Annotated in this window: 56 protein-coding genes (2 of these 56 cut by a window edge); 24 read left to right on the top strand and 32 right to left on the bottom strand. The window is 56.3% G+C overall.

Going from position 1 to position 55,969, the window contains the following annotated elements; all coding sequences use genetic code 11:
- Positions 1 to 339, bottom strand: the start of a protein-coding gene (hemH, locus tag ACOTTU_RS09250) for a ferrochelatase (RefSeq protein ID WP_425657536.1). It extends 732 nt beyond the left edge of the window; the window shows 339 of its 1,071 coding nt (coding positions 1-339); the start codon lies at positions 337 to 339; the stop codon falls past the left edge of the window.
- Positions 340 to 396: 57 nt separating this feature from the next.
- Positions 397 to 1,209, bottom strand: a complete 813-nt coding sequence (locus ACOTTU_RS09245) for a methyltransferase domain-containing protein (protein ID WP_425657534.1) — start codon at positions 1,207 to 1,209, stop codon at positions 397 to 399.
- 47 nt (positions 1,210 to 1,256) lie between these two features.
- On the opposite strand from ACOTTU_RS09245, the gene ACOTTU_RS09240 reads away from it, so the two are divergent.
- Genes ACOTTU_RS09240 through ACOTTU_RS09225 form a run of 4 tightly spaced genes read left to right on the top strand, consistent with a single transcriptional unit; the run spans position 1,257 to position 3,524 of the window.
- Positions 1,257 to 1,955, top strand: a complete 699-nt coding sequence (locus ACOTTU_RS09240) for a ComF family protein (protein ID WP_425657532.1) — start codon at positions 1,257 to 1,259, stop codon at positions 1,953 to 1,955.
- Positions 1,956 to 1,993: 38 nt separating this feature from the next.
- Complete coding sequence (gene grxC / locus ACOTTU_RS09235) at positions 1,994 to 2,251, top strand: glutaredoxin 3 (RefSeq protein WP_298916067.1); 258 nt, start codon at positions 1,994 to 1,996, stop codon at positions 2,249 to 2,251.
- The gene (locus ACOTTU_RS09230; protein WP_425657529.1) at positions 2,251 to 3,081 is read left to right on the top strand and encodes a carbon-nitrogen hydrolase family protein; all 831 of its coding nucleotides are present in this window, start codon (positions 2,251 to 2,253) and stop codon (positions 3,079 to 3,081) included. Before grxC ends, ACOTTU_RS09230 begins: the two co-directional genes overlap by 1 nt.
- Positions 3,081 to 3,524 carry a MarR family winged helix-turn-helix transcriptional regulator gene (locus tag ACOTTU_RS09225; RefSeq protein WP_298916061.1) on the top strand — a complete coding sequence of 148 codons (444 nt, stop codon included), beginning with the start codon at positions 3,081 to 3,083 and terminating at the stop codon, positions 3,522 to 3,524. Before ACOTTU_RS09230 ends, ACOTTU_RS09225 begins: the two co-directional genes overlap by 1 nt.
- Here ACOTTU_RS09225 and ubiG read toward each other — a convergent pair.
- Entirely contained in the window at positions 3,521 to 4,267 is a 747-nt protein-coding gene (gene ubiG, locus ACOTTU_RS09220) for a bifunctional 2-polyprenyl-6-hydroxyphenol methylase/3-demethylubiquinol 3-O-methyltransferase UbiG (RefSeq protein WP_425657528.1), read from the bottom strand. The two genes, ACOTTU_RS09225 and ubiG, sit on opposite strands and share 4 nt — an antisense overlap.
- A gap of 48 nt (positions 4,268 to 4,315) precedes the next feature.
- Between ubiG and pip the strand changes: the two genes are divergently transcribed.
- The 6 genes from pip to infB all read left to right on the top strand — a co-directional run bounded on the left by pip (position 4,316) and on the right by infB (position 11,655).
- Positions 4,316 to 5,287 carry a prolyl aminopeptidase gene (gene pip / locus ACOTTU_RS09215; RefSeq protein WP_298916055.1) on the top strand — a complete coding sequence of 324 codons (972 nt, stop codon included), beginning with the start codon at positions 4,316 to 4,318 and terminating at the stop codon, positions 5,285 to 5,287.
- A complete protein-coding gene (locus tag ACOTTU_RS09210; protein ID WP_425657526.1) occupies positions 5,284 to 6,177 on the top strand; it encodes an ABC transporter substrate-binding protein in 894 nt (297 codons plus the stop codon). The genes pip and ACOTTU_RS09210 overlap by 4 nt, the downstream gene beginning before the upstream one ends.
- A gap of 134 nt (positions 6,178 to 6,311) precedes the next feature.
- Positions 6,312 to 6,902, top strand: coding sequence for a ribosome maturation factor RimP (gene rimP / locus ACOTTU_RS09205; RefSeq protein ID WP_425657524.1), 591 nt, complete (start codon positions 6,312 to 6,314; stop codon positions 6,900 to 6,902).
- Positions 6,903 to 8,522, top strand: coding sequence for a transcription termination factor NusA (gene nusA / locus ACOTTU_RS09200; protein WP_425657522.1), 1,620 nt, complete (start codon positions 6,903 to 6,905; stop codon positions 8,520 to 8,522). It begins immediately after the preceding gene.
- A 22-nt stretch (positions 8,523 to 8,544) separates the two neighbouring features.
- Positions 8,545 to 9,165, top strand: a complete 621-nt coding sequence (locus tag ACOTTU_RS09195; protein ID WP_425657520.1) for an RNA-binding protein — start codon at positions 8,545 to 8,547, stop codon at positions 9,163 to 9,165.
- Positions 9,166 to 9,174: 9 nt separating this feature from the next.
- Entirely contained in the window at positions 9,175 to 11,655 is a 2,481-nt protein-coding gene (gene infB, locus ACOTTU_RS09190; RefSeq protein WP_425657519.1) for a translation initiation factor IF-2, read from the top strand.
- Positions 11,656 to 11,990: 335 nt separating this feature from the next.
- On the opposite strand, the gene mutT is transcribed toward infB, so the two are convergent.
- Genes mutT through ACOTTU_RS09175 form a run of 3 tightly spaced genes read right to left on the bottom strand, consistent with a single transcriptional unit; the run spans position 11,991 to position 14,480 of the window.
- Positions 11,991 to 12,398, bottom strand: coding sequence for an 8-oxo-dGTP diphosphatase MutT (gene mutT / locus ACOTTU_RS09185; RefSeq protein WP_425657518.1), 408 nt, complete (start codon positions 12,396 to 12,398; stop codon positions 11,991 to 11,993).
- Positions 12,395 to 13,621 carry a bifunctional glutamate N-acetyltransferase/amino-acid acetyltransferase ArgJ gene (gene argJ, locus ACOTTU_RS09180; RefSeq protein ID WP_425657516.1) on the bottom strand — a complete coding sequence of 409 codons (1,227 nt, stop codon included), beginning with the start codon at positions 13,619 to 13,621 and terminating at the stop codon, positions 12,395 to 12,397. The genes mutT and argJ overlap by 4 nt, the downstream gene beginning before the upstream one ends.
- Positions 13,622 to 13,628: 7 nt before the next feature.
- Complete coding sequence (locus ACOTTU_RS09175) at positions 13,629 to 14,480, bottom strand: peptidylprolyl isomerase (RefSeq protein WP_425657514.1); 852 nt, start codon at positions 14,478 to 14,480, stop codon at positions 13,629 to 13,631.
- 173 nt (positions 14,481 to 14,653) lie between these two features.
- Between ACOTTU_RS09175 and secA the strand changes: the two genes are divergently transcribed.
- From secA to ACOTTU_RS09160, 3 genes are all read left to right on the top strand, one after another.
- On the top strand, positions 14,654 to 17,362 hold the full coding sequence (gene secA / locus ACOTTU_RS09170; protein WP_425657513.1) for a preprotein translocase subunit SecA: 2,709 nt from the start codon (positions 14,654 to 14,656) through the stop codon (positions 17,360 to 17,362).
- 128 nt (positions 17,363 to 17,490) lie between these two features.
- Positions 17,491 to 18,498: a hypothetical protein gene (locus ACOTTU_RS09165; RefSeq protein ID WP_425657512.1), complete on the top strand. Its 1,008-nt coding sequence runs from the start codon at positions 17,491 to 17,493 to the stop codon at positions 18,496 to 18,498.
- 22 nt (positions 18,499 to 18,520) lie between these two features.
- Positions 18,521 to 20,074: a substrate-binding domain-containing protein gene (locus ACOTTU_RS09160; protein ID WP_425657510.1), complete on the top strand. Its 1,554-nt coding sequence runs from the start codon at positions 18,521 to 18,523 to the stop codon at positions 20,072 to 20,074.
- Between the two features lie 341 nt (positions 20,075 to 20,415).
- On the opposite strand, the gene dnaJ is transcribed toward ACOTTU_RS09160, so the two are convergent.
- A complete protein-coding gene (gene dnaJ, locus ACOTTU_RS09155) occupies positions 20,416 to 21,567 on the bottom strand; it encodes a molecular chaperone DnaJ (protein WP_298916018.1) in 1,152 nt (383 codons plus the stop codon).
- A gap of 77 nt (positions 21,568 to 21,644) precedes the next feature.
- The gene (gene dnaK, locus ACOTTU_RS09150) at positions 21,645 to 23,552 is read right to left on the bottom strand and encodes a molecular chaperone DnaK (RefSeq protein ID WP_298916016.1); all 1,908 of its coding nucleotides are present in this window, start codon (positions 23,550 to 23,552) and stop codon (positions 21,645 to 21,647) included.
- Positions 23,553 to 23,763: 211 nt separating this feature from the next.
- Here dnaK and ACOTTU_RS09145 point away from each other — a divergent pair, with 211 nt between their 5' ends.
- Positions 23,764 to 24,366: an alpha-ketoglutarate-dependent dioxygenase AlkB family protein gene (locus tag ACOTTU_RS09145; RefSeq protein WP_298916013.1), complete on the top strand. Its 603-nt coding sequence runs from the start codon at positions 23,764 to 23,766 to the stop codon at positions 24,364 to 24,366.
- A 71-nt stretch (positions 24,367 to 24,437) separates the two neighbouring features.
- On the opposite strand, the gene ACOTTU_RS09140 is transcribed toward ACOTTU_RS09145, so the two are convergent.
- Together ACOTTU_RS09140 and ACOTTU_RS09135 are read right to left on the bottom strand one after the other, a co-directional pair.
- Positions 24,438 to 24,788: a plastocyanin/azurin family copper-binding protein gene (locus tag ACOTTU_RS09140; RefSeq protein WP_425657507.1), complete on the bottom strand. Its 351-nt coding sequence runs from the start codon at positions 24,786 to 24,788 to the stop codon at positions 24,438 to 24,440.
- Positions 24,785 to 25,312, bottom strand: a complete 528-nt coding sequence (locus ACOTTU_RS09135; protein WP_425657505.1) for a DUF4142 domain-containing protein — start codon at positions 25,310 to 25,312, stop codon at positions 24,785 to 24,787. Before ACOTTU_RS09135 ends, ACOTTU_RS09140 begins: the two co-directional genes overlap by 4 nt.
- A gap of 136 nt (positions 25,313 to 25,448) precedes the next feature.
- Between ACOTTU_RS09135 and ACOTTU_RS09130 the strand changes: the two genes are divergently transcribed.
- From ACOTTU_RS09130 to ACOTTU_RS09120, 3 genes are all read left to right on the top strand, one after another.
- Positions 25,449 to 26,402 (top strand): AraC family transcriptional regulator, encoded by a 954-nt coding sequence (locus ACOTTU_RS09130; protein WP_425657503.1) that lies wholly within the window; start codon positions 25,449 to 25,451, stop codon positions 26,400 to 26,402.
- Between the two features lie 115 nt (positions 26,403 to 26,517).
- Positions 26,518 to 26,886: a hypothetical protein gene (locus tag ACOTTU_RS09125; protein WP_425657501.1), complete on the top strand. Its 369-nt coding sequence runs from the start codon at positions 26,518 to 26,520 to the stop codon at positions 26,884 to 26,886.
- A gap of 75 nt (positions 26,887 to 26,961) precedes the next feature.
- Complete coding sequence (locus ACOTTU_RS09120) at positions 26,962 to 27,543, top strand: uracil-DNA glycosylase family protein (protein WP_425657499.1); 582 nt, start codon at positions 26,962 to 26,964, stop codon at positions 27,541 to 27,543.
- 27 nt (positions 27,544 to 27,570) lie between these two features.
- Here the strand turns inward: ACOTTU_RS09120 and ACOTTU_RS09115 are convergent, their stop codons facing one another.
- Complete coding sequence (locus ACOTTU_RS09115) at positions 27,571 to 28,395, bottom strand: ABC transporter permease (RefSeq protein ID WP_298915998.1); 825 nt, start codon at positions 28,393 to 28,395, stop codon at positions 27,571 to 27,573.
- A 119-nt stretch (positions 28,396 to 28,514) separates the two neighbouring features.
- Between ACOTTU_RS09115 and cysQ the strand changes: the two genes are divergently transcribed.
- From cysQ to ACOTTU_RS09080, 7 genes are all read left to right on the top strand, one after another.
- Positions 28,515 to 29,312 (top strand): 3'(2'),5'-bisphosphate nucleotidase CysQ, encoded by a 798-nt coding sequence (cysQ, locus tag ACOTTU_RS09110; protein WP_425657764.1) that lies wholly within the window; start codon positions 28,515 to 28,517, stop codon positions 29,310 to 29,312.
- Positions 29,312 to 30,112: a 3-deoxy-manno-octulosonate cytidylyltransferase gene (locus tag ACOTTU_RS09105; protein ID WP_425657497.1), complete on the top strand. Its 801-nt coding sequence runs from the start codon at positions 29,312 to 29,314 to the stop codon at positions 30,110 to 30,112. The genes cysQ and ACOTTU_RS09105 overlap by 1 nt, the downstream gene beginning before the upstream one ends.
- Before the next feature lie 239 nt (positions 30,113 to 30,351).
- Positions 30,352 to 31,245: a UTP--glucose-1-phosphate uridylyltransferase GalU gene (gene galU / locus ACOTTU_RS09100; RefSeq protein WP_298915992.1), complete on the top strand. Its 894-nt coding sequence runs from the start codon at positions 30,352 to 30,354 to the stop codon at positions 31,243 to 31,245.
- Between the two features lie 167 nt (positions 31,246 to 31,412).
- Positions 31,413 to 32,429, top strand: coding sequence for a glycosyltransferase family 2 protein (locus tag ACOTTU_RS09095; RefSeq protein ID WP_425657494.1), 1,017 nt, complete (start codon positions 31,413 to 31,415; stop codon positions 32,427 to 32,429).
- Positions 32,430 to 32,631: 202 nt separating this feature from the next.
- A complete protein-coding gene (locus ACOTTU_RS09090; RefSeq protein WP_425657492.1) occupies positions 32,632 to 33,618 on the top strand; it encodes a glycosyltransferase family 2 protein in 987 nt (328 codons plus the stop codon).
- Positions 33,615 to 35,315, top strand: a complete 1,701-nt coding sequence (locus ACOTTU_RS09085) for a beta-1,6-N-acetylglucosaminyltransferase (protein WP_425657490.1) — start codon at positions 33,615 to 33,617, stop codon at positions 35,313 to 35,315. The genes ACOTTU_RS09090 and ACOTTU_RS09085 overlap by 4 nt, the downstream gene beginning before the upstream one ends.
- A gap of 3 nt (positions 35,316 to 35,318) precedes the next feature.
- Entirely contained in the window at positions 35,319 to 36,749 is a 1,431-nt protein-coding gene (locus ACOTTU_RS09080; protein WP_425657489.1) for a sulfotransferase family 2 domain-containing protein, read from the top strand.
- Between the two features lie 4 nt (positions 36,750 to 36,753).
- Here the strand turns inward: ACOTTU_RS09080 and ACOTTU_RS09075 are convergent, their stop codons facing one another.
- The 21 genes from ACOTTU_RS09075 to ACOTTU_RS08975 all read right to left on the bottom strand — a co-directional run.
- Positions 36,754 to 37,218 (bottom strand): PTS sugar transporter subunit IIA, encoded by a 465-nt coding sequence (locus ACOTTU_RS09075; RefSeq protein WP_298915977.1) that lies wholly within the window; start codon positions 37,216 to 37,218, stop codon positions 36,754 to 36,756.
- Positions 37,219 to 37,261: 43 nt separating this feature from the next.
- Positions 37,262 to 37,828, bottom strand: coding sequence for a ribosome hibernation-promoting factor, HPF/YfiA family (gene hpf / locus ACOTTU_RS09070; RefSeq protein WP_425657487.1), 567 nt, complete (start codon positions 37,826 to 37,828; stop codon positions 37,262 to 37,264).
- 249 nt (positions 37,829 to 38,077) lie between these two features.
- Positions 38,078 to 38,836, bottom strand: a complete 759-nt coding sequence (gene lptB / locus ACOTTU_RS09065) for an LPS export ABC transporter ATP-binding protein (protein ID WP_298915971.1) — start codon at positions 38,834 to 38,836, stop codon at positions 38,078 to 38,080.
- Positions 38,836 to 39,321 (bottom strand): LptA/OstA family protein, encoded by a 486-nt coding sequence (locus ACOTTU_RS09060; protein ID WP_425657762.1) that lies wholly within the window; start codon positions 39,319 to 39,321, stop codon positions 38,836 to 38,838. The genes lptB and ACOTTU_RS09060 overlap by 1 nt, the downstream gene beginning before the upstream one ends.
- 9 nt (positions 39,322 to 39,330) lie before the next feature.
- Positions 39,331 to 39,915, bottom strand: a complete 585-nt coding sequence (gene lptC / locus ACOTTU_RS09055) for an LPS export ABC transporter periplasmic protein LptC (RefSeq protein WP_425657485.1) — start codon at positions 39,913 to 39,915, stop codon at positions 39,331 to 39,333.
- A gap of 30 nt (positions 39,916 to 39,945) precedes the next feature.
- Positions 39,946 to 40,908: a KpsF/GutQ family sugar-phosphate isomerase gene (locus ACOTTU_RS09050; protein ID WP_425657483.1), complete on the bottom strand. Its 963-nt coding sequence runs from the start codon at positions 40,906 to 40,908 to the stop codon at positions 39,946 to 39,948.
- Complete coding sequence (locus tag ACOTTU_RS09045) at positions 40,905 to 41,519, bottom strand: ribonuclease D (RefSeq protein ID WP_425657481.1); 615 nt, start codon at positions 41,517 to 41,519, stop codon at positions 40,905 to 40,907. The genes ACOTTU_RS09050 and ACOTTU_RS09045 overlap by 4 nt, the downstream gene beginning before the upstream one ends.
- 42 nt (positions 41,520 to 41,561) lie before the next feature.
- The gene (locus ACOTTU_RS09040) at positions 41,562 to 42,338 is read right to left on the bottom strand and encodes a PaaX family transcriptional regulator C-terminal domain-containing protein (RefSeq protein ID WP_425657479.1); all 777 of its coding nucleotides are present in this window, start codon (positions 42,336 to 42,338) and stop codon (positions 41,562 to 41,564) included.
- Positions 42,328 to 44,370, bottom strand: a complete 2,043-nt coding sequence (gene paaZ, locus ACOTTU_RS09035) for a phenylacetic acid degradation bifunctional protein PaaZ (protein WP_425657477.1) — start codon at positions 44,368 to 44,370, stop codon at positions 42,328 to 42,330. Before paaZ ends, ACOTTU_RS09040 begins: the two co-directional genes overlap by 11 nt.
- Positions 44,371 to 44,379: 9 nt before the next feature.
- Positions 44,380 to 45,444: a 2Fe-2S iron-sulfur cluster-binding protein gene (locus tag ACOTTU_RS09030; protein WP_425657475.1), complete on the bottom strand. Its 1,065-nt coding sequence runs from the start codon at positions 45,442 to 45,444 to the stop codon at positions 44,380 to 44,382.
- A gap of 5 nt (positions 45,445 to 45,449) precedes the next feature.
- Positions 45,450 to 45,917, bottom strand: coding sequence for a 1,2-phenylacetyl-CoA epoxidase subunit PaaD (gene paaD / locus ACOTTU_RS09025; protein ID WP_425657473.1), 468 nt, complete (start codon positions 45,915 to 45,917; stop codon positions 45,450 to 45,452).
- On the bottom strand, positions 45,911 to 46,633 hold the full coding sequence (gene paaC, locus ACOTTU_RS09020; protein WP_425657760.1) for a 1,2-phenylacetyl-CoA epoxidase subunit PaaC: 723 nt from the start codon (positions 46,631 to 46,633) through the stop codon (positions 45,911 to 45,913). Before paaC ends, paaD begins: the two co-directional genes overlap by 7 nt.
- Before the next feature lie 29 nt (positions 46,634 to 46,662).
- A complete protein-coding gene (gene paaB / locus ACOTTU_RS09015; protein ID WP_425657471.1) occupies positions 46,663 to 47,007 on the bottom strand; it encodes a 1,2-phenylacetyl-CoA epoxidase subunit PaaB in 345 nt (114 codons plus the stop codon).
- A gap of 5 nt (positions 47,008 to 47,012) precedes the next feature.
- Positions 47,013 to 48,005, bottom strand: coding sequence for a 1,2-phenylacetyl-CoA epoxidase subunit PaaA (gene paaA, locus ACOTTU_RS09010; RefSeq protein WP_425657469.1), 993 nt, complete (start codon positions 48,003 to 48,005; stop codon positions 47,013 to 47,015).
- 3 nt (positions 48,006 to 48,008) lie between these two features.
- Positions 48,009 to 49,211 carry a 3-oxoadipyl-CoA thiolase gene (pcaF, locus tag ACOTTU_RS09005; protein WP_425657467.1) on the bottom strand — a complete coding sequence of 401 codons (1,203 nt, stop codon included), beginning with the start codon at positions 49,209 to 49,211 and terminating at the stop codon, positions 48,009 to 48,011.
- A 109-nt stretch (positions 49,212 to 49,320) separates the two neighbouring features.
- Positions 49,321 to 50,040, bottom strand: coding sequence for a hypothetical protein (locus ACOTTU_RS09000; protein WP_425657466.1), 720 nt, complete (start codon positions 50,038 to 50,040; stop codon positions 49,321 to 49,323).
- Positions 50,041 to 50,278: 238 nt separating this feature from the next.
- Positions 50,279 to 51,418, bottom strand: a complete 1,140-nt coding sequence (locus ACOTTU_RS08995; protein WP_425657465.1) for a Gfo/Idh/MocA family protein — start codon at positions 51,416 to 51,418, stop codon at positions 50,279 to 50,281.
- A 2-nt stretch (positions 51,419 to 51,420) separates the two neighbouring features.
- A complete protein-coding gene (locus ACOTTU_RS08990) occupies positions 51,421 to 52,473 on the bottom strand; it encodes a sugar phosphate isomerase/epimerase family protein (RefSeq protein WP_425657463.1) in 1,053 nt (350 codons plus the stop codon).
- 1 nt (position 52,474) lies between these two features.
- Positions 52,475 to 53,551 carry a LacI family DNA-binding transcriptional regulator gene (locus ACOTTU_RS08985; protein WP_425657461.1) on the bottom strand — a complete coding sequence of 359 codons (1,077 nt, stop codon included), beginning with the start codon at positions 53,549 to 53,551 and terminating at the stop codon, positions 52,475 to 52,477.
- A gap of 11 nt (positions 53,552 to 53,562) precedes the next feature.
- Complete coding sequence (locus ACOTTU_RS08980; protein WP_425657459.1) at positions 53,563 to 55,194, bottom strand: dihydroxyacetone kinase subunit DhaK; 1,632 nt, start codon at positions 55,192 to 55,194, stop codon at positions 53,563 to 53,565.
- 13 nt (positions 55,195 to 55,207) lie between these two features.
- Positions 55,208 to 55,969, bottom strand: partial view of an ABC transporter ATP-binding protein gene (locus tag ACOTTU_RS08975; protein WP_425657457.1) — the 3' portion only. The gene runs 234 nt beyond the window's last position; the window shows 762 of its 996 coding nt (coding positions 235-996); its start codon lies beyond the right edge, outside the window — the gene reads right to left on this strand; its stop codon occupies positions 55,208 to 55,210.

The following is a 55,969-nucleotide window of genomic DNA, read 5'->3' as shown; positions in this document are numbered from 1 at the left end:
ATTGATCTTGTGCGACTGTGCTTTGGTGATGGTCATCAAAGGGCTTTCGCCTGCGTCTTCATTCCAGATGGATTTATAGGCCGCGCCGCTGGAAAATGGGCGTTTGCTGAGGATGATGAGCTGCAACAATGGCTGCCAGATCCACGGGCTATAGTCGATGACACGGCGGTCGGACAAAAACTCGTTCAGATAGCGGCGCATCGACCAAAAATCATAGTTGTCGGGCGTCCCGAGATTGGCCAGAAGGATGCCTACTTTGGGTTCGATTATAGCCGGGTGGTCATCCTTGGCGTGTTCCGGGCGAACGGTAACGGGCGCGGAGGCGCTGCTGTCCAGCATGTTCAATGGTCCTTGTCGTGCGGCTACCCGCCTGAGATAGACGGTTTTCAGCGAGGGTCAATCAGGCAAAGGGGTTTCTGTGGCGGCGAGCGCATCTGCCAGCCGCTGCTGTGCGGAGCCGGGACGCAGCGGTTTCGGTTGGCTTTCATCAGGTGCCCAACCCGTCAGAAACACCATTTCGAATGTTGCTGAAATCCGGCCGTTGGAGGTGGTGTATTGATCGGTATAAAGCCGCGATGCCACGTCAACTATCTGCCGTTTCAGAGGCGTTCGGTTTCGTGCAGCCAGGGCGTTGCCCTCACCCATCGCTTTCAGATCGCGCATGAGGTGCCAGACATCGCGATATTCCACGTTCAGTTTGACGCTATCGGCGACCGGCAATGCAAAACCCGCGCGCTGCAACAAGGCTCCCAGATCCCGGATTTCTGCCATCGGCGCGATGCGTGGTGAGAGCCCGCCAGTGACAGAGACTTCGGCCTGCCCGAGACAACTGCGCAGTTCGGTAAGTGTCTGGCCACCCAGACTTGCCGCAATCAGCAAGCCATCTGGTTTGAGAGCGCGTCGGCACTGGATCAGTTGCCCCACAGGGTCATTCGCCCAATGCAGCCCTAATGAATGGATGACAAGATCATGTTCGTCGGCGGCAAGCTCCAGCACCTCTTGATCTGGGAAAATAATGGCCTCGGGCAGGTGGTTTTTCCAGACCTGCGAAAAAGGCGTCACAATGGCAGGCGCCGTAAACGACCTGTTAACCATGGACAGGCGATCCTGCACTTCGTCTGCCGCGATCTCTTGCAAGAAATGAGTCGTCGCGCGCACGCGCTGCCGTTGCAGCGCGACAATATCAGTCAGAGCATTCGGTGCATTCATGGAGGTGACATAACGTGGCAGAGGTGAGTTTTCAAACGGCTGTTTCGATGGTCTATCCTCCGCGCTGTTTGGGGTGCGGCGGCAAAGTGATGAGCGATTTTGGTCTCTGTGGCACCTGCTGGCGGGACACTTTGTTTATTGGCGGCTCCATCTGTGACACCTGCGGCACGCCGCTGCCGGGGGACGATCTGTCTGATACACTAAAATGTGATGACTGCATGATAACGCCGCGCCCTTGGGCGCAGGGGCGATCTGCACTGATCTACAAAGACAATGGAAAACGGCTCGTGCTCGCGCTCAAACATGGGGACCGGCAGGAAATTGCGACGCCTGCGGCCCGTTGGATGGCGCAGGCAATCGCGGATCTGCCCAAGGAAAACATGATCATCGCACCGGTGCCCCTGCATTGGATGCGCATGGTCAAACGGCGCTACAACCAATCCGCGCTTCTTGCGCAAGCCCTTGCAAAACATACAGGTTTGCCGGTTTGCCCGGACCTGCTGCAACGTCAGAAACGAACCCTGCCCATGGAGGGTATGACAAAAGAGGTCAGGTTCTCTTCGGTCAAGGGGGCCATCTCGGCGCACCCGCGCCGCAAGCATCGTCTCGTTGGGCGACCCGTGTTGCTGGTCGATGACGTTTTGACCTCTGGCGCGACACTGTCTTCGGCGGCAGATGCCTGCATTGCAGCAGGATCAGGGCCGGTATACGTTGTGACCCTAGCGCGGGTCGTCAAGGATGCCTAAATCCCGGTCCAAAGCACGACGCTAAAAGGACCACTGATATGAAGACCGTCGAAATCTACACCTCTCCACTTTGTGGCTTTTGCCATGCTGCGAAAAGACTGCTCAATCAGAAAGGTGTCGACTTTTCTGAGGTGGATGTTCTGGCGAACCCCAATCGCAAACCTGAAATGATTCAGCGCGCTAACGGCGGGCGAACCGTGCCGCAGATTTTTGTCGGTGAAACTCATGTGGGTGGATGCGACGATCTATATGCGCTTGAACGTTCCGGAAAACTGGACGCTTTGCTGGCCGCCTGATGAAAATTGCCCTGCTGCAGCTCAATGTAACGGATGATCCGGTTGCCAATCTGGAGGTGACCCTGAAATTCGTTCGGGAAGCCGCTGCAGCAGGTGCCCGGTTTGTTCTGACGCCGGAGGTGACGAATTGTGTCTCCACCAGCCGCAAACATCAACAAATGGTGTTGCAGCATGAAGAGCACGACATCACCTTGGCCGCCTTGCGCAAAGAAGCGCAGGCCCTAGGGATCTGGATGTTGATCGGCTCGTTGGGGTTGAAAACCAATGATGTGGACCAGCGATTTGCCAACCGCTCATTTGTCATAAATCCGGACGGGGAAATCGTCGCGAAATATGACAAAATCCATATGTTTGATGTGGATGTGACCCCCGAAGAAACCTGGCGCGAATCTGAAGGATATCGCCCGGGCACCAAAGCGGTTGTGGCGCAGACGCCCTTTGCGCCCATTGGTCTGACGATCTGCTATGACGTCCGCTTTCCAAAGCTTCATGCAGCACTTGCGAATGCCGGTGCCCGCATTCTGACTGTGCCTGCCGCTTTTTCTCCGGTCACCGGTGCTGCACATTGGCATACACTTCTCAAAGCGCGTGCCATTGAGACCGGATGCTATGTTTTAGCGCCAGCTCAAACGGGCGTGCATGCCAGTACCGATCATAAAACGCGCCAAACCTATGGCCATTCGCTGGTTGTTACCCCTTGGGGAGAGGTCCAAATGGACGCAGGTGAGGCACCGGGCGTTTACATGACAGACCTCGATATGGGAGAAGTGTCCAAGGCCCGGGGCCGCGTCCCCAGTCTTGAAAACGCGCGACCATTTGATGGACCCTGATGAACGACGACAGAAATGCTCTGGCAATTGCTCTCTTTAGCGAAGTGCTTGCGGCGGACCAGATGGTGCGCGCAAGGCTGAGCCGTGTGCTGCCCAAGGGCATGGAAATCTCGCATTTTTCGGTTTTGAACCATTTGGCGCGCAACATGGTGGAACGCACACCCGCGCAACTGGCTGAAACTTTCCACGTCACGCGTGGTGCCATGACCAATACGCTCAGCAAACTGGAATGGGCGGGATATGTGCATATCCGGCCGGACTGGGATGACGCACGCCGCAAAATGGTTGCGATCAGCCCCGCAGGCCGTCAGGCACGGGATCAGGCCGTCGGGTCGATCACTCCGCTGATCAATCAGGTGGTTGAGAAACTGGGTGACGAGAAAGTGCGCGAGGCCCTGCCCATCCTGCGGGAACTCCGCAGCCAGTTGGGCGACCGGGCTTAGGCGGGTTTTACGCTGGCGGTGACATAGTTGACGCTTAGGTCCCGGTCGGACAGGCGCCATGACCATGTGACTGGGTTGAAGACGAATCCCTTACGGTCCACAGGGTTCAGACCGGCGTCCTGTATCAGATCATAAAGTTCGTCTGGTGTGATAAATTTCGACCATTCGTGGGTGCCCTTCGGCAGCCATCGCATGACATGTTCCGCTCCGATAATCGCCATCATATAGGATTTCGGATTTCGATTGAGTGTTGAGCAGATGTGTAATCCGCCGGGTTTTAGCAATTTGCGGCAGGCGACCAGATAGTCGATGGGCGATGCCACGTGTTCGACAACTTCCATATTCAGCACGGCGTCAAATTGTTCGCCTGCCTCCGCCAGATCTTCGGCTGTGGTGTGGCGGTAGTCGATTTCCAACCCGGATTGTTCGGCATGAATTTTCGCAACCGGAATATTTCGTTCGGCGGCATCTGCCCCAACCACATCCGCACCGAGGCGTGCCATGGGCTCTGCCAGTAGCCCACCCCCGCAGCCGATATCGAGAATGCGCAGCCCTTTGAACGGGCCGGTGTCTTTCAGATCGCGGTCAAATTCGGCGGCAATCTGGCTTGTAATATAGTCCAGACGGCATGGGTTGAGCATATGCAAGGGCTTGAATTTGCCATTCTCGTCCCACCACTCCGCCGCCATCGCTTCAAATTTAGCGATTTCCGAGGGGTCAACAGTGGTTTGAGGCGCTTGCATTCTCTTCTCCATGTGCTCAAAAGCGTTTTCGTATTATATAGGCCTGTAATGGACAAATTCTCGGACCAAAAGCGCGCAGTGCAATATCTGTACCCGCCGATCGACCCTTTCGATCAGCGGATGCTCGACGTGGGCCAGGGACATAAGGTCTATGTGGAGCAATGTGGGAACCCGCAAGGCATCCCGGTCGTGGTGTTGCACGGTGGGCCGGGCGGTGGATGCAGCCCCGCCATGCGCCGATATTTCGATCCGGAAATCTACCGGGTGATTCTCTTTGATCAGCGCGGTTGCGGCAGATCACGCCCGCACGCCAGTGTTACCCACAACACCACATGGCACCTGGTTGATGACATCGAACTGATTCGCCGCGAATTGGATATCGAGCACTGGATTGTTTTCGGTGGCAGCTGGGGCGCGACACTGGCGCTGATCTATGCGCAGGCTCATCCCGATCACGTGCGCCATATAGTTTTGCGTGGCGTGTTCCTGATGACCAAACGGGAATTGGACTGGTTTTACGGTGGGGGTGCGGGCAAATTCTGGCCAGAGGTCTGGGAGCGCTTCACCTCGCTGGTTCCCGCAGACGAGCAAGCTGATTTGATCGAAGCTTACCGGCGGCGTCTGTTCTGTGGTGATATGACCATTGAAACCCGCTACGCCAAGGCCTGGTCTTCTTGGGAAAATGCTCTAGCCTCCATTCATTCTTCCGGGACAACGGGTGAAAGCCCCGGCGACTATGCGCGCGCCTTTGCGAGGTTGGAGAATCACTATTTTTCCAATGCAGGGTTTCTTGAGTTTGATGGCCAGATTCTCGCCCATGTCGGACGTATCGCGCATATTCCGGGTGTGATCGTACAGGGGCGCTACGATATGATCTGCCCGCCGGATAGCGCATTTGCTTTATCCAAGGCGTGGGGCAACTGTGATCTGAAAATGGTGCGGAATGCCGGTCATGCGTTATCCGAACCCGGCATTAGTGCGGAACTGGTGCGCACAATGGACAGGATCGCGGGCCAATGAGCCGACTGTCCCATATGGATCGGCGCGCGCTCTTCGCCTCCGGTGCGGCGGCAGCACTGTTGGCGGCCACAGGCCTTTCTGCACAGACAGCACCGAAATCCGGCGGACGCCTGCGTATGGCGTTGTCGGGCGCTTTGCGTTCAGACGGGTTTGATGCGCGCGCGCAGCAAGGGCTTTTCATGCAGGTTGCAATGGTCGGCGGGGTTTTTGAAACCCTCACCGAAGTCGCTTCAGACGGCACCTTGAGGGGGGAGCTCGCGACCAGCTGGCAGGGGAGTGCTGACGCGCGTAACTGGTTGATTGATTTACGCAAAGACGTGCATTTTCACGATGGCACCGCATTTTCGGCACGTGATGTGGCGGCATCATTTGAACTGCACAAAGAACTGGCATTAGCCGATATCGAGCGGCTGGAGATGATCGGAGATCATCAGATCAGGATTGTGTTGTCTCACCCAGATGCCGATTTTCCATATCGCCTGTCTTCGCCAGAACTGGTGATTTATCCTTCGGGGAATTTGGTGGGTGCGATGCAGGCGGGCATTGGTACCGGCCTCTACAAAGTTCACAAATTCCTGCCCGGACGGCAATTTATCGGGTTTCGGGTGGCGGAGCATTACAAGAACGGTCACGCGGGTTGGTTTGACAGCGTAGAGCTCGTATCTCTGCCTGCCGATTCCATCCGCGCCGAAGCGTTGCGGGATCACTATGTCGATGCCGTCGATCTGACGCATACTGCTGATCTGGGCGATCTTAGTGAGATGACACTGCTGCCCGAGGAGAATTTTATGACGGCGGCGGTCAGCGACTGTCTGGCGCTTCCCGGACAGATCGGGTCGCGTTGGCCTATGGATGATTTTCGCGCAGCACAGCGGTGGTGGATGGCCTGACGCGATCAGGGGTTGCAGTTCCGCACGCGCCCGCCTATATCCTTCGATAATAGCGGCGCGTTCGGGTCCACACCAAACGCTCCACCGAAACACGATACGGGCCGCGCGCCCGTTTTTTTGTGCCTGAAAGACATATGACCAACGATCTGATTGCGAAAGCTGCCATTGATCGCCGCATGGCCGAGATCATCACTCCGGTGATCGAGGATATGGGGTTTGAGCTTGTGCGCGTACGGTTGATGTCTGGCAAGACGACGACGCTGCAAATCATGGCCGACAAGCCCGACGGCGGCATTGAGGTCGATGATTGTGCCGAGATCAGTCAGGCTGTGAGCGCCATTCTGGATGTCGAAGACCCGATTCTGGACGAATACACGCTTGAAGTATCGAGCCCCGGAATTGACCGCCCGCTGACCCGGCTGAAAGATTTCGCGATGTTCGAAGGCTATGAAGCCAAGATTGAAACCGGCGAAATGATCGAGGGCCGCCGCCGTTTCAAGGGGGAGCTGGCAGGCGTTGAGGGCGATGAAGTTCTGATCAATGTGACCGAGGGTACGATCGGGTTGAAATTCGATTGGTTGAGTGACGCCAAGCTCGTTTTGACGGACGATCTGATCAAGGAAATGTTGCGCCAGCGTAAGGCGACAGGCGCGATAGACGAGACCAAGTTTGACGAAATTTCTGACGAGATTGTGTCGGAAGATTCCGCTGAGGGAGACCAATAAATGGCAATTACATCTGCAAACCAGCTTGAGCTGTTGCAAACCGCCGAGGCTGTGGCGCGCGAAAAGATGATCGACCCCGGACTGGTGGTTGAAGCGATGGAAGAATCACTCGCCCGCGCGGCGAAGTCGCGCTACGGCGCGGAGATGGACATTCGCGTTTCCATCGACCGTAAAACCGGGCGCGCGACCTTTACCCGTGTCCGCACCGTGGTCGAAGAAGAAGAGCTGGAGAACTACCAAGCAGAGTTCACTGTCGAGCAGGCCAAACAATATCTGGATGACCCCAAGATCGGGGACACTTTTGTCGAGGAAGTCCCGCCGGTAGAAATGGGCCGGATTGCCGCGCAATCTGCCAAGCAGGTCATCCTGCAAAAGGTGCGTGAAGCCGAACGCGACCGCCAGTTCGAGGAATTCAAGGACCGCGCCGGCACGATCATCAATGGTCTGGTCAAGCGTGAGGAATACGGCAACGTCATCGTGGATGTGGGTGCCGGTGAGGCGATCCTGCGGCGCAATGAAAAAATCGGCCGCGAGAGCTACCGCCCAAACGACCGCATCCGCGTTTACATCAAGGATGTGCGTCGCGAGCAGCGTGGCCCGCAGATTTTCCTGAGCCGCACGGCACCTGAATTCATGGCGGAGCTTTTCAAGATGGAAGTGCCGGAGATTTATGACGGTATCATCGAGATCAAGGCCGTGGCCCGTGATCCCGGAAGCCGTGCCAAGATTGCCGTGATTTCTTATGACAACTCGATTGATCCGGTAGGCGCTTGCGTCGGTATGCGTGGTTCCCGTGTGCAGGCGGTTGTGAACGAACTGCAGGGCGAGAAGATCGATATTATCCCGTGGAACGAAGATCAGCCGACCTTCCTTGTGAATGCATTGCAACCGGCGGAAGTCAGCAAGGTGGTTCTGGACGAAGAAGCCGGGAAAATCGAAGTTGTGGTGCCGGAAGAGCAGTTGAGCCTCGCCATTGGCCGTCGTGGTCAGAACGTGCGCCTGGCGTCGCAACTGACTGGTCTCGACATCGACATTATGACCGAAGAGCAGGAAAGTGCACGCCGTCAGGCCGAGTTTGAACTGCGCACCAAACTCTTCGTCGACAACCTCGATCTCGACGAGTTCTTTGCGCAGCTGCTGGTCTCGGAAGGTTTCTCCAACCTCGAAGAGGTCGCCTATGTTGAGCTTGACGAACTACTGGTCATCGACGGTGTGGACGAAGATACCGCCAACGAACTGCAGGCCCGGGCCCGCGATGTGCTTGAAGCGCAGAACAAGGCGGCGTTGGAGAACGCCCGTAGCATGGGTGTCGAAGACAGCCTGGTTGAATTCGAAGGCCTGACGCCCCAGATGATCGAAGCGCTTGCGAAAGACGACGTAAAGACGCTTGAGGATTTTGCGACCTGCGCTGATTGGGAACTCGCCGGTGGCTGGACCACTGTGGATGGGGAGCGGGTCAAGGACGACGGTGTTCTGGAACCTTTTGATGTTTCACTGGAAGAGGCGCAACAACTGATCATGACCGCGAGGGTCATGTTGGGCTGGGTCGATCCGGCAGATCTGGAAGCTGACGCCGAAGAAGAGTTGGAAGACACCGAGACGGAGGAAGCCGAGGTCTGATCTCAGACCTCGGGGTCTCAAGATGGGTCGCGGTGGTGCTCCCAAAGATCGCAATGACGGTCCGGAACGCAAGTGCATTGCCACGGGCGACGTGCAGCCAAAATTCGGGCTGATCCGATTTGTTGCCGGTCCGGACGGTAAGATTTTCCCGGACATTCTGGGGAAGTTACCCGGTCGCGGTATCTATGTTGCTGCTGAGCGTGACGCGATCGAGAAGGCTGTCAAAAAAGGCCTGTTTGCGCGTGGGGCGAAAAAACCGGTCAAGGTGCCGGATGATCTGTTGGCCGAGATTGAACGGCAATTGGTGAGACGTGTTGTCGAGTTGATATCCCTGCAACGCAAGGCAGGCAAAGCCGTCGCAGGATACGAGAAAGTAAAGAGCTGGCTTCAGATGGAGGAAGCCGAAGTCTTGATTCAGGCAGTCGATGGATCGGGACGTGGGAAATCGAAACTGAGCACGCCGCATTACGGTCATTACATCGGCTGGCTGACGGCAGACGAATTGGGTTTGGCATTCGGACGTCAAACTGTGATACATGGGGCGCTCGCCTCTGGTGGACTCACTCAACGTGTTGTAGAGGAAGCCAACCGACTTAAAGGCGTGCGCAAAAACGAGGGTGGCAAGGGCCACCCGAAAGGATAGACGAGCTTCATGAGCGATACTGACGGCAAAAAAACATTGGGTCTGCGCGGCGGTGCTGCGCGTCCGGGCAACGTAAAGCAGAGCTTTAGCCACGGACGGACCAAGAACGTCGTGGTGGAGACCAAACGCAAGCGCGTTGTGGTGCCAAAACCTGGTGCTGGCAAGACAAGTACCGGTGGTGGTGCTGCGACGGGCGATCCGTCCAGGCGGCCCGCGGGCATTTCCGATGCGGAGATGGAGCGCCGGTTGAAAGCCGTTCAGGCTGCAAAAGCGCGCGAAGTGGAAGAGGCTGCGACGCGTCAGGCTGAAGAGAAGGCCCGCGCCGAAGAGCGCGAGCGTCGTCGGGCGGAGCAGGAAGAGAAAGAGCGCGCGGAACGTGAGCGTGAAGAGAGCCTCAAAGCGAAGGCCGAGGAAGATGCACGCCGCAAACAGGAAGCCGAAGCCGCTGCAAAGGCCGCAGCAGCACCGGTCGAAGAGCCTGTTGTCGCACGTCCGACCAACACCAAGGCACCGGACGCCGCGCCGCGTAAGCAGCAGGATCGAGATCGCGATAACAACAAGCGTGGCGGCAAGGGTGGCGAAGACAACCGCCGCTCCGGCAAGCTGACATTGAACCAAGCGCTTTCTGGTGGTGAAGGCGGTCGTCAGCGGTCGATGGCCGCGATGAAGCGCAAGCAGGAGCGTGCCCGCCAGAAAGCGATGGGTGGCACGGTTGAGCGCGAGAAGGTCGTGCGGGATGTGCAATTGCCGGAAGCAATTGTTGTTTCTGAGCTGGCGAATCGCATGGCCGAACGTGTGGGTGAGGTCGTCAAGGCGTTGATGAATAACGGCATGATGGTGACGCAAAACCAGACAATTGATGCCGACACCGCCGAGCTGATCATCGAAGAATTCGGCCACAAGGTGGTGCGGGTGTCTGATGCTGATGTCGAAGACGTGATCAAAGAGGTTGAAGACGACGACAAGGATCTCAAACCACGCCCCCCCGTGATTACCATCATGGGTCACGTCGATCACGGCAAGACGTCATTGCTGGACGCGATTCGGAATGCGAAAGTTGTCGCTGGCGAAGCGGGTGGCATCACTCAGCACATCGGCGCCTATCAGGTGAAAACCGAGAGTGGTCAGGTTCTGAGTTTCCTCGATACGCCCGGCCACGCTGCGTTTACGTCCATGCGGTCGCGCGGCGCGCAGGTGACGGATATCGTGGTTCTGGTGGTTGCTGCGGATGACGCGGTGATGCCGCAGACGGTTGAAGCGATCAACCATGCCAAGGCGGCGCAGGTGCCGATGATTGTGGCGATCAACAAGATCGACCGTCCGGCGGCTGACCCTACGAAAGTCCGCACCGACCTGCTGCAACATGAAGTGATTGTGGAGCAGATGTCCGGTGACGTCCAAGACGTCGAGGTTTCGGCCATTACTGGTCAGGGTCTTGATGAATTGCTGGAAGCCATCGCCCTTCAAGCCGAAATCCTGGAATTGAAAGCCAATCCGGATCGTGCGGCCCAAGGTGCGGTTATTGAGGCGCAGCTTGATGTAGGGCGTGGTCCGGTCGCGACAGTGCTGGTTCAGAACGGCACGTTGCGTCAGGGTGATATCTTCGTTGTGGGTGAGCAATACGGTAAGGTTCGTGCGCTCATTGACGATCAGGGCAACCGCGTCAAAGAAGCAGGGCCGTCCGTGCCGGTTGAGGTTTTGGGCCTTAACGGAACGCCAGAGGCGGGTGACGTCTTGAATGTGACCTCCACTGAGGCACAGGCGCGTGAAATCGCGGCCTACCGTGAGAATGCCGCAAAAGACAAGCGCGCAGCAGCGGGTGCGGCGACAACCCTTGAGCAGCTCATGGCGAACGCCAAGGCGGACGAAAACGTCAGCGAACTGCCAATTCTGGTAAAAGCGGATGTACAGGGCTCAGCGGAGGCCATCGTTCAGGCGATGGAGAAAATCGGCAACGATGAGGTACGCGTTCGCGTATTGCATTCGGGTGTGGGCGCAATCACTGAAACCGATGTGGGGCTGGCCGAAGCGAGCCAGGCACCGATCATGGGATTTAACGTGCGTGCCAATGCATCGGCGCGCAATACGGCCAACCAAAAAAGTGTCGAAATCCGCTATTATTCCGTGATCTATGATCTCGTGGATGATGTGAAAGCCGCCGCTTCCGGCCTGTTGAGCGCAGAGATTCGCGAGAATTTCATTGGGTACGCGACCATCAAGGAAGTCTTCAAGGTGACGGGCGTCGGTAAAGTCGCAGGTTGCCTGGTGACCGAAGGGGTGGCGCGCCGTTCCGCAGGTGTTCGGTTGCTGCGTGACAACGTGGTGATCCATGAAGGAACGCTGAAAACCCTGAAGCGGTTTAAGGACGAAGTGGCTGAAGTTCAGTCAGGTCAGGAATGCGGCATGGCATTTGAAAATTACGATGATATCCGCGCCGATGATGTCATCGAGATTTTTGAGCGCGAAGAAATCACGCGAACCCTCAGCTAACGCCAAAGCAAGCTCAAGAATCGAAAAAGGGACAGCAAATCGCTGTCCCTTTTCTCCGACTGGAAATGCTGTCAGGCCGCTTTGGTGACCGGCACGCCTGTATAGCTTGTGTCATCAACTCTCACCACAATACGCCCGTCAGGTAACGCGCGAACGTAGATTCCTTGAATTGATATTGCACTTCCCAGTGTGATCGTCCGTAACATGCCCATTTCCTCCCCAGGAATATGACAATGTGATGGTGCAATGAAGTCTGAGTGATTGTAATAAAAATATAGTTAATTGCCCGTAATAGGCGAAAACTTGCGAATGGATTCACGTATTAAGGAATCTGTTTACAACCAATCCCGTAGAATCGGTATCAACGGAATGTCGGCCGCAGGCATCGGGTAATCCCTAAGTGACTGAGAACGAACCCACTTTAACGACTGCCCTTCACGAGATTGAGGTGTGCCTTCCCATTTTCGGCAAGCAAAGAGCGGCATTAACAAATGGAAGTCTTCGTAGCTGTGACTGGCAAAAGTTAACGGCGCAAGGCACGAATCCCAGGTCTTTATGCCAAGTTCCTCGTGCAATTCCCGTATCAGTGCGGATTCGGGCGTTTCGCCTATTTCCACCTTGCCGCCGGGAAATTCCCACAAGCCGGCCATTGATTTCCCGGCTGGGCGTTGTGCCAGCAATATCCGGCCATCGACGTCGATCAGCGCAACCGCTGATACCAGAACAATCTTTTGCTGGCTCATGAGCGGTAGTCGGCGTTGATTTCTATATAGCCGTGGGTCAGATCACAGGTCCATACGGTGGAACGCCCCGTACCGATCCCGATATCCACGCCAATGACGAGCGCGTCGCCTTTCATATGTGCGGCAGCTTTTGCTTCATCATAGCCTTCGCTGACCCAGCCATTTTCAGCAACAGTCACGTCGCCAAACCGGATGGAGAGTTTATCACGATCTGCGGCAGCCCCCGATTTACCGACGGCCATGACCACACGCCCCCAGTTGGGGTCTTCGCCAGCAATGGCCGTCTTGACCAGAGGTGAATTCGCGATCGACATCGCATGGGTTTTGGCATCCGTATCGCTTTTCGCGCCCGTCACTTCAATTTCGACGAATTTGGTGGCGCCTTCACCATCCCGCACAACCTGATGGGCCAAATCCAGCATCACATCGTGCAGAGCGTCCGAAAACGCCAGATCACCGCTGACGTCTACGCCGGATGCACCCGTGGCTGCAAGCAGCAGCGTATCCGAGGTTGAGGTATCGCTGTCCACGGTGATGCAGTTAAAGGTTTGCGCGTTGTGACCTGACAGCATGGCTTGCAGTTCGGCCTGCGGAATTTTCGCATCCGTGAAAATGTAGACCAGCATCGTTGCCATATCGGGTGCGATCATCCCGGAGCCTTTTGCGATGCCCGCAATCTTCACCGTCTGCCCGGCGATCTCGACTTCTTTTCCTGCCCCCTTTGGAAAAGTGTCAGTGGTCATGATTGCTTTGGCGGCGTCCGCAATCGCACTTGGGTTTAACTGATCTGCCAGAGTAGTCAGATGTGTGGTGATCTTTTCAAATGGCAGAGGCTCACCAATGACGCCGGTAGAGGCCGTGAAAACGCGCGATTGTGGCACGGCGCAGGCGTCTGAAACTGCCTTAGTAATCGCCTCAACCGCAGAAACGCCACCGCGACCCGTAAAGGCATTGGAGTTGCCGGAATTAACGAGGATGGCGGCACCGTCCTCCGTATGACCGCCCAATTTTGCCTGACAATCCAGCACCGGCGCCGACCGTGTTGCAGAGGTGGTGAAAACGCCAGCCACCGCCGTTCCCGGCGCAAGTTTTGCCAACATCACATCTGTGCGCCCTTGATACTTCACACCCGCCGCAATGGTTGAAAAAGTCACTCCATCGATTACCGGCAGCTCCGGGAACGCCTTTGGTGCCAGGGGAGATACAGAAGAGATTTTGGCCATTCCGACGTTATTCCAGCAGGTCAGTCTGTTTCAGAATTGCCGGATCAATGACCTGATCCGCAAAAACTTTTACATCTGCGTTTGAGGCCGCGCTTGTAATCGCCTCTTGCGCTACCTGTTGCCGTATTTCATTGGAAAGATCGCCGCGCACGTCATCCAGCGTGGGAATGGCGGCTTTGCGCGTGTCATTCAGCTTAATGATGTGCCAACCAAATTGCGTCTGAACCGGAACTGAAACTTCGCCAATGCCAAGCGCGATGGTTGCCGCCTCGAAGGTTGGCACCATCATGCCGGGGCCGAACCAACCCAGTTCACCTCCGCCCGGGCCGGACGGGCCGGTGGATTTTTCACGCGCAGTGGCAGCAAAGTCGGCACCGCCATCGATGGTTTCTTTGACCGCTATGGCTTCTTCCTCGGTTTCGACGAGAATATGCGATGCATTATATTCTTCTTCCGGGTCGATATCTCCGTATTGCCGGTCATAAAGAGCCTGAAGCGCGTCATCGGTCACGGCATCGGCAAGCACTTCTTCAACCACTTCCGCCGCTGTCAGAGAACGCCTTTCATTGTCGAGCGACATGGTGACACGCGCTGGTAGATCACCCTCGAAATTCTGGGCGAGCGCACTTTGCTGCACAAGTTGCTCGAGGATCCCGTCGTAAAGGACCTTGTCGTCCAGTTCCTGGTACTGCTGAGGCAATGATGCGCGTGCCGCAATCATATGGCCGAGTTTGATCTCAACACCGTTGACCGTGGCGATAACCGTGTCAGCCGTTGGGACGTCATCTTGCGCCCAGACCGGTGCAGCGATGCCTATCACTAGGGCCGCGCTGGCCAGAAAATTGAGATGTTTTTGCATGGATCGGTCCTATGGATGCGTCGCGGCAGGGCGCGACATTGACACGGTTTGGCGTGACCCTTACATCGCCCTATGGACATGGCAAGAGCGCTGCGTTCAATACCTATCTATGGGCTGTATCGCAGACGAGCAAGCAGATCGGCGCCATTACCTAAACTTCGGCTGGAGAACGCATGCTGGGCATCGGAACAATCGCAAAAAAGGTCTTTGGAACGCCAAACGACCGCAAGGTCAAAGCGACCCGCCCGCTGATCGAAAAGATCAACGCCCTTGAGCCCGAGTTCGAAAAGCTGACAGATGATGGCATCAAGGAGAAAACCGAAGCGCTGCGGCAGCGGGCTCTGGACGGCGAAAACCTGGATGATCTGCTACCCGAAGCCTTTGCCAATTGTCGAGAAGCCGCGCGCCGCGCGCTGGGCTTGCGGGCCTTCGACACGCAGTTGATTGGTGCTGTATTCCTGCACCAAGGCAATATTGCGGAGCAGAAAACGGGTGAGGGCAAAACGCTGACAGCGACATTTGCCGCCTATCTGAATGCGCTGACCGGCAAAGGTGTACATATCGTCACGGTCAACGAATACCTGGCCAAACGGGATGCCGGATGGATGGGTCAGGTCTTTGGCGCTTTGGGTCTGACCACCGGTGTCGCGCATTCGGAAATGACCGAAGAGGATAAGCGTGCCGCCTACGACAGCGATATTACCTACGCGACCAACAACGAGCTTGGCTTTGATTACCTTCGCGACAACATGAAGTCCGAGCTCAGCCAGATTTTCCAGAAGCAACACAATTTCGCGATCGTGGACGAGGTGGACTCGATTCTGATCGATGAAGCCCGAACGCCACTGATCATTTCCGGCCCGTCACAAGATCGCTCGGAGATGTATAAGGTCATCGACGCCGTAATCCCGGAGCTTGATGACACCCATTATGAGCTCGACGAAAAGACCCGCAATGTGACTTTCACAGATGAGGGTAACGAGTTTCTTGAGGATTTGTTGCGGTCAAAGGAGCTTCTGGAAGAAGGCCAGACTCTTTATGATCCCGAAAGCACCACAATCGTGCACCATGTGAACCAGGGTTTGCGGGCGCACAAGCTGTTCCAGAGAGACAAGGACTACATTGTGCGGGACGATGACGTTGTGCTCATCGACGAATTCACCGGTCGCATGATGGCCGGGCGACGGCTTTCCGATGGGCTGCATCAGGCCATTGAGGCCAAGGAGAACGTCGCCATCAAGCCCGAGAACGTGACGCTGGCGTCCGTAACATTCCAGAACTATTTCCGTCTTTATAACAAACTGGCCGGGATGACGGGCACGGCGCTTACCGAGGCGGACGAATTTCAGGAAATCTACGGCCTTGGGGTCGTAGAAATCCCGACCAATAAGCCCATTGCGCGGGTTGACGAAGACGATCAGGTCTACCGCACTGTGCGCGAAAAATACGCCGCGATGCTGGAGCAGATCAAGGAAAGCAACGCCAAAGGGCAGCCAGCGCTGGTGGGTACGACCTCCATCGAGAAATCAGAGATTCTCAGCAATCTGCTGACGGAGGCGGGCATCAAGCACAATGTGCTGAACGCACGACAGCACGAACAGGAAGCTCAGATCGTTGCGGATGCCGGCAAATACGGCGCCGTGACCATTGCGACGAACATGGCGGGCCGCGGTACCGATATTCAGCTTGGCGGTAATGTGGACATGCAGGTTCTGGATGCCATCGCGGCAGACCCCGAAGCAGACCCGGAGGCCATTCGCGCCAAGGTCGAAGCCGAACATGCTGATGAAAAATCCAAAGTGCTGGAGGCAGGCGGCCTTTATGTTCTGGCGTCCGAGCGCCATGAAAGTCGCCGCATCGACAACCAGCTTCGGGGACGTTCAGGCCGTCAGGGGGATCCGGGACGATCATCGTTCTATCTCAGCCTGGAAGATGACCTGATGCGGATTTTCGGGTCGGAGCGGCTGGAAAAAGTGCTGACCACGCTTGGTCTCAAGGAAGGCGAAGCGATTGTGCACCCTTGGGTTAATAAATCGCTGGAACGGGCGCAGGCCAAGGTCGAAGGACGCAACTTCGACATCCGCAAGCAGCTTCTGAAGTTTGATGACGTGATGAACGAGCAGCGGAAAGTTGTCTTTACTCAGCGTCGCGACATTATGGAAGCGGCGGACCTTAGTGAAATCACAACCGACATGCGTCACCAGGTTATTGATGATCTGATCGATCAATACTTGCCACCGAATACCTACGCGGATCAGTGGGATTCAGAAGGCCTCCACACGGCTGTACAGGAAAAACTGAGCCTTGATGTTCCGGTTGGCGAATGGGTCGAGGAAGAGGGCGTTGACGACGAGGCCATTCGGGACCGTCTGGTTGAGGCTGCTGACAAGCTCATGTCTGAGAAGGCGGAACAGTTCGGCTCCGAAAACATGCGGAACATCGAAAAGCAGCTGTTGTTGCAATCAATTGACGGCAAATGGCGCGAACATCTTTTGACCCTCGAACACTTGCGGTCTGTTGTGGGTTTTCGCGGTTATGCGCAACGCGACCCTCTGAACGAATACAAAAATGAATCCTTCCAGCTTTTCGAAGGAATGCTGGACAGTCTGCGTGAAGACGTCACCCAGAAGCTGTCGCAAATCCGTCCGCTGTCGGAGGATGAGCAACGCGAGATGCTGGAGCAGATCAGGGCGCAGCAAGCTGCGGCCCAAGGTGCGGCGGCGGCTGCTGTCGGAGGCAGTGCTGCCGCAGAATCCGCGGGCGAAGCGATGGACGGGTTTGTCGAAGATGATCCGTCCACTTGGGGAAATCCGGGTCGAAACGAGGCCTGCCCCTGCGGATCCGGCAAGAAATTCAAACACTGTCACGGACGCTTTACCTGAGGCAGTCGCCATCTTCTTGCCAAAATGACACCCTTCCACCGTCATAACTCAGCCGTGTTTACCTTTCATTAAGACTTTGTTCCAACTGGTGGAGAGGGATCAAAGTAATGTCGCATAAGACAGAAATAATGACTGCAGCAGGGACCCTTGCCTGCGCTGTCGGCATCGGTTTCGTCATGCAAAGTGGCGAAGTGGCCGAGTTGCGATACGGTTCTTCGAATATACCAGCGGACGACTTGAAAATTCAGGGAACCTTGTCGTTTGACCAGCTTTCGCCACCTGACCTTGATCTTGCCAAGGCTGAGCCATCTCTGGATATCAGCGAAATTATTTTGACTTCTGCTGAAGTTGCCACACCCGAAACATTACCCAGCCGCGAAACGCCCGTACAGATATCCACGGTCCTGAAAAGCAGCTTGGAAGAACCCGCGGCACCTGAATTGGGCCCGCAACTTACCTGCCCCGTCAAACTGTCTGCTGAGCCTTATGCGGCCGCAATGGTCAAACTCAGCCTGACAGCGCCCTGCCTGCAGAATGAACGCGTCACCGTCAGCCATGAGGGTCTGAAATTCACCGAAACGACATCTGATACCGGGGGCCTTGACGTCGCTGTCCCCGCAATGTCTGAACAGGCTGAATTTTCGGTAACCTTTGCCAACGGCCACCGTGTTGCCACGACCGCTAGCGTACAAACCGTTTCCCAATACGAACGTGTTGTGCTGCAATGGCAGGGCGAAGATACCGTGCAAATCCATGCTCGGGAACTGGGCGCTTCCTATGGGGACGCTGGCCATGTGTGGGCAGGTGCTGCACGAGACGTGACCGCTGTTGCGGATGGCCGGGGGGGCTTTCTGACCCGTCATGGCGATAGCTCAGCCGAGGATGGCCTGATGGCTGAGGTCTATACCTATCCAGCGGACCCTTCCTACGACAAAGCCGCCCTGCAATTGAGTGTGGAAACCGAGGTGACCGACCGGAATTGCGGACGAGAAGTCGAAGCAAAGGCGCTGAAACTGGTCGCGGGCGCGATACTGCCGATAAAGGCATTGTCGCTCGCGGTTCCCGGCTGCGACGCGGTTGGCAACTTTCTGGTGTTGAATAATCCGCTCGAAGACCTGACAGTCGCTTCAAAGTAGGTTTGCGACGAGGCACATTCACATGACATGGAAACGTGTGGCGGTTTTCGCCGCACTTTGCCTATTGGGGACCGCCCCTGTTGCCCAGGATGTGACACTGACGTCCCGGGACGGGCGCGTGGAATTGTCCGGCACGTTGTTGGGGTTTGATGGTGAGTTCTATCGTCTCGAAACACTCTACGGTGAATTGACGGTTGATGGGTCGGGCGTCTCATGTGATGGCCCGGGCTGTCCAAATCTGCAGGATTTTGTTGCGGAGCTTTACCTGTCGGGATCAGCAACCATGGGGGCTGTGTTGATGCCGGCACTAGTGGAAGGATTTGCGCTGCGCAATGGGTATGAGGCCGAACGCAAAACCGAGGACAAAACGCATTTTACCTACAGCCTGACAGATTCAGATACCCAAAAACGCGTGGCGGAATTTTTCTTTCGGGTTACCAATACCGACGAGGGGTTTGCTGACCTGCTCGCCAATGAAGCTGATCTGGTCATGGCTTTGCGCGAAATCCGTCCTGACGAGCAGCAGCGTGCGCGCGATTCTGGGATGGGGGATATGACCGATGACAATCGCAGCCTCGTTCTGGCTTTGGATGCCGTTGTGCCGATCGTCGCACCGAACAACCCGCTCAAAGACATAGCCCCTTTGAATTTGGCCCGCGCCTATGTCGGTCAGATCACCAACTGGTCCGCTCTTGGGGGGCCGGATGCACCGATCACCTTACATGCGCCCGACGCCAAAACCGGTCTCGGACAGGCCATCGAGGATGAAATCATCGCACCTGTGGGGTTGCAGATGTCGCCAAACGTTGTTCGTCATGATCGTGGGATTGAACTTGCCCAAGCGGTCGCGTCCGACCCATTTGCATTGGGCGTTGCCAGTTTTGCAGAAGTGGGGAATGCGCAACCGCTTACATTGACCGGAGACTGTGGCCGGATGCTGAGAGCCACGCGCCGCTCAATAAAGACAGAAGATTACCCATTGACCGCGCCAATGTTCCTTTACCACCCGGCACGGCGGTTACCCAAGGTTGCGCGCGAATTTCTGGCATTCACCAGAGGTCCCGCTGCGCAGATCGTGATACGCCGGGCCGGGTTTGTCGATCAGGCAGCCGAAGAAGTCCCAGTTGATGAACAGGGGGACCGCTTTGCCAACGCCATCGCAGCGGCTGGCGTGGAGATCGAACTGTCTGAATTGCAACGTATGACGTCCACCCTGTCACCGATGAAGCGGCTTACGACCTCCTTCAGGTTCGAGGCGGGATCGGTTCGCCTCGATGCGCAATCTCGTTCCAATATCCAACAGTTGGGTCGTGCCCTGGAACAAGGGCGCTACGACGCGCGAAAGCTCCTGTTCGTCGGTTTCAGTGACGGTGACGGTCCGGCAACCACCAACAAAGGGATCGCTCTGCGACGGGCTGAAGCGGTGCGGCAGGCTGTGATCGCAGTGGCGGAAACGGCAGACCTCGACCGTGTCGAATTGCAGGTCGATGCGTTCGGAGAAGCGATGCCCATGGCCTGTGACAACAGCGCCTGGGGACGTCAGGCAAATCGCCGCGTCGAAGTCTGGGTGCGTTGATCCACAAGGAGGATACCGCGCATTGGAAACTCATCCTGTCAGATTTTCGGGCCTTGGCAAGATCGAGGATTTGCAGGTTTTGGCGGGTAATTTCGAAACTAGAAAATCAGATTCTGCTGATGGCTGGTCGGTCGCGATAGCGTCGGAGTGGCGATACGTCATCGCCAAACAGCAGATCGGGAGTGAGACTGCACTGGGTTGGATGTCAATTCGAACTTGAGGTTGATAAAGAAGAATAGCCAGACCTTTGGCCCGGCTATTTCGCTTTGGTGCTATGTCAACACGCTCTATCTCAGGGACTAATGCTCGGGAAAGCGCCCAAGAGGATGGCTATTGCCGCATCATCCCTTCATCGAATCCCAGAAACTCTTCACGCTGGAGAAGAAGCTCGACGATTCCGGATTGTTATTCTCCGAGAGATCCTCAAATTCTGCCAACAGTTCCTTTTGCCGCGCAGTAAGATTGACAGGCGTTTCGACAGCCAGCTCGATGAACATGTCACCCGATCCGGCACCTCTGAGCGCTGGCATGCCTTTGTTCCGCAACCGCATTTGGCGGCCGGACTGGCTGCCCGCAGGAATTTGAACGCGACCGCGACCGCCATCGATGGTTGGAACTTCGATCGATCCGCCAAGGGCGGCCTTGGCCATTGAAACCGGTACGCGGCAGAATAGATTGCCGCCATCTCGCTGGAACAATTCGTGCTCTGCAACTTCGATGAAGATGTAGAGGTCTCCGGAGGGACCGCCCCGCATGCCGGCTTCGCCTTCGCCAGCGAGCCTGATCCGCGTTCCCGTTTCGACGCCCGCAGGGATGTTGACGGAGAGGGCACGATCCTTTTCCTGTCGACCAGCGCCCTGGCAGGATTTACAGGGGTTCTTGATGTGCTGTCCCAGGCCGGAACAGGTCGGGCAGGTACGTTCAACGGTGAAGAAACCCTGTTGCGCGCGCACCTTACCCATACCGGAACAGGTTGGGCAGGTTGTCGGTTCTGATCCGCCTTCGGCTCCCGTACCACTGCAACTGTCACAGCTCACCGACGTGGGGACGTTGATCGTTTTTTGCAGGCCGGAGAAGGCATCTTCCAGCGTGACGCTCAGATTGTAGCGCAGGTCCGAGCCACGCGCTGCGCGGCGCCCGCCGCCGCGTTGCTGCCCGCCCATGAAGTCGCCGAAAAGATCGTCAAAGACGTCCGAAAATGCCGATGAGAAGTCGCCTTGACCACCACCAAATCCGCCACCGGGACGCCCGCCGCCGCCCATGCCGCCTTCAAATGCTGCATGACCATAGCGGTCGTAGGCGGCCTTTTTGTCGGCATCCTTGAGGACTTCATAGGCCTCGTTGGCCTCTTTGAACTGAGATTCAGCTTGCGGATTGTCTTTGTTGCGATCGGGGTGAAGCTCTTTCGCCTTGCTGCGATAGCCCTTTTTTATCTCGTCCGCCGAGGCACCTTTGGCAACGCCAAGCACCTCATAATAATCACGTTTTGCCATCAACTAGGTCCCCTTGCTGGAACGTGAGAGGCCGACCCGGAGGTCGGCCTATGCAGTGGTTCCGGGTTACGCGCGGCTCACGCGCGCTTGTCGTCGTCGAGGTCTTCGAACTCGGCGTCAACGATGTCGTCGTCGCCGGGCGCTTCGTCAGCCGCGGCCGCGACATCCTCATCGTCTTCCTGAGCGGCTTTATAGATGGCCTCGCCAAGTTTCATCGCAGCTTCGGTGACGTTCTGAATACCAGACTTAATCTTGTCAGCATTCTCAGTTTCCAGCTCGTCCTTGAGCGCGGCAATCGCGAGCTCGATGGCTTCAATGGTGGTCGGATCAACCTTATCGGCATGCTCTTCCATCGACTTCTCGGTCGAGTGGATAAGGCTTTCCGCCTGGTTCTTCGCTTCGATGAGTTCGCGGCGCTCTTTGTCGGCCTCCGCGTTCTCTTCGGCGTCCTTCACCATTTTCTCGATGTCTTCATCCGACAGTCCGCCCGAGGCCTGGATCGTGATCTTTTGCTCTTTGCCAGTGCCTTTGTCCATCGCGCCCACTGACACGATGCCGTTGGCATCAATGTCGAATGTCACTTCGATCTGCGGCATGCCGCGTGGGGCGGGCGGGATGTTTTCGAGGTTGAAGGCTCCGAGGATCTTGTTGTCGGAAGCCATCTCGCGCTCACCTTGGAAAACCCGGATGGTCACAGCGTTCTGGTTATCTTCGGCCGTGGAGAAGATTTGCGATTTCTTCGTTGGGATCGTTGTGTTGCGGTCGATGAGGCGGGTGAAAACGCCACCCAGTGTTTCAATGCCCAAGCTCAGCGGTGTCACGTCGAGCAGAACCACGTCTTTGACGTCGCCCTGAAGAACACCGGCCTGAATTGCGGCACCCATGGCGACAACCTCGTCCGGGTTCACACCCTTGTGCGGCTCCTTGCCGAAGAATTTGGTCACTTCCTCGACCACTTTCGGCATGCGAGTCATACCACCAACCAGAACGACCTCGTCGATGTCGGAGGGCGACAGACCTGCATCTTTCAGAGCGGCCTGGCAGGGTTTGATCGAGTTCTTGATCAGGTCGCTGACGAGGCTTTCCAGTTTGGAGCGGGTCAGCTTCATGACCATATGCAACGGCTGGCCGTTTGCGCCCATGGAAATGAACGGCTGGTTGATCTCGGTCTGGCTGGAACTCGAGAGTTCGATCTTGGCTTTCTCTGCGGCCTCTTTCAGGCGCTGCAGGGCCATCTTGTCTTTGGTCAGGTCAACCTGATGCTCTTTTTTGAACTCATCTGCGAGGTAGTTGACGATGCGCATGTCAAAGTCTTCACCACCCAGGAAGGTGTCCCCGTTGGTGGATTTCACCTCAAACAGGCCGTCATCGATTTCGAGGATGGTCACGTCGAAAGTACCGCCGCCGAGGTCATAGACCGCGATGGTCTGCGTGTTCTCCTTGTCGAGACCATAGGCCAGTGCGGCAGCTGTCGGCTCGTTGATGATGCGCAGCACTTCCAGACCGGCGATCTTGCCGGCGTCTTTGGTTGCTTGACGTTGCGCGTCGTTGAAATACGCCGGCACAGTGATGACCGCCTGGGTCACGTCCTCGCCGAGGTAGCTCTCAGCGGTCTCTTTCATCTTGCCGAGGATGAAAGCGGAGATTTGAGACGGGGAGTATTTCTCACCTTTGGCTTCCACCCAGGCGTCGCCGTTACCGCCATCGATGACGTTGAACGGCATGTTCTTCTTGTCCTTGGCGAGATCCGCATCGTCATACCGACGACCGATCAGGCGTTTGACGCCGAAGATGGTGTTTTCGGGGTTGGTGACGGCTTGCCGTTTCGCGGGCTGACCCACGAGGCGCTCATCATCTGTGAACGCGACGATGGACGGGGTCGTCCGCGCGCCTTCGGAATTCTCAATTACACGGGGTTGGCTGCCGTCCATGATGGAAATGCAGCTGTTGGTGGTTCCCAGGTCGATACCAATGACTTTGGCCATGTTTAGATCCCTCATTTACTCAAGGCGATGACACGGAGCGATTGGCCCGTTATGGCGCCGCTGCCCCGATCTCAATTCACATGAAGCGGGTCGCCTCACGCGGTTCGGAGGGTATATAAGGAGGGGCTTCGCGCGCTGCAACCTTTAGGACGCATGCGTATGTGGATTCTTGATACAATTTCGATGCATTTCTGATGATCCCGGAGGATGGATGGCGATTTTGACGGTTGCGGGGTTCGACATTCATAAATCTTACCTGCCCATTGACGCGCAGAACGACCTGTTGGGCACGCTTCGCCAGGTGGCCCGATCTGCGCCTTTTTTCTCCCCCGTAACGCCAAGCGGCAAAGCGATGTCCGTGCGGATGACTGCGGCGGGTAAGTTCGGGTGGATCACCGACAGACGTGGCTATCGGTATTCTGAAACACACCCGGACGGCATGGCGTGGCCACCGATGCCGCAAGCTGTGCTGGATATCTGGCGCGACCTGACCGGACTGGCGCGCGCGCCGGAGTGCTGCCTGATCAACTATTACGGTGAAGGTGCGCGTATGGGGATGCATCAGGACAAGGATGAAAACAGTTTTGACTGGCCGGTTGTTTCGATTTCACTGGGTGACGATGGATTGTTTCGAATGGGGAACGCGGCGCGCGGTGGCAAGACCCGGTCGACGTGGTTGCAATCCGGTGATGTCGTTGTGATGGGCGGGCCTGCTCGGATGGCTTACCATGGTGTCGACCGAATTCGGTTTGGTTCAAGCACATTGCTGCCGAAAGGCGGTCGCATCAATCTGACGTTACGCGTGGTGACCTGAGCGCAGGTCGCCAGAGCCGTGTTTTCGGCGGGCAGGAAACTTTGTGTCTTTCCGGCGCTGGCCCTGCCACCCTAGCTGGCGATTTCAAACCTCCCCTTCATGTGCGGATGGAAGGTGCAATAGTAGCTGGTTTCCACCGCGTCGGTCACAATGATCTCAGCACTCTCCCCTTTCAGAAGCTGTTTGGTGTCCCATCCAGCTTCGATCGCGGTGGCTGTATGAGGTGCGACATCTTCATTTGTCCACCGGATGGTGTCCCCAATGCTGACCGTGATATGCGCCGGTTCAAATTTGAAACTTTTGATCCTCACGTGGTGGATTTTGGGGCCGGTGTCAGCATTGGCCCGCAATGCACGGATCGGAACGGCTGCTGATGCAACCGCTCCTGCCAAGACACTGCGTCGTGTAATGCGGATGCTCAATGGCTCAGTCCCTTGACCATCATTTCAGCATGCGTCTCGTGGACCTTGAAAATGTCGAGACCCTGCTGAAACAGCGCTTTGACCTCTGCATTCTCAATATTGGGGATCATGGTGTTTTCCACCAAATCGTTGACCGTTTGATGGTAGGCCAGCTCATTTGCCGCGTAGGCCGCATCAAACTCAGCGCCTCGCAGCTTGGAAAAATCATCAATGATTTTTTCCGCGCCCTCATTGAGCGCCTGGCTGAAGAAGTTGTCCTGCGCAGTCGCACCCAGCTTGTCGAGCAATTCCAGTGCCGCCGCGTTCACCGCGTTATGATCACTGATCATTGTGTTGGCAAAGGCATGGATTTCCGGATTCGTCGAAAGCGCCAATGCAAGATGAGCGTAGCGGATGTCGATGTTATCGGCCGTATAAGCAATATGCGCAAACTCCAGATCGTTAAGATCAGCGACGTCTTCAGCAACTGCCTGCGACGCAAACATGGCGGCGACAAGCGCCATACCAGACATAAGAATTTTCATTTGGTTTCTCCGTTTTCAGATCTTGTGGCGTCACGATACCGTCCGAGATCAGATCAAAACATGCTCGCTCATCCGGATTTCTGTGCAGATCGTTCAAACGGCTGTACAGTCGAGGATTTAGGTGTATGTCTGATGCATGCTTGATTTGCTCAGTGATATTCTCACCAACCTCTCCATGCGCGGGACTTTGTACTTTCGCACGTCATTCACCAAACCCTGGGGCGTCGCTGTTCCGAGTTACGAAAACGTGGCGCGATTCCATTTCGTCAACCGGGGCAGTTGCCTGATTGCGGTGGACGGGGTGGATGACCCGGTCTGCTTGGAACAAGGGGATCTGGTGATAATTCCACACGGCGCGTCGCATGATCTGTATTGCGGGCATGATCCCGAAAATACGATCCTGCCGTTGGACACGGTGCTGGAGAAATCAGGATACGACGGGTCGGGTGTTTTGGTTTACGGCGGCCATGACACCCAAAGCGAAACTCAACTTATCTGTGGGCATTTTTCATTTGAAAAGGATGCAAAGCACATATTGATGCAGCGGTTGCCACCTATCATTCACTTGCGAAACTATGGTGAAACTGCGGGGAAATGGATGGAAGCCACCCTGAGGATGATCGGCGATGAAACCGGTGGGCTTCGCATGGGCAGCGACTTGATCGCCCTCAAGATGTCCGAGGCCATATTGGCCCAATCCATCCGCAGCTTTGTAGAAAGTGCAGACGCGCCAGAATGGGGGCTTGGTGGTTTTTCGGACAAGCATCTGCGGCGTGCGCTTGACGCGTTCCATAAGTCGCCGGATCAGGTCTGGACGGTGGAGAATCTGGCGCATGCGGCGGGTATGTCGAGGACGAGCTTTGCCGTTCTTTTTCAGAAGAAAATGGATATGACACCGATGCAATACGTCACAAGCTGGCGTATCGAAATCGCCAAGAAACATCTCGTTGATCCATCAAACACGCTGACCGATGCCGCGGAATACGCAGGTTATGCCTCCGATTCTGCATTTGCGCGTGTGTTCAAGAAGGAAACGGGAATGACACCAGCAAGCTTTCGAAGGCAAGCGACCTCTTCATTCGTTCGGTGATTTGAACGATCTGCACATCATATTGTACGTACGGGCATGGTAGGTACGTGTGTATCCCCATATCTCTGTTCCATCGATGCAAATCCGAGCATCACTCAAAGGGAAAGAGATCATCATGCTTCCACGCTTCATTACAAAATCAATCCACGCTTATCTTGACTACCCGGTCGCGTTCGCTCTGATGGCGCTGCCGTTCCTGCTTGGCCTCGGGCAGGGCAATATACTGGCCTTTTGGCTGTCTGTAGTTACGGGAATCGCCGCATTTGTGCTCACGGTTTTGACCGATCATCATCTGGGGCTATTCCGCGTCTTGCCCTATGGTCTGCACCTTGCGGTCGATGGCGCTGTGGGACTTGTCTTCGTCGTAGCCCCAATTGCATTGGGCCTCAGCGGTATCGAGTTTTGGTACTATATGGGTTTGGGTCTGACGGTCCTGGCAGTTGTTAGTCTGCACAAACCGGAAGAAGATGTGCAGGTGGCCTGACAATCGCTGTGTTTGGGAACACAAAGCTAAGGGTTGCGACGCGTGTTGCAGCCCTTTTCGGGTGAGGAGATTCAGATGCCGATTGAAAGCCAAGACAATCTGCTGGCAGAAATTCGAGCGTGTTCTCGCTGCAAGGACCTGCCGTTGGGTCCACGTCCGATTGTCCAGTTCAGCAATACCTCGAAACTTTTGATTGTCGGTCAGGCACCGGGCCGTATTACCCACCACAAGGGCATTCCCTTTGATGATCCATCAGGCGACCGTCTCAGAGCGTGGCTGGGTGTTACCCGTGACGTGTTTTACGACGCGGAAAAGATCGCGATCGTGCCGATGGGTTTTTGTTTTCCGGGGACTGGCAAGGGGGGTGATCTGCCGCCACGGGCTGAATGCGCGCCTGCCTGGCGCAACCGCATTCTCGAAACGCTTTCATCTATTGAGCTGACCCTCATCATTGGCCGCTATGCGATTGACTGGCATCTGCCCGACTATAGCGGGCAGACCGTCACAAAGGCGGTGCAAAACTGGCAGGGCGTATGGCCGAACCAACTCATTCTTCCCCACCCGAGCCCCAGAAACAACAGATGGCTCAAACAAAACCCGTGGTTTGACGAAGAGATTATTCCAACTTTGCAAGCGCGGGTTGGGGGGATGTTTTGATCGGTATCTTTTGCGGGCAGCGGGGGCTCAGCGACGCGCGCTCCAACTGAGAGACGCGTGGCGGCGGGTGTAGAATTCGCCCATGAGGCCGATCATGACAAGCACTACACCCACCCACATGGCATAGTGCCAGTCAGAGTATCGCGGGTTGTAGTTGATGAATGCAAATCCACGCGCCTGATCAATTGCGTGAAAAAGCGGGTTCCAATCAAAGAGCGACAGCATGAAACTTGGCAGGCTGTTGGCCACAAACATTTTGCCAGAGGCAATCATGTTCGCCCGCTGATAGACAGTGCTGAAGACAGAGACCACCTGAGGAAACCATGGCTTCAAGGCCAGAAGGACCAGGCCAAGGGCGACGCCTGTAAACCAGGCAATCAAGAGCATTCCAAACGCCGCGATAGGCTGGTCAATAATCAATGGCGTGAAGGCGACATGGTAACAAAACAGGATCAGCATCAGCGACAGGACCTGAATATAGAGCGCACCGAGTGCCGCAGATGCGATGGCGATAATGGTGTTCATCGGCGCGTGTTGCATCATTGGGCTGGCGGGGCCCTCTGACGCGACGACCGCGCCCATTGATTTGGTGTGCGTCATGAACAGAAATATGCCTGACATGATATAGAGCAGGAAGTCGCCACGAATGGCAGATCCTCGCAGACCCAAAATGGTGAACATGAAATAGAAGGCCAGCACCATGATGACCATTTGCAACAGGTTGATCCCGATCGCCCAGAAAGCATTATTGTGGGTTTTGCGCACAGATCGGACGATGGAGTGGTAGACCAGCTCCATCAGCCTCAGCGCGGAGCCTAAGCCGCTTTCATTTCGGTCAACAGCCTGAAACATGCTTCTCTTGCCTTTTGGTGAGCGACAATGTCGCATGGAATTCTTGCTGTTCCGTTAGAGCCGGAGCATAAGGGGCATCGTTTCGAACATCAATGACCGTGAAATGGGGTATTTTTGGTATGGATTACGGGAAGTTAGTTAACGTCATGCGCAGACTCTCGCTGCAAGCGGGCGCGAAAATCATGGAGATCTATGAGGCGGACGACTTCGACGTAAACCTGAAATCAGACAATAGCCCGGTTACCGCAGCGGATGAGGCTGCCGATGTCCTGATTTCGGCGGGTCTGCGAGATGCCTTTCCTGATGTTATGCTGGTCACCGAAGAGCAATCAGCCACGCATGACACGACCGGAGATACCTTCCTGATCGTTGATCCATTGGACGGCACCAAAGAGTTTATTCACCGCAGAGGTGATTTCACCGTGAACATTGCTCTTGTGGAGAACGGTGTGCCGACGCGGGGTATTGTCTACGCGCCTGCAAAGGGTCGTATGTTCTATACCGATGCCAGCGGGCAATCACTCGAAGAAAGTGGCCCGTTTGATTTGAATTCAATGGGGTCCTTGATGCCGATATCAGTCTCTGATGCGGACAATTCGGCCCTGATGGTTGTGGCCTCAAAGTCCCACCGCGATCAGGCCACCGATGATTACATATCCAGCTATTCGGTCGCTGACATGAAGAGTGCCGGATCGTCGTTGAAGTTCTGTCTGGTAGCGACCGGGGAGGCTGACCTCTATCCCAGACTTGGCCGCACCATGGAATGGGATACGGCAGCAGGACATGCTGTTCTGTCAGGCGCTGGCGGCGCAGTTGTGCGATTTGACGATCTCGAGCCGCTTGCCTATGGCAAGAAGGGCTACGCCAACCCGTTCTTTATCGCCTATGCTCCTTCCGTCACTTTGAAAGCAACTTGATGTCAGTTCTGATCGCCATTCCCGCAAGATATGCGTCCAGCCGGTACCCCGGCAAACCCTTGGCAGAACTGAAAGGCGCGACCGGCCAGTCACTCAGTTTGATCGAACGCAGTTGGCGTGCGGCTCGCGAAGTGGATGGCGTCGACCGCGTCATCGTGGCGACGGATGATGATCGGATCAGATCGGCCTGTGAAGCATTCGGTGCAGAGGTCGTCATGACGTCTTCTGACTGTGCCAATGGAACAGAGCGCTGTGCAGAGGCGCATGATATTTTGGGTGGCGGTTTCGACATCGTTGTCAACCTGCAAGGCGACGCGCCGTTGACTCCACACTGGTTCATTGAGGATTTGATCACCGGATTGCAAAAGGCGCCAAAGGCCGAAATTGCCACTCCTGTGCTGCGGTGTGATGGTGAGACACTTTCGGGGTTTCTGAACGATAGAAAGGCCGGGCGGGTTGGAGGAACCACTGCCGTCTTCGACGCGAACAATCAGGCGATGTACTTCTCAAAAGAAGTGATCCCCTTCACGACACGGGAATATGACGATCAGGAAGAAACGCCGGTTTTTCATCACGTGGGCGTCTACGCTTACCGTCCGCTTGCACTGGCCGCCTACCCAAGCTGGCCCGTCGGACCGCTTGAACGCCTTGAAGGTCTTGAGCAGCTTCGTTTCATGGAGAACGGGCGCGCGGTGCTTTGCGTTGAAGTGCATGCCAGGGGGCGTCAGTTCTGGGAGCTCAATAATCCGCAGGATGTGCCCAAGATTGAAAGCATGATGGCGCAAATGGGCTTGCCATAGGCAGGAAGTGTCAGGTGTGGTTGTGCTGAAAAAGCTGGCAAATTGTGCCACAAAGTTGCATAGAGATCGGGTTAATGACCTCAACTACGAGCATAATCGGCGGGACCCCGCCATGTTTCTTCGCAAGGTTCGATTTGTGTTTGGCATCTGCTTTAATTGCAACAGAAGTCGTGTTTTTGACGCAATTTGATCGTAGTTGCAGGTTAGTAGAGTGCGATTATCAAGTGTGAGGGCCATTGATGAAACGTAAAGTGACAAAAGCGATTTTTCCTGTCGCCGGAATGGGGACGCGTTTTTTGCCCGCAACAAAATCCGTCCCGAAAGAAATCATGACGCTGGTTGACCGACCGCTGATTCAATATGCGATCGACGAAGCGCGGGCGGCTGGCATCAAGGAATTCATCTTTGTGACCTCGCGCGGCAAGGGCGCGCTTGAGGACTACTTTGATCACGCGCCACAGCTCGAGCAGGAATTGCGCAAGAAAGGCAAGACCGAGCTTCTCGAAACGCTGTGCAGCACGAATATGGAAAGCGGCGCAATCGCCTATATTCGCCAGCACAAGGCACTTGGTCTTGGCCACGCTGTCTGGTGCGCGCGCAGGCTCATCGCGGATGAACCCTTTGCCGTGATCCTGCCGGACGATGTGATCGCGGCGGATAAACCTTGTTTGCAACAAATGGTCGAAGCCTATTCGGAAACAGGCGGCAATATGGTTGCCGCGATGGAAGTTGCGCCTGAGAAAGCGTCTTCTTACGGCATGTTGGCTGTATCCGAAGACATGGGCTCAATGGTTCGGGTCAAGGGCATGGTTGAGAAGCCAAAGGCGGAAGATGCACCTTCCAATCTCGCCGTGATTGGCCGCTATATCTTGTCACCATCGGTTCTGACGAATTTAAACAAAATCAAATCGGGAGCAGGCGGTGAAATTCAACTGACCGATGCGATTGCGGCAGAGATCGGTAGCGGCAATGGTGTCTACGGCTACCGTTTTCGTGGTCAGCGTTTTGACTGCGGGTCGAAATCGGGGTTTTTGCAAGCGACCGTGGCCTTCGGACTTGAGCGCGAAGAACTGCGAGCTGACTTGTCTGCCTACCTGCATGATGTTGTAAACATGGGAAAAGCGGCTGAGTGAGCCCGCTTTCAGTGCCGTCGGGATATGGATGATCGTCATGGGCTAGCCCTTGTGCGGTCCATTTTTTTGGGTACGTGATACCTATACTGGTATCACCTCGCTCAATGTGCCAGTTAGAAGATATCTCCAACCTTCACTCTTCCAACGAGGAGGAGAAAGGACGTTAGATGCCGGGCCCGGGTCCCTGGACCAGATACAAACTCAGACTCAAACGTAAACGCCTGTTATGGCGCGGGTTTCGCAGCCGCCACGCTCTCAAATTGACATCAGACAAAACCGCCCGGATTGACCCGGCGCAAATCCTGCTTTTTGCAACCGTTCGGAACGAAGCAATGCGGTTGCCGTATTTTTTGGAACACTACAGAGAATTGGGTGTGTCTCATTTCCTGATCGTGGATAACGACAGTACGGATGACACGGCGGCGCTATTGGCGGCCGCTCCTGACGTATCGCTTTGGCATACGAATGCGGGGTACAAGAATGCTCGCTTCGGCATGGATTGGTTGACCTGGTTGCTGATCCGATACGGGCACGGGCACTGGACGATCACTGTCGATGCCGACGAATTACTGATTTATCCCGATCATGAAACACGAAAACTGCCTGAACTGACCGCCTGGCTGGATCAACGCGGCCAACGTGCGATGGGCGCGATGATGCTCGACCTCTATGCAAAAGGGCCCACCGATAAGCAGTCTTACAAGCGAAATCAAAATCCTTGCGAAGTGCTGAAATGGTTTGACGCATACGGATATTGGGCGCAGCGCCAGTCCAGAATGGGGAACCTGTGGCTTCAGGGAGGGCCGCGCGCACGGTGCTTTTTTGCCAAAGACCCCCGGCGGGCTCCGACGCTCAACAAGATTCCACTGGTGAAATGGAGCCGTCGCTACACCTTTGTCAATTCCACTCACAACGCGCTGCCACCGCAGTTGAACCGCACCTACGATGAGCCGGGGAAAGAGAAGGTAACAGGTGTCTTGCTGCACACTAAGTTTCTGCCGGGCGTCGCAGATCGCGCCCGCGCTGAGCAGAACCGCAAGCAGCATTTTTCAAACTCAACGCTCTATGATGCCTATTATCAGTCCCTGATCGAAAATCCTGATTTATGGGACGTGAATTCGACGCCTTATTCCGGTTGGGAGCAGCTTGTCGAGCTCGGCTTGATGGCAAGAGGCCAGTGGTGATCCCGCCCCAAATGCTCGAATTGACCAGAACGCTTTAAAACATTGCGAAAAAACGCATTTTAAGCAATAAAATATCAATAAGTCGCGAATTAACATAAGCGATACAAGATCGACCGTGGGCGAGACCGGGACGTTTCCCCAGAAATCTACGGTAGAGGCGGTGAAGAAGGGCTGAGGTTTGAGTGTTCTGGGATCCTACCGGATGCGTTTGGCGCGAAAGCGGCTGCGTTTGCGCGCCCAGCGAAAGAGCTTCGAATTACGTCGTGTTGTGGATCGAACCTCGCAAATCCGGGATGGTGACATCCTGCTTTTCTCAACCCAGAGAAACGAGAAGGTAAGACTGCCTTATTTTCTGGAGTACTACCGTGAAATGGGTGTGACCCATTTCTTTATCGTCGACAATGACAGCACCGACGGCACGGCAGACTATCTTGTGGATCAGCCGGATGTATCCTTGTGGCAGACCAGGGGCAGTTACAAGCGCGCACGGTTTGGTGTCGACTGGCTGAACTATTTGCAGGGCAAATACGCTGACGGTCATTGGTGTGTCGTCGTCGATCCTGATGAATTCCTGCTCTACCCGTTTTGCGATACGCGCCCTTTGCGGGCTCTCACAGACTGGCTTGACAGCTGCTCGATCCGGGCATTTTCGGCCATGTTGCTGGATATGTATCCCAAAGGGCGTCTGGAAGAACAACCCTATCTGCCCGGGCAAAATCCGATCGACATCGCCTGCTGGTTCGACAGCGGGAACTACACGATCTCTCGCAATCACCTCTACGGCAACCTGTGGATACAAGGGGGCCCGCGCAGCCGTGTCTTTTTTCCCGAAGAACCCGAACGTGCACCTGCACTGAACAAGGTGCCGTTGGTCAAATGGGACAAGCGGTATACTTACGTGAATTCGACACACATGCTGCTGCCACGCGGGTTGAACCTCGTTTATGACGAGTGGGGTGGCGAAAAGGCCTCTGGCGTTCTTCTTCATGCCAAGTTCCTTGATACGTTCGCCGATAAGGCTACCGAGGAAATCAAACGCCAGCAGCATTATGCGGAGTCTTACGAGTATCGAGCCTACGCGGATCATCTGTCTGAAGATCCGCAGCTTTGGTGCAAGTGGTCAGAAAAATACATAAATTGGCGGCAGCTTGAAATACTGGGTTTGATGTCCAAGGGAAATTGGGCATGAGCGTTGGCATTGTCATTCTGGTGCATACGGCGCTGGACCGGGCCCGGCAGGTGGTGCGCCATTGGTCGGCTGCGGGGTGCCCCGTTGCGATCCATGTGGACAAGAGTGTGCCGCGCAAGACTTATGATGCCTTCGTGGCAGAACTTGCCGATTTGCCCGACATCACGTTTACGGCGCGCTACCGATGCGAATGGGGGACGTGGGGCATTGTGGCGGCAACCCAAACCGCATCAGAGCGGATGTTGTCCGATTTTCCTCATGTGCGCCATGTCTATCTGGCCTCGGGGTCCTGTTTGCCACTGCGCCCCGTGGACGAGCTGATCGACTATCTTGAGGAACGTCCGCAGACTGATTTTATCGAAAGCGCCACGACTGCTGACGTGCCGTGGACCATGGGCGGCCTTGATGCGGAACGGTTCACATTACGTTTCCCCTTCCCATGGAAGCGGCGGCGATACCTGTTCGATCGATATGTGGCCCTGCAGCGCGCACTGAGGGTCAAACGCAAAGTACCAGGCGGGTTGGTGCCTCATATGGGGTCGCAATGGTGGTGCCTCACCCGACAGACACTTTCTGCCATTTTGCAAGACCCCGCGCGAGATGAATATGACCGCTACTTTCGCCGGGTCTGGATTCCGGACGAAAGTTATTTCCAAACCTTGGCCCGGCAGTATGCAATCAACATTGAAAGCCGTTCCCTGACCCTTTCGAAATTCGACTATCAGGGCAAGCCGCACATCTTCTACGACGATCACTTGCAGCTGTTGCGGCGCTCCGACTGCTTTGTTGCTCGGAAAATCTGGCCCCACGCCAACCGTCTTTACGATGCGTTCCTTACCGATGCGGAAGGGGCAATGAAAAAGACCGAGCCAAACCCCGGCAAGATTGACAGAATTTTCGCCAAGGCGGTTGAACGCCGTACGCGTGGTCGTGCAGGTCTTTACATGCAGAGCCGGCACCCGCGTGAGGATTGGGAGAACGGTGTGACCGCAGCACCTTATTCCATGTTTCAGGGGTTTGCTGAACTCTTTGAGAACTTTGAACCTTGGTTGGCCAAATCAACGGGTGCCCGGGTGCACGGCCATCTCTTTGCGCCTGACGGCGCTCATTTCGCTGATGGCCATACCGCCATGAATGGTGCGCTCAGCAGCAGCGCGACCTTGCGCGACTACAATCCTCACGCCTTCCTGACCAATCTGATATGGAACACCCGAGGGGAGCGTCAGTGCTTTCAGTTCGGACCCGGTGACAATCAGGCGATCAATTGGCGCGTTGCAAAGGATCCGAACGCCCAGATTTCGGTCATCAGCGGTGCCTGGGCGGTGCCGCTCTTTCGTACAAACGCGAATTTTGTCGATTTGCGCAGGTTGGCAGCTCATTTGCAAAAAACCGAAAGTGAACATCTTGATGTCCTTCGCTCAACTTGGGTGAAAGCAAGGGTTCGAATTTGGACAATGGCCGAATTCATCGAAGCACCGATGGAGCCCTTGCAGGGAATACTGGACGAGATCGGCCCTACGACCCCGCGCCGATTGTCGGAAGTTCCGCGTATGGTGGATTTGAAAGGCTTTGGTCAGTTCCTTCAGAATCTGAAGAACCAGGGTATGCACCCCTACCTAATGGGCGATTTCCCCGTTGACACCATGGGCACGACGGGCGCTCAGGACAGGCCAAGTAAACCCTATCTGGTGCGTTAGGTCATGGCTGCGCCCTTTGCGTCTTTTGTCATCTTTGCAGAGATGCGTACTGGATCGAACCTTCTGGAGGCAAATCTGAATGCCGTTGAGGGCATTGCGTGTCATGGCGAGGCTTTTAACCCGCATTTCATCGGCTACCCCAACCGCGAAGAGCTCTTGGGCATCACGATGGATGAACGCGAAGGTAATCCCACAAAACTTCTGAACAAGATCAATACAAGCAGCGCGGGTTTGTCAGGTTTTAGGTACTTCCACGATCACGACCCGCGCGTGCTGGATTTAATTCTGGAAAACCGGGAATGCGCAAAAATCATTCTGACCCGAAATCCGGTTGATAGCTATGTAAGCTGGAAGATTGCGCAGGCAACCGGACAGTGGAAATTGACGGATGTCAAAAGGCGCAAAGACGCCAAAGCCAAGTTCGATGCTGACGAGTTTGAGATTTATCGCAATGATTTGCAGCGCTTCCAGAACATGTTGCAAAGCCGTCTGCAGACGAGCGGACAGAGTGCATTTTTTCTGACCTATGAGGATTTGCAATCGATCGATGTCGTGAATGGCCTGATCAAATTTCTTGGAGCGTCCGGCCATCTGGAAAAGCTCGATACCAGTTTGAAGGTGCAGAATCCCGCGCCGGTTTCGTGCAAGGTAAGCAATTTCGTAGAGATGGAAGCGGCGTTGGCAAAGCTGGACTGCTTTGATCTTGCACATGCGCCAAACTTTGAGCCACGACGCCTCGCAGCCGTTCCGACCTATGTGGCCTGTGCGGAAACAGCTCTCTTGTATCTTCCGATCAAAGGAGGGCCGCGTGCGGATGTGACCAATTGGATGGCCAACCTGGACAATGTTCGTCCCGAAGACCTGATAACTGGGATGTCACAAAAAGAGTTGCGGCAGTGGAAGCGACGGCACCAGGGGCACCGCAGCTTTTCGGTGCTTCGACACCCCGTGGCGCGTGCGCACGGTGTTTTCTGTGACCATATTCTGGGCTACGGAGCGCCAGTTTTTGACGCCGTTCGGCGGACATTGATCAAACGATATGGGTTGGATATTCCTGCAACCCCCGACGAAGGAGGTTATGATCTGGAGCGTCACAAGGCAGCATTTCTCGGCTTTGTCGAATTTCTGAGAAAAAACCTGGCAGGGCAGACGGCGATCAGGGTCGATGCCGCATGGTGCTCGCAGTCAGAGGTGGTTCAGGGCTTTGCTCAATTCGCCTTGCCGGATGTTCTGATCCGCGAAGATGGCGCTATGGAAGACGATCTTGATGCGATTGCCATGCGCGCTGGGCACACCAATGCGCCAAGATTTGAACGGCGTCAGCATGAGGCGCCATTCCGGCTTGCGGATGTTTATGACGAAGAGGTCGAGCGTGCCGTGTCACAGGCCTATCAGCGCGACTATATGATGTTCGGATTTGAGCGCTGGGCGTAAAGATCTACGCCGCCTGCTCGGATTCCGTCGATGTCAGGATCGTGTGCAAGGTAGCGGGATTTGGATTTGCTCTCAGCTTGCTGCAGATATTCTGGTCCCGCAGCGTCCGGGAAACCAGCGCCAGCGCCTTGAGATGTTCTACGCCAGCGTCTTCCGGCGCAAACAGCGCAAAGGCGATATCCACAGGTTGACGGTCAACTGCATTGAAATCGATGGGTTTCTCCAAAAGCACAAAGGCCCCAACGACATCTTCCAGACCACTAAGACGTGCATGCGGTAGGGCGACACCATGCCCGACGCCGGTCGGACCAAGCGCTTCACGCTCCAAAAGCGCATCAAGAACCGCACCAGCACTTAGCCCATAGGCCTCTTCCGCAAGATCGCTGAGATCATGCATCAACCGTTTCTTGCTTGAGGCGGCGGTCGAAACCTTCACCGCCTCAGGCTTGAGGAGTTTATCAAAATCCATACTGCTCGCACTTTTCTGGAGGCGGCTTTGCCTCTCGGACATCCTATTGCGGGTCTATCCAGCCAATGTTTCCGTCATCACGACGGTATACGACGTTCAAGCCCTCTTTGCCTTCGTTTCTAAAGACCAAAATCGGGGCACCAGCAAGCTCCATTTGCATCACAGCCTCACCGACGGACAAAGAGGGTATCTTTGTTTCAATTTCGGCGACGATGATCGGTTGCAGCGTCTCTGGTTCCTGCGACTCTGAGTCGGCATCTGATGCGAGGATATAGGAGGACGCGCCGTAGATTTCAACAGGCTCAGCTCGATCTTTGTGATGATCTTTCAACCTACGCTTGTATCGACGGAGCTGCTTTTCCATCTTGTCGCAGCACGAATCAAAAGCCGCATAGATTTCGGTCTGATGTGCCTTTGCCTGTGCGGTCAGGCCGGTAGACAGATGTACAGTCGCCTCGCAGACGAACTCGTGGGCCGATTTGGAAAACACAACAACCGCTTCAGTTGGACGCTCGGCATATTTCTTTACAGCTTCGCCCAGTTCTTCCTTTACGTGGGTTTGAAGTGCTTCACCGATGTCGATCTGTTTGCCGCTGATTTGATACCGCATAGTCTCTCCTAATTATGGTCGATCCAACAGCCCGTTCGATGACGCCAGAGCGCCAGATGTCAGGCCAGAGAACCACGGAAAATGGCATTCCTTTGGATTGTTGTCCTTCGGGCCCTGGCAAGCAGGCCAATGCGCGGTCAGACAGGAACTGGTAAGTGCCATGCTGTCATTGAGCCCGAAAAACCGTACCGGAGTCAAACGAAAGCGGGCTTTCTAAGCAGAAAAATGGTTAACGCTCGCTTACAACCATCAGGAGATTTTGAAGTTGTCACCGAGGTAGACCCGGCGCACGTTTTCGTTTTGTACGACTTCGTCAGGGGAGCCCGACATCAGCACACGGCCTTCGTGCAGAATATAAGCGCGATCAACGATTTCGAGTGTTTCTCGGACGTTGTGATCGGTGATCAAAACACCAATGCCGCGTTTTTTCAGATCGGCGACCAGATGTCTGATATCCCCGACGGAGATGGGGTCAACGCCCGCAAAAGGTTCATCCAACAACAGGTATTTTGGGCTTGCAGCGAGGCAACGGGCGATCTCGACCCGACGCCGTTCACCACCAGACAGGGCCAGAGCCGGCGCGCGGCGGAGATGTTCAATGGAGAACTCGCTGAGCAGTTCCTCCAGCCTTTCACGACGCTTGTGGCGGTCTGCCTCGCTGATGTCCAGAATTGCGCTGATGTTATCCTGAACCGACAGCCCTCTGAAGATGCTCATTTCCTGCGGCAGATAGCCAATCCCGAGCCGGGCACGACGATACATCGGCAAATGTGTCACCTCTTGCCCATCAATGCGCACCACGCCACCTTCAGGCGTGACCAATCCCGCAACGGCATAGAATGTCGTGGTTTTTCCTGATCCGTTGGGACCAAGAAGCGCAACGACTTCGCCACGCTCCAAATACATCGAAAAGTCACGGATGACGGTCTTTTTTCGATAGGATTTGCGCAGATGTTCGACGTGGAGACCTGCGGACCCTTCTGAAACCGTAAGCACAGGACGCGCCATCAGTTGTCGCCCGTCCGCAGGATGGTTTTGACTGACCCCGACATCTGTGCCGTACCGCTATCGAGCTGCACGGTCATTCGGTCGGCTGTGATCGCAGATGGTCCCTGGGTCAAAAGCACGTTACCCGTCATCACAATGGTACCATCATCAATATTGTAGTTGGCTTTTTCCGATTCGGCGGCATCCGGGCCGGAAACCAATAGTACATCACCTGTGGCCTCCATACGTTCGATACCATCGGTCTCCTCGCGGTAAACAACCAATACCCGCTTCGCCGAAAGGCGCATCTCCCCCTGACCAACAACCACATTTCCCGTAAAGACGGCCTCTCCGGTCGCCTGATCGACGGACAGATTTTCGGCAGTCACTTCCACAGGGAGGCTCGTATCTTGCTGCAAGGCACCAAATGCGACCTGCGTCCCCTGCGCCCAGAGCGCCTGAGAAGCGAGCAAGATGAACAGGGGGAGGGTCAGTATTTTTAACAAATTCACGCGTCAGTCTTTCACCTGTTTGGGTTGATATAACAGCTTCACGCCATTTGTGAAAATCAATTGGGCGGGGGCATCTGCTTTGGGCGATTTCAGTTCCATACTGCCAGCGATCAGCTCGCCCCCGGGCGTCGTGGCCAAAACCGTATCGGGGGATACGACGTTGAGCGAGGATATCCGGGCAACAAGAGCCTCTGTCGTGATTCTGTATCCCTGCGAGGTGGTGATCACGACATTCCCGGTCAGATTGGAAGTATCATTGGCAACATCAACAGCGCCTTTCAGAGAGGTGACCGTCAACCGCGTCCCATTTGCCAGGTCGAATTTGACAAAAACGTCATTCGCCTGTGTGGCACCGGTGACCCCATTCGGAGACGTGACCGTCTCGGCGATAAAGGCTATCTGATCGCCATTTGAGGTGGTGCCGGAGTAGTAGGGTCCGGAAACTTTCTGGTTCAGCAGGCGGTCCTGGACTTCGGTGTCTGCGAAAGGAATCGAATTGGCGGGATCGACTACGCGGGCCAGCAAGAACAAGGTGGACAGTAATCCAAGTGCGGCAAGCGGCAGCGCCACTTTAAGCCATGCCACCATGCGTGAATAGCGATCTCCCTGCATGGCGCTTCAGCCCAACCCGACCCGCAGGCAATCGTGAATGCGGATCAGACCACGAGGAACTGGCGGCCCTTCATTGTCGACAACGAACAGGCTTGTGATCTGACGCCCCTGCATCATCGCAACGGCTTTTTCTGCAAGTGCCCCAGGTTCAATTGTGACCGGTGATGCGGTCATGACGTCTTGAGCCGTGAGCGACAAAAGACCATCCATGTGCCGTCGCAAATCGCCATCGGTGATGATGCCTGCAAGGATGCCGTCATTGCCGGTAACACCGACCACCCCGAACCCCTTTTGACTGATTTCGATCAGCGCTTCGGACATCGGCGTTGTTGGCGACACCAGCGGCAGTTGATCGCCGCTGTGCATCAGGTCAGAGACGCGGCTGAGTTGCGCGCCCAATTTTCCGCCCGGGTGAAAATCACGGAAGTTCTCGGGCGTGAAGGAACGATGCTCCATCAGTGCAATGGCCAATGCATCGCCCAAAGCCAGGGTCATGGTTGTGGACGAAGATGGCACGACGCCCGTACCGCAGGCCTCCCCCAACCGTGGCAGCAGCAGCACGACATCGCATTCGCGCCCGAGGCTGGAGCCTTCGACGCTGGTGATCCCCAAGAGTGGAATATCAAAACGCCGCGCGTAAGCGATCAGGTTGGCAAGTTCGGGCGCTTCACCGGAGTTGGAGATTGCCAGAACGACATCCGCATTGGTGATCATTCCCAGGTCGCCGTGACTGGCCTCCGCGGGGTGTACGAATTGGGCCGGGGTGCCGGTACTGGCCAGCGTCGCCGCGATTTTCCGGGCGATGTGGCCGGATTTACCGATACCGGTGACGATCACGCGACCCTTACTGTTGAGCAACAGGTCAATTGCCTTTCTAAACCGACCATCCAGCCCGTCTGCCAGCGTCTTGAGCGCGTCGGCTTCTGCGCGGATCACACGCCGGGCTGTATCGATAAAGGGCGTGCTCATGAATGTGCAAAGATGTCCGTGTCGGGCCAGCCCTCAAGGTCAAGCCGTGCGCGCATTGGCAGAAAGTCAAAACAGGACTGAGCGATCTCCATCCGGTTTTCACGCGCGAGCATTTTGTTCAGGGCTTCGCGCAGTTGGTGCAGATAGAGCACATCGGACGCGGCATAATCGACCTGCGCGTCGGTCAGCGTATCTGCACCCCAGTCGCTGGATTGCTGCTGTTTGGAAATGTCGATGTCGAGCATTTCTTGTAGTAGCTTCGCCAAGCCGTGACGATCCGTGAACGTGCGCACAAGGCGGCTAGCTATCTTGGTGCAGTAGACCGGCGAAGTCGTCGCGCCGAACGTATTCAGCAGTGCCGCGATGTCGAACCGACCGAAGTGAAAGAGCTTCAACACATTCGGGTCTTCCAGCAGCGCACAGAGGTTGGGCGCCTCGGTCTGGCCCTGCGCCACCTGCACCAGATGGGCCTTGCCATCGCCGCCCGATAGCTGCACCACACACAGCCGGTCACGGTGCGGGTTAAGCCCCATGGTTTCGCAGTCGATCGCAACTATGGGGCCAAGATCAAGTCCATCAGGCAGGTCATTTTTGTAAACGGTGTGAGTCATGCGCTCCCTATATCCTGCCTTTTTGCCTTGTGGAAGCACGGGTTAATTAGAAAGCTCCGTCAATTTTGGACGCGGGAACCGGTGCAAGAGCGTGCCGACTAGTTTGCGGCAGTCATTCTCGCGCCAGTCGTCAGTGTAAAGAGCTGTCGGCAAGTCGGGGTGTTTAAGCACCAGTCGCCGCCAATTGTGGACGATCAGGCAGCGTAAAACCGCCACCTGCAAAGGCGTAAGCACGGTGCCATCCGGCAATAGCTGATCGGTTTCCGTCAGGATTCTGTAAAGGTCTCGATAGTCTTGCCAGAGCCCGTCGGGCGTGAGCTGGACGCGCAGCCATTTTGGAATTGTCTCTCCGCGCAGACAAAGAGCATCGCCCGGCACCGCAAGAGCTGCAGCGCCGATCATCACGCGCGGCAAAAGCGGTGTATAGCCTTTGGCCATCATCTGACCGCGCTGATCGGTATCCGTGCCATCCATGATCACGAGTTGCCAATCGGTCGGCATGTCATCAGGGTGCGCGTAGATACGTTTGGCGGCCGTGAGGGATTCGCGACGTCCGTGGTCGGTCAGGCTATGCTGGCTGGTGCGTCCCGACTTTTGCGACGTGATCCAGCCGTCATTGCGCAATCTGTGCAACGCCACCCGCGTTGCTTCGGGGCGCACATTCATCGCCGCCATTATTTCTGAGAGGACCGGGCCATTGATACCGGCGTCTTCTTCCTGCGCAAGATCGCCAAACACGCTGATCAGCAGCGACCAGACGCGTTGCCCCCCCAGTTCCGTCAGTTTGGCCGTGAGATCGCGAAGGCCCTCAGAAGGCATTCATCGTCAGCAATTCATATTCTGCAACTGCCGCCCCCTCCTGATTGGTGAGCGTTACATGCCAGCGTACTTCACCATATTCCTCATTGCGCGGGGTCTTGGCTTTGACCGTCAGTCGGACAGAAATGGCATCGCCAGGTTGCACCGGTGCCATGAAACGCAGGTTATCAAGGCCTGTGTTGGCCAAAACGGGTCCCGGATCGGGTTGCACGAACAGACCAGCCGCAAAGCTCAACAGCAGGTAACCATGGGCGACCCGACCGGGAAAGAAGGGGTTGGCCGCCGCGGCCTTGTCGTCCATGTGCGCGTAGAATGTATCTCCGGTGAAATGCGCAAAGGTTTCGATATCGTCGAGTGTGATCGTCCGGGGCCCCGCATGCAGCGTGTCTCCGATATCAATTTTCGCGAAGCTGCGCGCAAATGGATGTGGTTTGTCGGATTTCTCTTGCGCGCCGGGAACCCAGTGGTTGGAAATTGCGGTCAGAATGTCAGGGCTGCCCTGAATTGCAGTGCGTTGCATGTAGTGCAAAACCCCGCGCACACCGCCGAGTTCCTCGCCGCCACCGGCGCGACCGGGACCGCCGTGGACCATATGCGGCAACGGCGCGCCGTGACCCGTTGCTTCTTTCATCGACGTGCGGTTGTTGAAATAGAGCCGTCCGTGGAAGGCGGCAGAGCCCATCGCCACTTCGCGGGTAACGTCGCCGCTATTGGTTATGATCGAAGCAACAAGCGATCCTTGCCCGCGGTTCAATAGTGCAATCGCATGATCGAGATCGCGATATCCCATGATGGTCGCTACGGGTCCAAATGCCTCGGTGTCATGCACGCGCAGTGCTGTATCCGGTTCCGGACAGTGAAACAGCATCGGCGGCAGGAATGCGCCCTTGGTGGTGTCAGCGCCGTCCAACGCGAACGCGTCGGGATCGCCAAAGACCCTTTCGGCCTCTGTTTCGATCAAGGCGGCTTTTTCCAGTACGTCTCTTTTCTGCCCAATGGAGACAAGCGCACCCATCTGCGTAGTCTCTCGCCTCGGATCGCCGATTTGGATTTTCGAGAGGCGTTCTTTGACAGCTGCGATGACCGCATCCACGGACGCCTGAGGCACCATGATCCGTCGGATCGCCGTGCACTTCTGTCCTGCTTTCACGGTCATTTCCCGGTGCACTTCCTTTACGAAAAGGTCGAATTCGGGTGTGCCCGGATCTGCATCAGGCCCGAGCACCGAGGCATTCAGACTGTCCTGTTCGGCCATGAACCGCGTTGAGCGTTCCAGCAGAAGCGGGTTTGCGCGCAGCTTCAGAGCGGTTTCCGCCGACCCTGTGAAGCTGACCACATCCTGACAGTCCAGATGGTCGAGCATGTTGCCCAGACCACCAGTGACAAGCTGCAGCGCACCTTCGGGAAGCAATCCGCTGCCCAGCATGATGCGCACGCAGGCTTCGGTCACATAACATGTGGCCGTGGCCGGTTTCACGATTGCCGGTACACCCGCGAGCAGCGTTGGTGCCAGTTTTTCCAACATACCCCAGACCGGAAAATTGAAGGCATTAATGTGAACAGCAGCACCCTGCAGCGGCGTTGCAATGTGGCGTCCCATGAAGTGCCCGTGCCGACCCAGTTGTTCGACTGGGCCGTCCAGATAGGCATGTCCATCGGGCATCTCGCGACGGCCCTTGGAGGCAATAACCAGCATCGTGCCAATGCCACCATCAACGTCGATCAAGTGATCGGATTGTATGGCCCCGGTGTCAAAGCTGAGATCATAAAGCGCTTGCCGATGTTCTTTGAGGTGCAGGGCCAGCGCCTTGAGCATGCGCGCACGGTCGTGAAACGTCAGCTTGCGCAGCGCGGGACCACCACGTTCGCGCGCATATGCCAACATGCTTTGCACATCGAGCGCGTCATTCCCCGCGCAGGCAATAACCTCACCGTCAATCGCGCTGGTGATCTGACGCGCACCGGCACCCGGCGCAACCCATTGGCCGGCGGCAAAACTATGGATGTCGCGAAAGGCTGCGTCCTTGGGCATGATCTGTCCTTAATGTGTGTCGTATTCGACGGTGATCGTGTCACTCAGCGGGTAGCATTGGCAGGTCAGAACCATGCCCTGTTCGACCTCATAGTCCTCCAGAGCATGGTTGGTCAGCATCTCGTATTCGCCTTCCAGCACGCGCGCTTTGCAGGTCGAACACACGCCCGCCTTACAGGCAAATGGGGCGTCCAGAGCGTTGTCCAAAGCGGCCTCCAGCACCGATTGATCCTTGGGCATGGTGAAGCTGCGTGTCACCCCTTCGACAGTCACATGGGCCTCGGTGCCAGTCTGATCCTTTGCCCGATCCGCAATGGCCTGTTTCGCAAGCCGTCCCTGCTGGCTTTCGGTAAAGAGTTCAAACTTGATCTGATCCGGCTCTAACCCATGTGATTTCAGGCTTTCGGCAATGGCCAGCATCATTGGTTCTGGCCCGCAGATGAAGGCAACATCAATCGACCTGACATCCACCCAATGCCTGAACAGATTTTCACATTTGGCTTGATCGACCCGGCCGGTGAAGAGTTCCATATCTTGACCGGATTCCAGAATGTGAATGATGGTCAACCGGCCCATGAAGCGGTTCTTAAGGCCTTCAAGTTCTTCTCGGAACATGATCGTGTTGACCGCTCGGTTGGCATAGACCAGCGTGAAAGATGACAGTGGTTCGCGGCTCAGAACGGTTTTCAGGATAGACAACACCGGCGTGATGCCTGACCCGCCCGCAAAGCCAAGGTAGTTTTTCGCTTCATTAGGCTCTATTTTGGCGAAGAATGTGCCATTTGGCGGTGTGGCATGAAGCGTATCACCGATTTTGATTTCTGTGTTGGCGAAAGTCGAAAAGGCACCGCCGTTAACCCGTTTGATCCCCACTTGCAGCACACCATCGTCAAGGCCCGCGCAAATCGAATAGTTACGCCGCAGCTCAATGCCGTCGAAATCCTGTTTAAACGTCAGATATTGGCCTTGAGTGAAGTCAAAAACGTCCGGGTTTTCCGGTTTCAGGGTCAAGACGACTGCATCGCGGATCGTGTGATGAATATTGGTGACTGTGAGGGTATGAAACTGGGCCATATTTTTCAGATGCACTTAAAATAGTCAAAAGGTTCCAGACAGTCTTGGCAGCGCCATTGCGCCTTGCACGGGGTCGATCCGAATTGGCTGATCCGTTCCAGACTTTGGGATTTGCAGTGGGGGCAATGAGAGGGTCCGCCCGCAGCTTGCGGCGGGGCGATGCCATATTCCTCCAGACGTCGCCTGCCGCGGTCCGATAGCCAATCGGTTGTCCAGGCAGGCGACAATTGCGTTTTGAGCGTCAGATTTTTGATCCCGCGATCCCTCAATGCCGTCTCGATATCCAGGTTGATGATCCTTGTGGCCGGGCAGCCGGAATAAGTGGGGGTGACGGTCACTTCCAACGTGTCGTTTTGCCATTCCACGTCCCGAATGATCCCCAGGTCCGTCAGGCTGATGACCGGGATTTCTGGATCAGGAATCCCATCCAGCCATTGCCAAATCGTCTCTAACGCGGGCTTTTCGATTACCATATCGCATCCGGATAGGCACGTTGCAGCCATTGCATCTGCGCCAGCATATGGCCGAGGTGTTCGGAGTGGCGCTGCCCGGACTTTCCGCCTTTGTGCGCAAAATCACTTGCCGGTATTGTGAGCGTTGCTTGCGAAAAAACGTCCCGCAACAGTGTATCATATTGAGGTCGGAGCGACGCAGGGTCGGGTGCTATCCCTTCCGCCGAAAGTGCTGCGTCGACAGTATCGGATGTGAACATTTCACCCACGTAAGGATAGAGCCTATCAAGGGCATTCTGCATGCGCTCATGGCTTTCATCGGTCCCGTCGCCGAGGCCAATCACCGTGTCCGTGGTTCGTTCCAGATGGTAGGTTACTTCCTTGAGTGACTTCTCGGCGATCGCTGCGATTTGCGCATTGCTGCTCGATTGCAGAGCCGTCAGGTAGGCTTTGTGCCAGGCATCAAACAGGAACTGGCGCATCATGGTCTGACCGAAATCACCGTTTGGCTGCTCGACAAGCAGGACGTTCCGAAAATCCCAGATGTCGCGCCGAAAGGCGAGGGCGTCAGCGTTGCGCCCTTTTCCTTCGACCTCCCCGGCCAGGTTCAGCCACAGTGTCGTTTGCCCGATCAGGTCCAATGCCGTGTTGGCCAAGGCAATGTCTTCTTCGAGCACCGGCGCCACCCCACACCATTCCGACACGCGGTGCCCGAGCACCAGCGTGTTGTCGCCCATGCGGCAAAGGAATTCGAACAGAGGATCGCTCACATTGCACCTACGTCATCGGGGATGTCAAAGAACGTCGGATGGCGGTACACTTTGTCATTGGAGGGGTCGTAGAGCGGACCTTTTTCCTCCGGGCTGGAAGCGGCGATTGCGCTGGCCTCAACGACCCAGATGCTGACCCCTTCGTTGCGCCGGGTATAGACGTCCCGAGCGTTTTTGATGGCACTTTGCGCGTCAGCCGCATGGAGCGAGCCCACATGTCGGTGGCTTAACCCATGTTGGCCGCGAATGAAAACCTCCCACAGGGGCCATTCAGTTGCCCGTGGTTTGCCATGTGGTGCGGCTTCGGTGCCATCGTATGATCCGGATTCCGGGCTGCTCATGTCACCTACTCCGCTGCCATGTTGCGTGATCGTTCTTTCTGCGCGTGGGCCAGAAGACCCTCCCGCACCCAACGCCCGTCATCCCAGGCTTTGTTGCGCGCCTCCATCCGGTCGCGAGAACACGGACCATTGCCTTGCAACACGTCGAAAAACTCATCCCAATCCGGTTCCGAAAAGTCATAAGACCCGCGTTCTTCGTTCCACTTCAGATGCTCGTCGGGGATTTTCAGGCCCAGATACTCCGCTTGCGGCACGGTCTGGTCCACAAATTTCTGGCGCAGCTCATCGTTTGTGTTCATCTTGATCTTCCATGCCATCGACTGGGCCGAATGAACGGATTCCGCGTCTGATGGGCCGAACATCATCAAGGACGGATACCAGAAACGATTGAGCGCATCCTGCGCCATCTCGCGCTGCGCTTGCGTCCCATTTGCCATCTTCATCATGATGTCGAAGCCCTGCCGCTGGTGGAACGATTCCTCTTTGCAAATGCGCACCATGGCGCGGGCGTAAGGTCCATAGGACGTCCGCTGCAAGGGCACCTGATTCATGATGGCGGCCCCGTCGACCAGCCAGCCAACCGCGCCCATATCCGCCCATGTCAGGGTCGGATAGTTGAAGATCGAAGAGTATTTCATCTTGCCGGTCAGCAGGTCGCGCGTCAGTTGATCGCGGCTCACGCCCAGCGTTTCAGCGGCGCAGTAAAGGTAGAGACCGTGGCCCGCTTCATCCTGAACCTTGGCCAGCAAAATTGCTTTACGTTCCAAAGTCGGCGCACGGGTGATCCAGTTGCCTTCCGGGAGTTGCCCGACGATTTCCGAATGCGCGTGTTGGCCGATCTGCCGGATCAGTGTTTTGCGGTAGCCTTCGGGCATCCAATCCTTGGGCTCGATCTTGCCGCCTGCGTTGATGCGCTCCTGAAACGCGCGCTCTTCCGGGTCCATTTCATCAAGCGATTTCACGCCTTTTCCGGTCGATTTGATCATCTGTGCATACATGGTTCAAACCCTTTCAAGGATGAGCGCGACACCTTGCCCGACACCGACGCACATGGTGCAAAGCGCATAGCGTCCACCCGAGCGTTTCAACTGATAGGCGGCGGTCATGACCAATCGCGCGCCGGACATGCCCAGGGGATGCCCGATCGCAATGGCACCGCCGTTGGCGTTTACATGGGCCGCGTCGTCAGGAACACCAAGCGCGCGTAAGGTTGCCAGGCCCTGCGAAGCGAAAGCCTCGTTCAATTCTATCACATCCATCTGATCAATGCTCAGATTGGCGCGAGACAGCACTTTTTGGCATGCGGGGACCGGGCCGATACCCATGACCCGAGGGGCCACACCGGCTGCTGACATCGCAACAATGCGGGCCATCGGCGTCAGCCCGTGTTCTTGCGCGGCCTCTTCAGAGGCGATCAACAATGCGGCCGCCCCGTCGTTTACGCCTGAGGCGTTTCCCGCCGTAACTGTATGATCGGGGCCGTTTATGCCACGTAGTTTTTCCAGCTTTTCAATGTTGGTGCCCGGTCGCGGGTGCTCGTCGCGGTCCACGACAATCGCATCCCCCTTGCGTTGGGGGATGGTGACCGGTGCGATCTCTTCGGCAAAAACGCCCGCTTGATCCGCCGCCGCCCATCGCGCCTGACTGCGCGCGGCAAAGGCGTCCTGATCCGCCCGGCTGATCTGATGATCATCGGCCACATTATCAGCTGTCTGCGGCATGGAATCGATGCCATAGGCCGCTTTCATCTTCGGGTTGACAAACCGCCAGCCGATGGTCGTGTCAAAGACTTCAGTGCTGCGGGAAAACGCGGTGTCGGCTTTCGGCATCACAAAGGGTGCGCGGCTCATGCTTTCGACGCCGCCAGCGATTGCGAGGTCCATGTCACCGGCCCGGATGGCACGCGCTGCCTGTCCCACAGCATCCATCCCGGAGGCGCAGAGACGGTTGATGGTTGATCCCGGCACCTCGATGGGTAGTCCGGCCAGCAGTGGGGCCATGCGCGCAACGTTCCGGTTGTCTTCGCCCGCTTGATTGGCACAACCCAGAATAACGTCATCGACGCGGGCCCAATCGACCGATCGGTTGCGTGACATCAGAGCGGCTATTGGAATCGCCGCGAGGTCATCGGCGCGCACAGAAGACAGACTGCCACCGTAGCGTCCAATAGGTGTCCGCTGTGCATCGCAAATGAAAGCCTGCATATATGAGTGTCCTCCGGGGTTTGGAGGACACTATTTCATGGTGGGATTCGTTTCAACAGAAATGTTACCGTTGATAGATCACAGTCAAATTTTCGTAACGCTTTCTGGTTCAGGTTTTTCCCCGGGCGCTTTCGAACAGAGCGCGAAGCGTTTTGCCGCCCAATTCCTGCATCAGGTCATCTGCGGTGTTTGCTTCTGACAGCAATGACTTCTGATTTTCAGATATTCGAATGGTGTCTGCATTGCGCACTGCTGCTTTGATATCTTCAACCGATCTTTGTACGGTGCGACAGATACCGCAGAGCCGCGTGACACGACCTGCGCTGTCATCAGTAAACAACCCCTGATCCCGCGCCGCTTCAAACATGGAAACCAGATTTTGCAACTGCATGTCCGCCAGCGATGAAAAGAAGCGGATATTGTCGAAAGTGATGCGGTTGCCTTCGGCGTAACGGTCGCTGGTAATCTGGAACGCGGTGCCAATCACCCGGTCACCGCCTGAGCCAAGTGGAACATGCTGCAGCGATGTATCCCAATGCTGGAGACCCTTTGGCATCGTCAGGGTTTCAAAATAGCGCAGGTCACGATGCATGTCAGCGCATTGAGCGTATTTTCCAATGACGCTTTGCGCTTCGGATTGTGGCAAGAGTTCGCGAATTTCAATATCGCGCATGCTGGCAGTGGAAAGCCCTGATGCCTTGGCATGCGCCTCGTTGGTACAAATTATTTTAAAGTCATCTTGGGCGCTGCTGCGCTCTGCCGCAAACATCGGCACAGAAAACTGGTCAAAAAGAGCCGCAAGTTGATCTGCGGAATGAGTATCAAACATTTTACCTCACCAAAGTTAAAAGAGGAAAATGCCTGATGTCTCTTTCGAAGAGGTTTCTGGAAAAATGGGGTTTTTAAGAGAGTTTTATAGGTTCATCCTGGCCGGTTAGGTGAATACGTCGTCGACTTCAAGATTATCATAATATATTCAAAAGGTTGCCGGCCTTGGCGTTTCCATGACGGGCAACATTTTCCGATTTGTAAACAGTTTGTTCATGACTTGGCATGAAGGCAGCGTGTTATTCCGGCAATACCACCCATGCCGCGTTTCGCGCGGACGAGCGCACGCAGGCGTCTACAAATTGCATGCCGCGCAACCCATCATGCACAGTTGGGTATGTCGCCTCGGACGCTGGCGTCGTTCCTGAGCGGTGCGCCACGATGGCGTCTGCCGCTTCGCTGTAAATATTCGCGAAGCCTTCAAGGTATCCTTCCGGATGGCCGGGCGGGACGCGGCTCATGCGTGCAGCGGCGTCTCCGGCCCCAGCCCCGTTCCGGGTGATCAGACGTTTGGGCTCACCAAAGGGCGTATGCCATAACTGGTTGGGATTTTCCTGAGCCCATTCCAGCCCGCCTTTTTCGCCGTAAACGCGTAGGCGCAGCGCATTTTCATTGCCGGGCGCGACCTGACTGGACCATAACATCCCGCGCGCGCCGCCCTTGAACCGCAGCATGACATGCGCATTGTCATCCAACTGACGGCCCGACACAAATGCCTGCAAGTCCGCAGCAAGGCTTTCGACCGTCAGACCGGTTACAAAACAGGCAAGATTATGGGCATGGGTGCCGATATCACCCGTCGATCCGCCCGCGCCGGACTGTGCCGGGTCGGTTCGCCAGGCCGCCTGCTTGAAATCCTCATGTTTGGTTAGCCAGTCCTGCGGATACTCCACCTGCACCACACGGATGGCCCCAAGTTCACCCTGCGCCACCATTTCGCGCGCCTGCCGGACCAGCGGATAGCCGGTGTAGTTATGGGTCAGGACAAACAGCGCATCGGAAGCTTCGGCAGCTTTCACCATCTTGCGCGCATCGGCCATTGAGGACGTGAGCGGCTTGTCGCAGATCACATGGATGCCGCGTTTGAGAAACTCGCGCGCCGCGGCAAAATGGACATGGTTCGGCGTCACGATCGCCACCGCTTCAATGCCGTTTTTCAGGCGGGCTTCGCGGATCGCCATTTGTTTGAAATCATCATAGATGCGGTCTTCGGGCAGTCCGAGCGCTTCACCCGATGCACGGGCTTTTTCCGGGGTCGAGGACAAGGCCCCTGCCACAAGCTCATAGCGGTCATCGAGCCGCGCGGCGATGCGGTGTACGGCCCCGATAAAGGCGTCATTGCCGCCGCCAACCATGCCCAAACGAATGCGATTGCTCATATTTATATCCCCAGCATCTTGCGGTTTGCGGCCTCATCCGTGCCGCCATCTGCGAAGTCGTCAAAGGCGCGTTCGGTCACTCGGATGATGTGATCGCGAACGAACTCAGCACCCTCGCGCGCGCCGTCCTCGGGGTGCTTCAGGCAGCATTCCCATTCGACCACGGCCCATCCGTCAAAATCATTGGCCGCCATTTTGGAGAAGATCGCCGCGAAATCCACCTGTCCATCGCCCAACGAGCGGAAGCGCCCGGCACGGTCAACCCAGGACTGATAGCCGCCATAAACGCCCTGTCGGCCCGTTGGATTGAACTCCGCATCCTTGACATGAAACATCTTGATCCGCTCGGCGTAGATGTCGATGTGATCGAGGTAATCGAGACATTGCAGCACGAAATGCGACGGATCATAGAGCATGTTGCAGCGCGCATGATTGTCGACACGCTCAAGAAACATCTCGAAAGTGACCCCGTCGTGCAGGTCTTCGCCGGGGTGGATTTCATAACAGATGTTCACATCATTGGCGTCTGCGTGATCCAGGATCGGGCGCCACCGTTTCGCCAATTCGTCAAAGGCGGTCTCGACCAGACCCGCAGGGCGTTGCGGCCAGGGGTAGATATAGGGCCATGCGAGCGCGCCGGAGAAAGACACGTGGTTCTTGATCCCCATGTTGGCAGAGGCGGAAATCGCCTTCATGACCTGATCGACGGCCCATGCCTGACGCGCCTGCGGATCACCATGCACCGACGGATCAGCAAAGCCGTCAAACCCGGCATCATAAGCGGGGTGAACGGCCACGAGCTGGCCCTGCAAATGGGTCGAAAGCTCCGTGACCTCAATGCCATTGGCCGCAGCATGCCCTTTGAACTCGTCGCAATAGGTTTTAGAGCCGGCGGCCTTTTCCAGATCGAAAAGACGCGCATCCCAACTGGGCACCTGAACTCCTTTGTAACCGCAGTCTGCGGCCCATTTCGTAATCGCGTCCCATGAATTGAAAGGCGCGTCATCGCCTGCGAATTGCGCCAGAAAGAGCGCCGGTCCTTTGATCGTCTTCATCTTAATCTCCCTGTTGGCCGCCGCGATCTGGCGGCAGATTTTCTTTGAGGTAAACGTCGATCCGGATGCGTTCCTGCGCTGGATTGATCGGCACGTTGTCACTATGCGCCCGCATGATGCGGACAGCACTGCGGATCAAATGACCGGAATCCTGACTGATCACCGCGTCAAAGCGTTCGTCTTTCAACGCGGCGCGCGACAGGGGTGTCAGTTCATGGGCGATGATCACGGGCGGCTTTGCCTGTGGATGGTTCTGCAGGTGCCGCACCAGACCGGCATTGCCTGCGGCCGACGAATAGATGCCCAGAATGTTGCGGTCGGTATCAAAGGCGCGGGGCAACAGGCGCTCGATCAGATCAGGATCGTCGCGCCCTTCGAGCGATGCCATGATGTTGAGATTGGGAAAATCGCGCGCCATGACCTCATCAAAACCCAGCCTGCGTTCGAGGTGATCCCGCGCGAGCATGGAGCCGGTCAGCACGAGGACCTCACCTGTTACCGGCCCCAGGAAACGACCCATCAGCTGTGCGGCGGTCCGCCCGGCGGCGATATTGTCGATGCCCACGTAGGTATTGCGTTCAGAGCTTGGGATATCCGCCACCAGCGAGACAACCGATACCCCGTGGCCGCGAAGTTTCGATATGCTGTCCCGCACGGACGGCGTTTCCGGACCAAAAATCGCAACGCCATCAACATCGCCGGGGTCAATCGCGTCAATGGCATCCGCCAGCGCCATCGGGTCAAACGCTGGCACACGGATATGCGAAATTCGTGTGCGCTCGCGCTTCAGGCCCTGCGACAGGTCGGCGATCTGTTCCTGCAGCAATTCCACAAATTCATTATTGGTCGCGGGCAGAATAAAGAGGAACCGGTAGATGCGGCCACGGGCAAGATTGGCGGCAGCGGTGTCGCGCACATATCCCAGATGCGCGATGGCGCGGTTCACCTTTTCGACGGTCACTTTGCGCACACCCGGACGTTCATTCAGAACCCGGTCCACGGTCGCAAGGCTGACCTGCGCGACACGGGCAATGTCGTTTACGGTTGGGTTCAAAGGGGTGTCGCGACTGACCTTCATTTCTCTGGCCGTTATCCTTTCAACGCGGTGGCCAGCCCCTCAAAGAGCCGCGCCACTGCTTCGGCTCCCGGATCATTGTGACCAATCAGATTTTCCTCCGGCACATAGGAGGCCCGACCGGCCTTAGCCCGGCCCATGGCCGCTGTACCGTCAGCGCCCTGCCGGGCTGCCAATGCTGCGGCATCGACGCCTTGGGGCAGGGTTTCCAAAGCTGGTTTCAACGCATCGATCATTGTGCGGTCACCCTGTTGCGCGCCACCCACCTCGCTGATGCGCTGCAACCCGGCCAGCAGGGCCTCTGGCGTGGGCGTTCCATTGGCGCAGGCATCGCCGGTTGCGCTGAAAAAGATCGCAAGGATCACGCCCGACGAGCCGCCCATGGTCTGACTGAGCTCATTCCCGATCGCGCGGAAAAGCTGCGTCAGATCAGCCAGTGGCATACGGTCCATCGACCCTTTCAACGCACGCGCAGCGGTGGCCAGTGTGCTGCCCGTGTCACCGTCGCCGGATTTTGCATCCAACACATTGAGGTCACTTTCCGCCGCAATCAGCAGATCGCAACAGGTGTCGATCAGCGCGCGGGTTTTGGGGTTTTCCGACGGGATCGGCTTGATCGGGCTCAACCCGTCCGGCAAGGGCTTGACCGAAACCGGCGACAACAGCGTCAGGCCCGGCCAGTCCGGCAAGGGAATGTCCCGCGCCAATGCGGCTTGTCTGTCCTCGGTCAGAGGCAGCAGGGATACCGAAAACCCATGCATATCCAGTGACGTCATGAGAGGCGCTGGTCCGATGATCGCTTTGATCCCTTTGGCTTTTTCCGAAGACGCCAGAGCCTGCGCCAGCACCGCCATTTCCAGCGGCGTCGTGGAGCCGAGATTGTTCAGCAGAGCAACGCAGTCCTGACCCGCGACATGAGGCACCAACTTGTCGAGCACCATGTCCATGGCCGATACCGCCCCTTCGAAAGCCACTTGTTGCACGCCCGCTTCGCCGTGAATCCCAAGCCCCAATTCCGCCATGCCAGCCGCGATCCGGTCTTCTTTTGTCGAGCCGGGAACGGTGCAGGTGTCCAGCGACGTCCCGATGGAAGCCATATCCCGCACCGCGGTTTCGGCGGCGTCGGAAACGGTTTCCAGATCGGCCCCGTCTTCGGCCAGCGCGCCTGCGATCTTGTGTACGAAGAGTGTCCCTGCGACACCACGCGCCTGCGGCAGATCGGGCAGGGCAATGTCATCGTCTACCACGACCATGGCGACCTTGAGCCCGAAGGCGCGTGCGCGTTCCGCAGCCAGACCAAAATTCAGCCGGTCGCCGGTGTAGTTTTTCACGATCAGCAAACAGCCCGCTTCGCCGGTGACGGCAAGGATGCCTGCAAGCACCGCGTCCACCGACGGCGAGGCGAAGACCTCCCCGCAGACGGCTGCCGTCAACATGCCCTTGCCCACGAAACCCGCATGTGCCGGTTCATGGCCGGACCCGCCGCCCGAGATCAGTGCGACACGTGACTTTTCCCAATCGCTGCGGCACACGACCTTGATATGGGGGTAGCCATCAAGGCGGTAGAGCCTGCCTCCGGAACTGGCCAGCAGCCCGTCGATTGCATCTGTGACCAGCGTGTCCTTGCCATTGATGAATTGCGCCATGTCTCTCCCCTTTTCAGTAAATTCTGTCGCCGGAGGCGTCAAAACACAGCGGATCGCGCGGTGTTATGTCGACCTCATGTCCCGGCTGATAGTCCGCGTGCGGGTCTGCCAGCGTAATGATTTCGTGCCCGTCAAGACGCAGGTGCAGTCGCGTATGATCGCCCAGATGTTCGACGCGGCCCACCTGCGCGGCACGCCCTTCACCTTGCGTGACATGTTCCGGTCTGAGCCCGATCTGATGCGCGCCTTTGGGGGCTTTGCCAAAGAGATCACCCGGCAAGATGTTGATGCGCGGCTGGCCAAGGCGCGAAGCGACATAGACGGAATTGGGGTTCTCGTAGATGTCGCGCGGGGTGCCGAACTGCACCAACCTGCCCTGATCCAACACGCCCACATGGGTGGCCATGGTCATCGCCTCGATCTGATCGTGCGTCACATAGAGGATTGTCGCGCCAAGGCTGGCCTGAATGCGTTTCAGCTCGATCCGAAGATCGGTGCGCAGCTTGGCGTCGAGCGAACTCAGCGGTTCGTCCATCAGATAGACCTGCGGTTCCCGCACCAAGGCCCGCCCGATGGAGACGCGCTGCATTTCGCCCCCCGATAATTCGGTGGCCTTGTTGTCCAGTTTATGGGTGATCTGAAGCACGCGCGCCACCTCTGCCACCTTGTGGGTGATCTCTTCGGCGGTGGTATTGAGGATTGGGGATTTCAGCGGAAAGGCCAGATTTTCGCGCACTGACAGATGCGGATAGAGCGAATATTGCTGGAAGACCAT

The sequence above is a fragment of the Roseobacter sp. EG26 genome (assembly GCF_049830555.1).
Taxonomy (GTDB): domain Bacteria; phylum Pseudomonadota; class Alphaproteobacteria; order Rhodobacterales; family Rhodobacteraceae; genus Roseobacter.
Note: the sequence above shows the minus strand (reverse complement) of the source record. Positions and strands in the feature narration are given on the sequence as shown.

What these genes read in the sequence shown, in the direction of transcription:
- ACOTTU_RS09245 (WP_425657534.1), bottom strand. Translation starts at nt 1,209, where the DNA reads ATGAATGCACCGAATGCTCTGACTGATATTGTCGCGCTGCAACGGCAG.
- ACOTTU_RS09240 (WP_425657532.1), top strand. Translation starts at nt 1,257, where the DNA reads ATGGTCTATCCTCCGCGCTGTTTGGGGTGCGGCGGCAAAGTGATGAGC.
- grxC (WP_298916067.1), top strand. Translation starts at nt 1,994, where the DNA reads ATGAAGACCGTCGAAATCTACACCTCTCCACTTTGTGGCTTTTGCCAT.
- ACOTTU_RS09230 (WP_425657529.1), top strand. Translation starts at nt 2,251, where the DNA reads ATGAAAATTGCCCTGCTGCAGCTCAATGTAACGGATGATCCGGTTGCC.
- ACOTTU_RS09225 (WP_298916061.1), top strand. Translation starts at nt 3,081, where the DNA reads ATGAACGACGACAGAAATGCTCTGGCAATTGCTCTCTTTAGCGAAGTG.
- ubiG (WP_425657528.1), bottom strand. Translation starts at nt 4,267, where the DNA reads ATGCAAGCGCCTCAAACCACTGTTGACCCCTCGGAAATCGCTAAATTT.
- pip (WP_298916055.1), top strand. Translation starts at nt 4,316, where the DNA reads ATGGACAAATTCTCGGACCAAAAGCGCGCAGTGCAATATCTGTACCCG.
- ACOTTU_RS09210 (WP_425657526.1), top strand. Translation starts at nt 5,284, where the DNA reads ATGAGCCGACTGTCCCATATGGATCGGCGCGCGCTCTTCGCCTCCGGT.
- rimP (WP_425657524.1), top strand. Translation starts at nt 6,312, where the DNA reads ATGACCAACGATCTGATTGCGAAAGCTGCCATTGATCGCCGCATGGCC.
- nusA (WP_425657522.1), top strand. Translation starts at nt 6,903, where the DNA reads ATGGCAATTACATCTGCAAACCAGCTTGAGCTGTTGCAAACCGCCGAG.
- ACOTTU_RS09195 (WP_425657520.1), top strand. Translation starts at nt 8,545, where the DNA reads ATGGGTCGCGGTGGTGCTCCCAAAGATCGCAATGACGGTCCGGAACGC.
- infB (WP_425657519.1), top strand. Translation starts at nt 9,175, where the DNA reads ATGAGCGATACTGACGGCAAAAAAACATTGGGTCTGCGCGGCGGTGCT.
- mutT (WP_425657518.1), bottom strand. Translation starts at nt 12,398, where the DNA reads ATGAGCCAGCAAAAGATTGTTCTGGTATCAGCGGTTGCGCTGATCGAC.
- argJ (WP_425657516.1), bottom strand. Translation starts at nt 13,621, where the DNA reads ATGGCCAAAATCTCTTCTGTATCTCCCCTGGCACCAAAGGCGTTCCCG.
- ACOTTU_RS09175 (WP_425657514.1), bottom strand. Translation starts at nt 14,480, where the DNA reads ATGCAAAAACATCTCAATTTTCTGGCCAGCGCGGCCCTAGTGATAGGC.
- secA (WP_425657513.1), top strand. Translation starts at nt 14,654, where the DNA reads ATGCTGGGCATCGGAACAATCGCAAAAAAGGTCTTTGGAACGCCAAAC.
- ACOTTU_RS09165 (WP_425657512.1), top strand. Translation starts at nt 17,491, where the DNA reads ATGACTGCAGCAGGGACCCTTGCCTGCGCTGTCGGCATCGGTTTCGTC.
- ACOTTU_RS09160 (WP_425657510.1), top strand. Translation starts at nt 18,521, where the DNA reads ATGACATGGAAACGTGTGGCGGTTTTCGCCGCACTTTGCCTATTGGGG.
- dnaJ (WP_298916018.1), bottom strand. Translation starts at nt 21,567, where the DNA reads ATGGCAAAACGTGATTATTATGAGGTGCTTGGCGTTGCCAAAGGTGCC.
- dnaK (WP_298916016.1), bottom strand. Translation starts at nt 23,552, where the DNA reads ATGGCCAAAGTCATTGGTATCGACCTGGGAACCACCAACAGCTGCATT.
- ACOTTU_RS09145 (WP_298916013.1), top strand. Translation starts at nt 23,764, where the DNA reads ATGGCGATTTTGACGGTTGCGGGGTTCGACATTCATAAATCTTACCTG.
- ACOTTU_RS09135 (WP_425657505.1), bottom strand. Translation starts at nt 25,312, where the DNA reads ATGAAAATTCTTATGTCTGGTATGGCGCTTGTCGCCGCCATGTTTGCG.
- ACOTTU_RS09130 (WP_425657503.1), top strand. Translation starts at nt 25,449, where the DNA reads ATGCTTGATTTGCTCAGTGATATTCTCACCAACCTCTCCATGCGCGGG.
- ACOTTU_RS09125 (WP_425657501.1), top strand. Translation starts at nt 26,518, where the DNA reads ATGCTTCCACGCTTCATTACAAAATCAATCCACGCTTATCTTGACTAC.
- ACOTTU_RS09120 (WP_425657499.1), top strand. Translation starts at nt 26,962, where the DNA reads ATGCCGATTGAAAGCCAAGACAATCTGCTGGCAGAAATTCGAGCGTGT.
- ACOTTU_RS09115 (WP_298915998.1), bottom strand. Translation starts at nt 28,395, where the DNA reads ATGTTTCAGGCTGTTGACCGAAATGAAAGCGGCTTAGGCTCCGCGCTG.
- cysQ (WP_425657764.1), top strand. Translation starts at nt 28,515, where the DNA reads ATGGATTACGGGAAGTTAGTTAACGTCATGCGCAGACTCTCGCTGCAA.
- ACOTTU_RS09105 (WP_425657497.1), top strand. Translation starts at nt 29,312, where the DNA reads ATGTCAGTTCTGATCGCCATTCCCGCAAGATATGCGTCCAGCCGGTAC.
- galU (WP_298915992.1), top strand. Translation starts at nt 30,352, where the DNA reads ATGAAACGTAAAGTGACAAAAGCGATTTTTCCTGTCGCCGGAATGGGG.
- ACOTTU_RS09095 (WP_425657494.1), top strand. Translation starts at nt 31,413, where the DNA reads ATGCCGGGCCCGGGTCCCTGGACCAGATACAAACTCAGACTCAAACGT.
- ACOTTU_RS09090 (WP_425657492.1), top strand. Translation starts at nt 32,632, where the DNA reads ATGCGTTTGGCGCGAAAGCGGCTGCGTTTGCGCGCCCAGCGAAAGAGC.
- ACOTTU_RS09085 (WP_425657490.1), top strand. Translation starts at nt 33,615, where the DNA reads ATGAGCGTTGGCATTGTCATTCTGGTGCATACGGCGCTGGACCGGGCC.
- ACOTTU_RS09080 (WP_425657489.1), top strand. Translation starts at nt 35,319, where the DNA reads ATGGCTGCGCCCTTTGCGTCTTTTGTCATCTTTGCAGAGATGCGTACT.
- ACOTTU_RS09075 (WP_298915977.1), bottom strand. Translation starts at nt 37,218, where the DNA reads ATGGATTTTGATAAACTCCTCAAGCCTGAGGCGGTGAAGGTTTCGACC.
- hpf (WP_425657487.1), bottom strand. Translation starts at nt 37,828, where the DNA reads ATGCGGTATCAAATCAGCGGCAAACAGATCGACATCGGTGAAGCACTT.
- lptB (WP_298915971.1), bottom strand. Translation starts at nt 38,836, where the DNA reads ATGGCGCGTCCTGTGCTTACGGTTTCAGAAGGGTCCGCAGGTCTCCAC.
- lptC (WP_425657485.1), bottom strand. Translation starts at nt 39,915, where the DNA reads ATGGTGGCATGGCTTAAAGTGGCGCTGCCGCTTGCCGCACTTGGATTA.
- ACOTTU_RS09050 (WP_425657483.1), bottom strand. Translation starts at nt 40,908, where the DNA reads ATGAGCACGCCCTTTATCGATACAGCCCGGCGTGTGATCCGCGCAGAA.
- ACOTTU_RS09045 (WP_425657481.1), bottom strand. Translation starts at nt 41,519, where the DNA reads ATGACTCACACCGTTTACAAAAATGACCTGCCTGATGGACTTGATCTT.
- ACOTTU_RS09040 (WP_425657479.1), bottom strand. Translation starts at nt 42,338, where the DNA reads ATGCCTTCTGAGGGCCTTCGCGATCTCACGGCCAAACTGACGGAACTG.
- paaZ (WP_425657477.1), bottom strand. Translation starts at nt 44,370, where the DNA reads ATGCCCAAGGACGCAGCCTTTCGCGACATCCATAGTTTTGCCGCCGGC.
- ACOTTU_RS09030 (WP_425657475.1), bottom strand. Translation starts at nt 45,444, where the DNA reads ATGGCCCAGTTTCATACCCTCACAGTCACCAATATTCATCACACGATC.
- paaD (WP_425657473.1), bottom strand. Translation starts at nt 45,917, where the DNA reads ATGGTAATCGAAAAGCCCGCGTTAGAGACGATTTGGCAATGGCTGGAT.
- paaC (WP_425657760.1), bottom strand. Translation starts at nt 46,633, where the DNA reads ATGGGCGACAACACGCTGGTGCTCGGGCACCGCGTGTCGGAATGGTGT.
- paaB (WP_425657471.1), bottom strand. Translation starts at nt 47,007, where the DNA reads ATGAGCAGCCCGGAATCCGGATCATACGATGGCACCGAAGCCGCACCA.
- paaA (WP_425657469.1), bottom strand. Translation starts at nt 48,005, where the DNA reads ATGTATGCACAGATGATCAAATCGACCGGAAAAGGCGTGAAATCGCTT.
- pcaF (WP_425657467.1), bottom strand. Translation starts at nt 49,211, where the DNA reads ATGCAGGCTTTCATTTGCGATGCACAGCGGACACCTATTGGACGCTAC.
- ACOTTU_RS09000 (WP_425657466.1), bottom strand. Translation starts at nt 50,040, where the DNA reads ATGTTTGATACTCATTCCGCAGATCAACTTGCGGCTCTTTTTGACCAG.
- ACOTTU_RS08995 (WP_425657465.1), bottom strand. Translation starts at nt 51,418, where the DNA reads ATGAGCAATCGCATTCGTTTGGGCATGGTTGGCGGCGGCAATGACGCC.
- ACOTTU_RS08990 (WP_425657463.1), bottom strand. Translation starts at nt 52,473, where the DNA reads ATGAAGACGATCAAAGGACCGGCGCTCTTTCTGGCGCAATTCGCAGGC.
- ACOTTU_RS08985 (WP_425657461.1), bottom strand. Translation starts at nt 53,551, where the DNA reads ATGAAGGTCAGTCGCGACACCCCTTTGAACCCAACCGTAAACGACATT.
- ACOTTU_RS08980 (WP_425657459.1), bottom strand. Translation starts at nt 55,194, where the DNA reads ATGGCGCAATTCATCAATGGCAAGGACACGCTGGTCACAGATGCAATC.